Source organism: uncultured Solobacterium sp. (assembly GCF_963550625.1).
In the GTDB taxonomy this organism is placed as follows: domain Bacteria; phylum Bacillota_I; class Bacilli_A; order Erysipelotrichales; family Erysipelotrichaceae; genus Bulleidia.
The window spans coordinates 1-52,325 of the sequence record NZ_CAUVCV010000009.1 but is presented as its reverse complement, the minus strand read 5'-3'; the positions used below and the strand labels follow the sequence as shown (position 1 = coordinate 52,325).

Genomic DNA, 52,325 nt, shown 5'->3' with positions numbered 1-52,325 from the left:
CAATTACAAATACAAATACAGAAAAGACTACTGTCAAAGTTACGAAAGCTTGGGTAGGAACACCAGCTGCTTCTGTAACTATCAAGTTACTCGCAGACGGTGCAGAGAAGGAAACAGTTACACTAACTGCTACAGACAACTGGACACATACATTTACTAACTTAGATAAGTATGCAGCAGATGGTCATGAGATTGCATACACAGTTGATGAAACGCCAGTTGCTGGATACACAAAGGCAATCTCTGGAACAGCAGCTACAGGCTTTACAATCACAAATACAATCACTGCGAAGGTATCTGTTCCAGTCACAAAGGTATGGGTAGGACCAGCAGCACCTTCTGTTACAATCAAGTTACTCGCAGACGGTGTAGAAAAAGATTCTGTAACATTAAATGCCGCAAATGGCTGGGCACATACATTTACAAATCTAGATAAATACAAGAACGGTACAGAAATTGTTTATACGGTTCAAGAACAACCAGTTACAAACTATGATTCAGCAGTTACTGGAGACGCAACTACTGGCTTTAAGGTAACAAACACAAATACAGAAAAGACATCTGTTAAAGTTACAAAGGCATGGGTAGGAACACCAGCAGCTTCTGCAACTGTTAAGTTATTGGCGGATGGTGCAGAGAAGGAAACAGTTTCATTAACAGCAGCTGACAACTGGACACATACATTCAGCAATTTACCTAAGTATGATGCAAATGATGGTCATGAAATTGTGTATACAATTGATGAGGTAGATATTGCAAACTACGTAAAGGCTATTACTGGAAGTGCAGCCACAGGATTTGTTGTAACAAACACAATCACTGGTAAGCTAGATATTCCAGTTACAAAGACATGGTTAGGAACACCAGCTGCTTCTGTAACTATCAAGTTATATGCTGATGGTGCAGAGAAGGAAACAGTTACATTAACAGCAACAGACAACTGGACACATACATTTACAAACTTAGATAAGTATGCAGCAGATGGTCATGAGATTGCCTATACAGTTGATGAAACACCAGTTGCTGGATATACAAAAGATATTTCTGGAACAGCAGCTACTGGATTTACTGTTAAGAATACAAATACTGCAACAATCAATATCCCAGTCACAAAGACATGGGTAGGTACTGCAGGAACTTCCGCAACAATCAAGTTTTTGGCAGATGGTGCAGAGAAGGAAACAGTTACATTAACAGCTGCAGATAACTGGACACATACATTCAGTAATCTTCCTAAGTTTGACACAACAGACGGTCACGAGATCGTTTATACAGTTGATGAAGTTGATGTTCCAAATTATACAAAGGGTATTTCTGGAACAGCAGCTACAGGCTTTACAGTTACAAATACAATCACAGGCAAAGTATCTATACCAGTTACTAAGGTATGGGTGGGACCACAAGCTTCTTCTGCTAAGGTAACTCTATTCGCGGATGGAGTTGAAAAGGATTCTATAACATTGAATGCCGCAAATGGCTGGGCACATACATTTACAAACTTAGATAAATACAATAATGGTACAGAGATTGTTTATACAGTTACAGAAGAGCCGATCGCTAACTATGATTCTGTCATTACAGGTAATGCAGCAAATGGCTTTACAGTCACAAATACAAATACAGAGAAGACATCTGTAGATGTTACAAAGACATGGGTAGGAACGCCAGCTGCTTCTGTAACAATCAAGTTATTCGCAGATGGAACAGAGAAAGAAACCGTTACATTAACAGCAGCAGATAACTGGACACATACATTTGCAAACTTAGACAAGTATGCAGCAGATGGTCATGAGATTGTTTATACAGTTGATGAGACTCCTGTTACAGATTACACAAAGGCAATTTCAGGAGATGCAGCAAATGGCTTTACAATCACAAACACGATCACTGGTAAGGTAAACATTCCAGTTACTAAGGTATGGGTAGGACCAGAAGCTTCTTCTGCAAAGGTAACACTTTACGCAGATGGCGTTGAAAAGGATTCCGTAACACTAAATGCGGCAAATAACTGGGTACATGTATTCGCTAACCTTGATAAGTATAATAACGGTACAGAAATCGTTTATACACTTACAGAAGAACCAGTAGCCAACTATGACTCCGCAATTTCAGGAGATACAGCTACAGGCTTTACAGTTACAAATACAAACACTGAGAAGGTAGCGGTAGATGTGACAAAGAATTGGGTAGGACCTGCAACAGACTCTATAACAATTAAGTTACTGGCAGATGGAGCAGAGGTTGAAAGTGCAGTCATTACAGCTGCAGACAACTGGATGCATACATTCAGCAATCTACCTAAGTACGCTGCGGATGGACATGAGATTGTTTATACAGTTGATGAATATGATGTACCAAGTTATGTAAAAGCAATCGAGGGAACATCTACAACAGGCTTTACAGTCACAAATACGATCACAGGTAAGTTGGATATCCCAGTTACTAAGGTATGGGTAGGACCTGCAACAGATAGCGTTACAGTAAATCTATACGCAGATGGTGTTAAGGTTGATACAGTACAACTAACAGCAGCTAATCAGTGGAAGCATACATTCGCAAATCTAGACAAGTATGAGAATGGACGTGAAATCGTATATACAGTTGATGAAGTATTGATCCCTGGATATAAGACTAAGATCACAGGTGATGCACAAACAGGCTTCACAATTACAAACTCCAAGGAGACACCAAAGACAGCAGACCACGTAAATCCGATGGCATATGCAAGCATCTTTGTAATATCACTCATGGCAGCAATCATTACAATGATTGAAAAGAAAAAGTTTGCAAGATAAGAAAAATCTTGAGTAAAATCAAAATAAATAAGCAAGTATTTCTAAAATGTTGAAATACTTGCTTATTGCATTATAGTCAATAAAATACGCATTTTTATGTTGATATTTACAACTATATTATATAAATGAAAGAAAATTTTATTAAATGAAAATTATTTTATTTGACAGATTAAAATATATGCTTTAAAGTGTAGAACATACAAAAGCTGTGAAGAGAAAAGTAATTGCTTTAACACTTCTTAGAGAGTCCGGATAGGTGAAAGCGGATAAGTTAACAAGTAATGAAAATGGTCTTGGAGCTGTTGTGTCGATAAGTAGGCATGACCGGGTATTCCCGTTATAGGATTAGAGTATGTTGGTACTCGATGAGGTTACTTCAGTGATGAAGTAATAAAACAAGGTGGTAACACGTGATGATATATCCCGTCCTTGCAGTATACGATTGTATATTGTGATGACGGGATTTTTTGTATAGTACTTTACGCCAACACGATAAAGGTACGGGAGGAAAAGATGAATACATTTATTAAAAAGTTTGCAGTAATTGCAACAACAATTTCCTTGCTTGCAGGATGCAGCGCAGGAAAGTCTAGCTCAACAGCTGAGACAACAACAGAGAAGAAGGTATTACGCTTCGGTCAAGCAAATGCAGGTACAGGCTTAGACATGCAGATTAGTACATCTTCTGGTGCAGCTTCAATTGCTGATGAAGTAACAGAGTCACTCTTACGTTTCAATGACAATAACGAAGAAGAACCAGTATTAATTGAAGATTTCCCAAAGGTATCTGAGGATGGTAAAGTATATTCCTTTACATTAAAGAAGGGTGTTTACTTCACAGATGGTACAGAGTTACATTCATCAGATGTTAAGTACACATTTGAACGTATGTTTACACCTGCTACAGGTGCTAAGTCAACAACATACTTCTCAATGATTGCAGGTGCGAAGGACATGCTTGCAGGAAATGCTACAGAGCTTTCCGGCTTTGAAATCGTTGATGATTACCACTTCAACATTACACTTGATTATGCATTCGCTCCATTCGTTAAGAACTTAGGAACTTCTTATGCAAATATCTTCCCTGAAAAGGCAACAAAGGAAGCAGGTGCAGCTTGGGGTACAGGTACTAACCTCATCGGTACAGGTCCATATAAGATTCAATCAAACGATGACACAACTGAGGTAGTACTTGTTAAGAATGAGAACTATCACGGTGGTGATGTAAATCTTGATGAATTACATTTCCTTTACTACGATGATGCACAGACAAAGTTAATCGCTTATGAAAATGGTGATATCGACTTAGCTGATTTACCAGCAAGTTTATTAGCACAGTATCAGTCTTCTCATGGTGATGAAATTCAGTCATACCATCCATTAGGAACATCATTTATCTCATTAAATCTTAAGAGTGAATATATCTCTGATGTAAATGTACGTAAGGCTATTTCACTTGCTATCAACCGTGAAGAATTAGTTAAGACAATTCTCGCTGGTGCAGGCATTCCTGCAACTTCATTCTTGAACAACCAGATTCCTGGTCATGATGATTCAAGAAAGGTATTAGAATACAATCCTGAAGCTGCTAAGAAGTTATTAGCAGAAGCAGGCTATAGCAATGGTATCTCACTCACAGCTGAAATTCGTGAAGCTGATAAGACAGTATTTGATGCATTACAAGGTTACTTAGCTGAAGTAGGTATCCAGTTAACATTAAATATCGTTGATAACGCTACTTGGAACTCTGATCGTGCTGCAGGTAACCTTGCATTAACAGGCATGACTTGGAATGCGTTATACCCAGATGGTGACTTCCAAATGTACAACTACTTCTACTCAAAGAACTCTGTAAACCGTGGTGTGTTCTATGACAACCCAGCATATGATGCAGCGTTAGATAAGGGTAGAGCTTCAACAGATGAAAAAGAACGTGCAGAATTATACAAAGAAGCAGATAAGATTCTTACATTCGATGACTATGCATGCATACCTCTATACTATCCACAGAGCCAATTCATTGCGAAGTCATACGTTAAGAACTTCACAGTAGGTAACTTAATCTACCACTTCTGGAATGTAGACGTTGATGCACAAGCAGCAGCTAAAGAACAAAAGTAACAAACATTAGGATAGCAGTCTGTGTGTGGTTACATACACAGACTGTATTTCTGTTATTGATGAAAGGATATAGGCATGGGTAAATATATTTTAAAAAGAGCAGTGTTGGCAGTGATGATTATCTTTGCGATTTCCTTACTTACATTTATTGTATTAAATGTAATTCCAGGAGATGTCGTAGCCGCAATGCTAGGTGAATTCGCAAGTAAAGACGCGATTGAAACTGCTAGACACCAACTAGGTCTAGATGTACCTTTGCCACTTCAATATTTGCGTTGGTTACAGGGCTTGGTTACAGGAAATCTAGGTACTAGCTATTTCCAACGTAAAGCAGTATTAACTTTAATCTTACAAGCATTTAAATATACATTTGTGATGGCGATTGCGGCATACATTATCGCAATCGTAATCGGATTATTATTTGGTGTATTAGCAGCGGTATACCACAATCGTATGATTGATCGTATCTTGATGTCGCTTTCTATTTTTGGTATTTCAGCGCCATCATTTTGGATAGCGATTATCTTACAGATTTTTGTAGGTTTGAAACTTGGCTGGTTTCCAGTATCAGGTGTGAAATCTTCAGTATGGTGGGTGTTACCATCATTTTCGCTAGGCATTCGATCTGCCGCATCAATTGCACGTGTTACACGTACATCGATGTTAGAAGTAATGAAACAGGATTATATCCGTACAGCTTTTGCAAAGGGTATTAGTTATCCAAGAATTATCTTCTTCCATGCATTCCGTAATGCATTGATTCCAATTATGACAATTCTTGGAAATGACTTTGGATTGCTGTTAACAGGCTCGATGATTACCGAGAATGTATTTAATATACCGGGTATTGGTAAGTTGTTAATCGATGCGATTAATCGTCGTGATATTCCACTTGTACAGGGTGGAGTTATCTACGTAGCAGCGATATGTGTATTAGTTTACTTTGTAGTAGATATATTATATGCAGTCGTAAATCCAAACATACGTTTAACGAAGGAGGTTAACTAATGAAAAAGAAAAATTTCTATAGTGAATCCTTCCAACGTTTCTGCAAAAATAAAGTGGCTGTCGTATCAGCACTTATTCTAGTCAGTTTAATTGTGATTTGTTTCATCGCTCCACTAATCACTAGTTATAATCCTGAAAAGCAGGTGTTATCAGAGCGATTATTATCTCCTAGTCTAAAGCACTGGTGGGGTACAGACCAATATGGTAGAGATATCTTTACGCGCTGTGTGTATGGTTGTCGTGTTTCGCTATCTGTTGGAATAATTTCGCAATTGATAGCGACAATTATCGGTTACTTTATGGGTGTTACCGCAGGCTATGTTGGTGGTAAAACAGATGATGCGATTTCATTTGTAATGCAGGTATTCTCATCATTCCCATTCCTATTATTTGCGATGGCTCTGATGTATGCATTAGGTCCTGGTATTACAAATTTATATATCTCACTTGGCTTATTAAGCTGGGCAAGTACAGCAAAGCTCATCCGTGGTCAAGTAATGCAGTTAAAGGGCCAAGAATACATTCAAGCATGTAAGGTGGATGGTGGTTCAACATTACGCATTATCTTAAAACACTTATTGCCAAACTGTATTCCAATGTTAATTGTATCGATTACATTAGGCATTCCTAGCGCAATCTTATCGGAAGCTAGTTTAAGTTATTTAGGTTTAGGTGTTCCATCACCAAAGCCAAGCTGGGGTTCAATGATTGCGGAATCACAGGATTTTATCCGCAGTAATACGTATTACAGTTTATTCCCGGGTTTATGCATTATTGTTACAGTAATGGCCTTTAATATGATGGGTGATGGCTTACGTGATGCCTTAGATCCTAAATTACGTATTTCAAGAGGTGAACTATGAGCCAGAGTACAGTATTGGAGATGAAAGACTTAGAAGTAGAGCTTAATTCAGAAAAGGGTCCACTTCCAGTCATCGATAAAGTAAATTTATCTATCAAAGAGGGCGAAATTGTAGGTATCGTAGGTGAAAGTGGTTGTGGTAAATCCATGCTAGCATCTGCGATTATGAATCTATTAAATTCACCTGCACAGATTGCGGCTGGTACTATCTTCTATGAGGGTCAGGATATGACCACACTTAGCTCTAAAGAATTTCAAAAAATTCGTGGAAATGAAATTTCAATGATTTTCCAAGAGCCAATGACTTCATTAAATCCATTGATGAAAGTTGGTAAGCAAATTGAAGAAGCTATCAAAGCACATGAGAAAGTTTCAAATGCTGAGCTAAAGGAGCGTGCAATCGCTGCGATTCGAGATGTAGGTATTCCGCAACCAGAAAAGGTTTATCATGATATTCCATCTAGATTATCTGGTGGTATGAGACAGCGTATTATGATTGCGATGGCTCTTGTGTGTCATCCAAAGCTGCTGATTTGTGATGAGCCTACAACGGCTTTGGACGTAACGATTCAAGCGCAGATTCTTCGCTTAATTAAGAAGCTACGTGATGAAACAAATACAGCAGTTATCTTTATCTCCCATGATATGGGAGTTATCTATCAGATGGTTGACCGTGTTGTTGTCATGTATGCAGGTCAATTTGTGGAGAGTGCTCCATGTAAGAAGTTATTTGAAAAACCATTACATCCGTACACGATTGGATTACAGAATGCAATTCCACAAATTAATAGACAACAATCTTCTCTACAAGATATTCCGGGCTCAGTACCGATGTTGGATAACTTGCCAGAAGGATGTTTGTTCGCACCTAGATGTCCATTTGCGAAGAGCGAATGTTTTACAAAGAAAGTTCCACTCAAGCACTATGATGATCATGATGTTCGTTGCTTGTTGGTAGATGAAGGAGGATGGCACAATGAGTGAAATCATTCTTGAAGTTCAAAATCTAAAGAAATACTACCAACAAGGTACACTATTTCAAAAGAAGGAAAGTGTAAAAGCAGTTGATGATGTAAGTTTTGTGCTACATCGTAAGGAGACATTAGCGATTGTTGGTGAAAGTGGATGTGGTAAATCAACAACAGTAAAATCAATTATACGTTTAACAGAACCTACTTCAGGGAAAGTTATCCTAAATGGAGAAGATTTTACAAGTTTAAAAGGAAAAGCACTTCGTGAAGCAAGAAAGAAGCTAAAGATCATTTTCCAAGATCCGTATTCTTCTTTAAATCCACGTATGACAGTACGTGATATCATTGCGGAGCCAATTGATATTGAAAAGACTTGGAAAACACGTGGCGAGCGAGAAGAGATGGTATTAGAAACCATGCAGCTAGTTGGACTAGATCCAACGTGGATTAATCGCTATCCACATGAATTCTCTGGTGGTCAAAGACAACGTATTGGAATTGCTCGTGCAATTATCTTAAAACCAGATATCGTTATCTGTGATGAACCAGTATCTGCACTAGATGTTTCTATTCAAGCAAAAATTATTAATTTATTAAAACAACTACAAGAAGAATTAAACATTTCTTATATCTTTATTTCTCATGACCTGGGTGTAGTAAAGCATATCGCAGATCGTATTCTAGTAATGTATTTAGGACATGTTGTTGAAGAGGGTACTAGTGAAGATATCTTCAATCATCCTTCACACCCTTATACACAAACATTATTAAATGCTATTCCTACAATTGGTGTAGAGATGAATGAGAGTTCACTCATTGATGGTGATCTTCCATCTCCATCAAACCCACCAAAGGGCTGTGTATTCCATACAAGATGTCCATTTGCGAAAGAGGAATGTGCACTCAAACAACCAGAAGTAAAAGACCTAGGAAATGGTCATCAATATGCATGCATACTAAATGCAGAAAATGAAAGTGAGTAAACTTATGGAATTTAATCGTGAACAAATTGAAAAGAATTTCCGCGAGCGTATCAAAGGATTGTCATCCGTATTTGGACCTAGCGGTTTTGAAGAGGAAGTCGCAGAACTTATCAAGCAAAACTTGGCTGATTCAGACTTCACACATTCTACAGATGTACTTGGCAATTTAATTTATCATCGCAAAGGAACTGGTGATAAGAAGATTCTGATTGCGGCACATATGGATGAAATTGGTTTGATTATTCGTCATATCGATAGTAAAGGATTTATTTGGGTAGATACACTTGGAGGTTTCGCTCCGCAACAGTTCTTTGGTAAGCGTGTCATCATCAAGACAGATGAAGGTAAGCATATCAATGGTATTATTAATTCACTTCATCCTGGAAGACCAGATCGTTGTACAACAATGCCATCATCTGTTCATGAATTCTTTATTGAAGTTGGTTGTGAATCTCGCCAAGAGGTATTAGACCTTGGTATTGAAGAGGGCAATGCGGTTTCTATCGATTATCCTGTTATTGAACTAGGTAAGTATAAGATAGGTGGTAAGGCACTAGATGATCGTGCACTTGTATTTATCTTGGAAGAAGTTGTACGTTTACTACAAGGTAGAGAAGATATTCCTGATTTATATGCAGTATTTACAACCCAAGAAGAAGTAGGTGCTCGTGGTGCTATTGTAGCCGCTACAAATATCAAGCCTGATATTGCGATTGCTTTAGATATGAGTTTAGCGACTGATATTCCAGGTGTTCCAGAATCTGAATATATTAACGTATTAGGTAAGGGAACATCCATCAAGGTAATGGATAAACTTTCTACTTGTATCGGTGGTTTGATTGCACATCCACAGCTTGTACGCGACTTAAAGAAGGTTGCGAAGGACAATCAGATTCCATACGCAATTGAAGCGTATGCAGCTGGTGCGACAGATGCTAGCTTTATGCAGACATTAAACGGTGGTATCATCGCTGGTGGTGTTCAGATTCCAATGCGTTATGTACATAGCTATGAAGTAGTCGATGTACGAGATGTCGTTGATACAGTTGAATTATTATATCGCTACATCCTTACGCAAGCATAGGAGGTAATTTACCTCCTTTTTTGATGATAACGATAGGAGAATTACATTGACTACGATATAATAAGCGATGTGAAAGAGGACGATTATGAAATGGTTAAAAGACTGTTTGAATAAGAGATTTTTCAATATTCCAGTATATGGATACATCGCTGGAATCGGTATGTTTATTTTGCAGAGATATATGTATCTATGGGCAAATGATATTAGTCTTGCCTTAGGGATAGGGTGGCATACAACCAAGATTGCATGGTTAGATGATTTGATTCCACTGTATCTTCCATTTATTACGGTGTATATCCTATCTTATCTATTCTGGATTTATGGTCCAATGGCTGTTGCGAAAGATGGTACGAAGGACCATTTCAAAGATTTCTTAGTTGGAATGTTTGTTGCATACTTGATTGGTGCGATTGTATTTACAGTCTATCCTACACGTATGGACCGTGTTGCAGAGAACCTTCTCAATGATAATCCTGGTGTGCTAAATCAAGCACTACAGTGGATTTACAATATGGATGGTGGTCGCTACGGTACAAACCTAGCGCCAAGTTACCATTGTTTGATTAGTACTTGTTGTTATATGGGTGTCGCAAAGCGTCCTGAGTACGCAAAGTCCTATCGTATCTTCTCTGCAGTATTCTGCGTATTAATTTTTGCAAGTACAGTTTTATGTAAACAACATTATTTCATTGATATTCCATCAGGAATTATCATTGGGTATATTGCAATGAAACTCGCAATGAAACATCACTGGGGAAAAGTTTTAACATTTTAAAGTAAAGAGGTATTCATGAGTATATTAAACGTTGAACATTTATCACATAGTTTTGGAGACCGTGTCATCTTTGATGACGTGTCTTTTCGTCTTCTAAAAGGTGAACATATTGGTTTGATTGGTGCAAATGGTGAAGGTAAATCAACGTTCATGAAAATTGTGACAGGGCAACTTATTCCGGAAGAAGGTAAAGTGGAATGGGCGAAACATGTCATTACAGGCTATATGGATCAGACAGCTATCTTAACAAAAGGTAGTACGATACGTATGGTCTTACAGACTGCATTCGATGAACTTTTCGAAATGGAAAGTCGTATGAACCAACTCTATATGGATATGGCAGATGATTCTATCAGTGAAGCACAGATGGATGAAATGATGAGTGAAGCAGGTTCGTTGGCTGATGTACTCAACGCGCATGATTTCTATATGATTGATGCAAAGATTGATGAAGTATCACGGGCATTAGGTCTATATGATTTAGGCTTGGATAGAGATGTTGTGGATTTATCAGGTGGACAACGTACAAAAGTCTTACTAGCCAAACTCTTATTACAAAAGCCAGACATCTTACTCTTAGATGAACCTACAAACTATCTCGATGTAGAACATATCACATGGCTACAGAAGTACTTACAAGAATATGAGAATGCGTTTATTTTAATATCACATGATATTCCATTCTTAAATAGTGTCGTCAATATTATCTATCACATGGATAATAGTACACTTACAAGATATGTAGGTGACTATGATAAGTTTATGGAAGTCTACGAAGTCCGCAAGGCACAAAAAGAAGCTGCCTATAATCGCCAACAAAAAGAAATTGCGGAGTTAAAGGACTTTGTGGCTAGAAACAAAGCACGAGTCTCTACACGTAATATGGCGATGTCTCGACAGAAGAAACTGGATAAGATGGAGATGATTGAAAAGACCATTGAAAAACCAAAGCCAGAATTCTCATTCCGTACAGCACGTACGCCAGGTCGCGTCATCTTTGAGACAAAACAACTCGTGATTGGTTATGATACACCACTTTCCAAACCGCTTGATTTCCTTGTGGAAAGAAAAGAGAAGGTGATTCTCAGTGGTGCCAATGGTATTGGTAAGACAACACTTCTAAAGAGTTTATTAGGTATTATTCCACCATTATCTGGTGAGATTGAAAAAGATCAATACTTAGAGATTGGATACTTTGAACAAGAAGTATTCGGTGATAATGATAAAACATGCTTGCAGGAAATTTGGGATACATTCCCAGCATGGACACAGTATGAGTGTCGTGCAGCACTTGCAAAGTGTGGTTTAACAACAAAGCATATTGAAAGTCGTATTCAAGTACTTTCCGGTGGTGAGCAGGCAAAGGTCAGACTTTGTAAGTTAATGAATCGTGATGCGAATATACTCGTATTAGACGAACCTACAAACCACTTGGATGCGGATGCGAAAGATTCATTAAAACAAGCATTATTAGATTATCAAGGAACTGTGCTAATGGTTTGCCATGAGCCAGATTTCTATGAAGGTTTAGCAACACGTGTTGTGGATTGTACTGAATGGACAACACGTATTATTTAAGGAGTTCTATGAAAAAATTAACGATAAAAGAATATTTATTACTTGGGTCAATGTTATTTGGAATGTTCTTTGGAGCAGGTAATTTGATTTTCCCAGTATATATGGGACAGTTATCTGGTGCCAATAGTATTCCTGCAATCATTGGTTTCTGTATGACAGGTGTAGGATTACCACTTTTAGGAATTGCGGCAATAGGTATTTCAAAGAGTGAAGGACTATTTGATGCCTCAAAGAAGGTAGCTACATGGTTTAGTTACTTCTTTACAGTTATCCTATATTTGAGTATTGGTCCATTATTTGCGATTCCAAGAACAGCGACAGTAAGTTTTACCACTGGTATTACACCATTTATTTCCGCTGATCAAACACAACTTGGATTATTTATCTATACATTAATCTTCTTTGCGCTGGTATTATTATTCTCTTTGCGTCCATCGAAGATTATGACTTGGATTGGAAAATATATTAATTCTATCTTCTTAGTATTATTATTCTGCTTATTAGTGATGGCAGTTATTAAACCGATTGGTTCTTTTGGTGAAGTGCAACCAACCGGTGGATATGTATCACAACCATTCTTTACTGGTCTTTTGGAAGGCTACAATACGATGGATGCCTTAGCATCTCTTGCCTTTGCGATTGTATTAATTAACGCAATCAAAGAGTTCCAAATTAAAGACGCAAAAGAAATCGCAAAGATTACACTTAAAAGCGGTGTGATAGCAGTTGCGCTAATGGCAGTAATCTATTTTGGATTAACAATCTTAGGTGCTCAATCTGTACTATTACAAGGTGCAAATGAAAATGGTGGTGTTGCCTTAGCAATCCTTGCAAAACATTATTATGGCGCTGTGGGTAATGTATTACTTGCAGGAATCATGATCTTTGCATGTTTAAAGACAGCGATTGGTCTAGTAACTTCTTGTGCTGAAACATTTGTTGAGGTATTCCCAAAGACGGTATCTTATCGCATTTATGCAATTGGGTTTACACTCGTTTCATTCCTTTTATCCAACTTTGGATTAGATCGTATTCTTAAGTATTCACTACCTGCATTACTATTCTTGTATCCAATTACAATCGTATTTGTATTATTGTTGTTGGTTGGTAGTTTTGTAGGAGAGAATAAGATTATCTATCAATCTACAATCATCGCAACGATTATTGGGGCATTTATGGATACGTTCTCTAAACCATCCTATACATTCTTGCATAGTGCATTTACGGATGGTCTTGTTAATCTATACCAGAAATTACCAATGTATGAGATTGGATTTGCGTGGGTAATCTTCACTGTAATTGGATTAATCATTGGTTTCGTATTATCGAAGATATTAAAAAAATAGCCGTAAGGCTATTTTTCATTACATGCATTCTGCTGGTAAACTTGGACTTCAGAAAAAGAAGGATCTAAAACAACTTTACAAATAATATAATCCTGTGATTTGAAGGTTACGACTGCTTCCGCAGTTTGTCCAATTTTGTCATAGAGTCTACCAGCACTCATGCATTCTCCAATCACAGTTCGAACGCTATTTGCGACATAACCGATCTTACCAAAAGGGATGTGATTTACCTGGATGGATTCGTTATCGTATTCGTTATTTGTATCTTTCTTGAGATAAAGAATATCTCCTTTCTCAACCATTTCTGTACCGTAGCGGAAGTGTGTTCCTGTAACTGTAATATAAGCTTCTTTCATGGATGAATCCCTCCTTGCTTGTCTATAAGTACTATATCGGGGAGGGTGTACATAAAATACGCCAGAATAAAAAATATTTGATTTTACTCAAATATTTTTTTCTTTATTCTTGATTGATTGCGACTGAGCTAAGAGGCTCTACTTTATGAATGATAATCTTAGGGTTCGCATCTTGAATCTTGGATAGTTCTTCATCGGCTGCGTTAATATCAGTAATCAAGTAATTTAACTTATTAACATTTGCAGATATATAGTTATGTGTCTGGCCAATCTTTGTATAGTCACATACGATAAAGATACTTCCAAGAGTATTTCTAACCATAGTTTCATTGATTGCAGTTTCGGAGAAGATTGCAGTTGTAATGCCACTGGTACTACTCATACCACTGCAACCTAAGAAACATTTATTTGCACGAATCTTATGTAAGTTGTTTAATGCAAAGTCACCGACCATCGCTTCCTTTGGATAGCGTAATTCTCCGCCGGTTAATACGATACTAATTAAAGGACTATGCTTTACTAAAACCATTTTTGCGTTATTTGTTATAATCGTACATCGTTTATTCATAATATACTGCGGGATGAGTAGGGCAGTAGAACTAGTATTCATAAATACTGTATCGCCATCTTCAATGTAACTAGCAGCTTTTTTTGCGATAGCGTGCTTGTAGCGCTCATTGGTAAAGTCACTGTTATCATGATTTACCATGTGCTGTACAATCTTTGCGCCTCCATGGTAGCGGATGATGGCACCACGGTCTTCCCAGTATTGTAAGTCACGGCGTATTGTAATCTCAGAAACGTTGAAGTCATTCATTAACTGCTTGACTGTAACGTTACCTAATTTTTGAATGATCATCATAATATCGTCACGACGCTGTTGAACAATCTTATAATCTACTTTCATATTCTGTTCTCCATCTTTAAAATGATTATAGCATTTAATGAATGAATAATCATATAAATTATTTATTTCTTTAAAATAGTATTATACAAATATATAAAAATGATTAAATCTAATAAATAAGTCGTAAAAATGGATAAATGAACATATAATTCTTTGATAATCAAAAAATGTGTTGGTATGATAAAACCATCACAAAGGAGGTTATCATGCCAAAAGTAAATGAAATTACAAGGGAATCTTGGATTTTAGGTGCTTTCCCAGAATGGGGAACATGGCTAAATGAAGAGATTGACAACACAGTTGTTGAACCTGGTACATTTTCAATGTGGTGGTTGGGATGTGTAGGTGTATGGTTTAAGACAGAAAACGATACAAACATTGCAATCGACTTATGGTTTGGTAATGGAAAGAGAACACAAAAAGTATCATCCATGGCCCCATACCATCAAATGAGAAATATGATGGGCGTTGAAAATCTACAACCTAATCTGCGTGCAGCACCAATTGTTTATGATCCATTTGGTGTAACAAAGTGTGATGCAGTATTAGCAACTCATTATCACAACGATCATATCGACCCATTCTTTGCGGCAGCTGTATTAAAGAACTGCGCCGATGATGTACCATTTATTGGACCATTAGAGTGTGTGAAAAAGTGGGTTGGCTGGGGTGTTCCAGAGGAACGTTGTAAAGTTGTTAAACCAGGGGATATCATTACAATCAAGGATACAAAGATTCATGTATTAGAGTCCTATGACCGCACATGTCTAGTCACAACAGAAGTTGGCGAAGACATCGCAGGAATTTGTCCTACAAACATGGATCAAAAAGCAGTCAACTACTTAATCGAGATGCCTGCAGGAACTGTATATCATACTGGTGATTCACACTATAGTATTTGTTACGCGGACATCGGTAAGAAGTACAATATTGATATTGCCTTTGGTGCGTATGGTGAAAACCCTGTAGGATGCCAAGATAAGATGACATCTGTTGATATGTGTAGAATGGGTGAAGCAACGAACGCAAAGGTAATTATTCCTTTACACCATGATGTATGGACAAATATGAAGGCAGATCCTGAAGAAATTATGTTAGTATATAATTTCAAGAAGGATACACTGAAGTATAAGTTCCATCCATTCATTTGGGATGTGGGTGGTAAGTATACATGGCCATTAGATAAGGACTTATTGAAGTTCCATTATCGCCGTGGATTCGAGGACTGCTTTACAAAGGAGCGTAATGTTCCATTCCCAAGTATTCTATAATTGGAGAAAATAAATGTTATTACAAGAAATACTAGATAATCATCTGACTAGCTACCATCAAGAATTTATAACTTGGCAAGATGCCATCAAAGGTTGTGGTGAAACGTTGATCGAACAAGGATTCATCGATAATCGTTATGTAGAAGCAATCATTAAATGTGTTACAGAATATGGACCATACATCGTGATTTGTCCTAATGTAGCAATGCCGCATTCTACGCTAGGTGCAGAGGGTGTATATAAAACTGGTATTGGCTTTATGAAGGTAGAGAAGCCAGTTGCGTTCGACGATAATGACAGAGAAAAAGACGCAAGACTATTCTTTACACTCGCTGCTGTGAATCATGATCAACATCTAAATAACATGATGCAGCTATCTGAACTATTAATGAACGAAGAAGTCGTAAATGACTTACTAGAAGTTCACAATGATGATGACTTAAGAAAGGTCATCGAAAAATACAAATAATATAATTAGGGGGAAATATGAGCATTTTATACGACATTTGGGTATGGTTCGCAAGTAATATCTTAACCAAACCAGCATACTTTATCGGTTTAATCGTTTTAATTGGTTACATTCTTCAGAAAAAGACATGGTACGATTCACTAGCAGGCTTTATTAAAGCAACAGTTGGTTTCTTAATCTTAAGCGTAGGTTCTGGTGGATTAGTAAGTAACTTCAGACCAATTCTTGTTGGATTAAAAGATCGCTTCAACTTAGATGCGATGGTTATCGATCCATACTTCGGACAAAATGCAGTGCAGTCAGCAATGGAAGGAATTGGACGTAGTTTTTCACAAGTAATGTTCCTATTGTTAATTGCATTTATCTTTAACTTAGTTCTTGTTAAGTTTAACAAGATTACAAAATTACGTGCAGTATTTACAACAGGCCATGTGCAAATGCAACAGGCCGCTACAGCATTCTGGTTAATTCTATTCTGCTTCCCACAGTTGGGTGATACACCAATGTTAATTGTTATGTCACTTATTCTTGGTTTATATTGGGCAGTTGGTTCTAACCTCACAGTTGAAATTTCTCAGGACTTAACAGATGGTGGTGGCTTCTGTGTAGCTCACCAACAGATGTTTGGTATTGCATTCTTCTCATACTTATCCAAGAAGTTATTTGGCAATAAGAAGAATTCTAAGAGAATTGAAGATATCCAATTACCTGGTTTCATGTCAATCTTCAATGAAAACATGGTTTCTACAGCTATCCTAATGATGATCTTCTTTGGAGCTATTATGGCTGTATTAGGTAAGGATTACTTTATTGAAACAAAGGTTCTTAAGGAAGGCGCAAGCTTCTTCATGTATGTAGTAGATACATCACTCAAGTTTGCTGTTTATCTTGCAATTTTACAACTTGGTGTACGTACATTCGTAACAGAATTAACAAACTCATTCCAAGGTATTTCCAATACATTCTTACCAGGTGCAGTTCCTGGTATCGACTGTGCAGCTACATATGGATTTGGTAGCCCTAATGCAGTAACAATCGGCTTCTTATTCGGTGCTTTGGGTCAGTTTATCGCTATCATCACATTACTACTATTGAAGTCTCCAACAATTGTTATTGCAGGTTTCGTTCCAGTGTTCTTCGATAACGCTACAATCGCTGTATACGCTAATAACAAGGGTGGCATAAAGGCTGCTATGTTATTCCCATTCATCTCAGGATTATGCCAAGTATTCGGTAGTGCATTCATCGCTAGTATGGTAGGACTTGCAGCTAACGGTGGTTACTTAGGTATGTGGGACTGGGCAGTTGTATGGCCAATCTTTACAGTAATCATGAAGTACGCAGGATTCATTGGTTTAGCAATCATTTTAGTAGTATTAATCTTGATTCCACAGTTACAATATCGTAGTCATCCAGATACATATTTCTTATGTGTAGAGGATTACGAAGCTTATAAAGAAAAAGTAAAGAAGGAGTGAACAACAAATGATTAAAGTTTTAGTCGCATGTGCAAACGGAGCCGGAACATCTTTGATGATGAAGATGAGAGTGGAAAAGGCATGTAAGGATTTAGGTGTAGAGGTATCTACAATTCATCACTGTTCTTTATCAGAAGGTAAGAGTGCGGCAACTCAATATGATGTTGTATTTTGCCCACTAAACTTTAAGAACATGTTTACAGATGCAGAGAAAAAAGGCGTTAAGATCTGCGGTATGAAGAACGTACTATCAGACAAAGAAGCGCAAGCACTTTTAAAAGAAGCAGGCTTTGCAGAATAACAACGAAAGCTACTGCTGAGCAGTAGCTTTTTAGAAAGGTTTACTGAATGAAAGTAAATAAGAAAGTATTGGGTACTTTGAATAAGTGTTATGCATTAGCACAAGTAGAATTCGATGGAAAGAATTATCTTGCATGTGCTGCTGAAAAAGAAGACCCATGTTACTTATATGATTATGAGGGAAACTTTGTAGAGAAGTTGTGGGATGGACCTGGTGGTGTGATGTCACTAGAACAGTATCCAAACCAGACATATCCAACACTCCTTGCGACTTGGAAGTTCTATTCTCCAAATAATGGGGCAGATTCTAAGATTGTATATTACCTCAGAAAAGATGGTGAGTGGCAGATTCATACACTATGCAAACTTCCATTCGTACATCGCTTTGGAGTGGTTGAAAGAAATCACCAGAAGTATCTTGTGGCGTGTACATTGAAGAGTGCACATGCATTCAAAGATGACTGGACATGTCCTGGAAGAGTGTGGGTTGCTAAGTTACCAGAAGATATCTCTATCTTTGATGAAGAACATCAGTTGGAACTAACACCGTTAATCAGTGGTCTGACTCAAAATCATGGCTTCTTTAAGACAGAAGAAGAGGATTATCAGATTGCCGTAGTCGGCACAAAGAACGGTATCTTTAAGGTCGTTCCACCAGCAGATGAAAATGGTGAATGGACATACGAACAACTTACAACGGATCCTGCTTCCGATATGTTGTATCTAGACTTTGATCAGGATGGACAAAAGGAACTAATGACTTTCGCACCATTCCATGGTGATACATTAGCTGTCTATAAACTGGTAAATGGATCTTACCAAAAGGTTTGGGAAGATGAAAGAAAGATGCCATTCCTGCATGCTATCTATCCACTAGAGATGAATGGCAAGGTATATGGTATCTATGGTTATCGTAAGAATGAACTAGAATTAAATCTTTTATCTTACGATGCGAATACGAATACATATGTCAGTGAAAACTTAGATCGTAATGCAGGTCCTACAAATGCGTTAGCGTTTAAAGATGGAGACGTGCAGAAGATCTTCGTATCAAATCGCGAAACAGATGAGATTGCACTGTACACGATTGAGGAATAACTATGTTAGAAGAATTAAAACAAAAAGTATATGAGGCAAATATGATGTTGCCTAGAAATGGACTTGTAGTCTTTACTTGGGGTAATGTTTCCGGTATCGACCGTGAAAAGGGTTTCATGGTTATTAAACCATCTGGGGTTGAATATGATGAACTAAAACCAGAGGATATGGTCGTCGTAGATGTAAAAACAGGAGAAAAGGTAGAAGGTAAATACAAGCCATCTTCCGATACAGATACACATCTAGTGTTGTATCGTAACTTCCCTCATATCGGTGGTATCGTACATACCCATAGTAAGTGGGCAGTTAGCTTTGCCCAAGCTGGGGTAGGTGTTCAACCGATGGGAACGACACATGGAGACTACTTCTATGGTGAGATACCATGTACAAGAAAGATGAGCGAAGAAGAAATCGCTGGCCAGTATGAACTAGAAACAGGAAATGTCATCGTTGAAACATTCAAGGATAAAGAACCAGATGATGTTCCTGCAGTACTCGTACATAGTCATGGACCATTTACTTGGGGTAGTGATCCATTCAATGCAGTACATAATGCAGTTGTATTAGAAGAAATCTGCTTTATGAATTTCCATGCACACATGTTAAACCCACAAAAGGGAAATATGCAGCAGGAACTCTTGGATAAACATTACCTACGTAAACATGGAAAGAATGCATACTATGGACAATAAGGCGTACCGTTTGGGCATGTATGAAAAGTCCATGCCAAAAGAATTATCTTGGCAAGAGAAGCTAACCATCTGTAAAGAATCTGGCTTTGATTGGCTAGAGATTTCTATCGATGAAACGGATGATAAACTAGCACGATTAGATTGGAGTCAAGAAGAGCGAGACGCTATTAAACAAGCAATCGTAAAGACGGGTGTTCCTATTCATACGATGTGTTTAAGTGGACATCGCAAATACCCACTCGGAGATCTAGACGCAAAGATTGAAGAAAGAAGTCTAGAAATCATGGAGAAGGCTATATATCTTGCACAAGATTTAGGCATTCGTATCATCCAATTAGCTGGATACGATGTTTATTACAAGGAAGGTAGTGCAGAAACCAAGAAACAGTTTATCAAGAATCTTCATATCGCTACCAAGATGGCAGCCAAGTATGGTATCGTCATGGGCTTTGAAACAATGGAAATACCATTTATGGATACAGTTGAAAAAGCGATGGAGTATGTAAATATCATAGATAGTCCATACCTGCAAATCTATCCAGATATTGGAAACCTAACAAATGCTGAGAAGATATATGGAGTTTCAGTCATCGATGATATTCAAAAAGGCAAGGGCCATATCGTAGCAGCTCACCTAAAAGAAACAGTACCTGGTAAATATCGAGAGATACCATTTGGAACAGGACATACTGAGTTTGTACAAGACATCAGATGTCTAAAGGATATGGGTGTATGTATGTTCACTGGTGAATTCTGGTATACAGGTCAAGAGAACTGGAAAGATATCTGCAAACATGCAGGAAGTTTCTTAAGAGAAAAATTAGATCAAGTATTTGAATAAGGAGCGTAAAAAACGCTCCTTTTAAAATGAAAAGGTGATACATATCACCTTGAATAATCACTTATAATACGTATTCTATTTATTATCTAAAATAGCAATAATACCTTCATTGACTGTATTTACATGAGTTGGAAATAACTTGTAAATAGAAGGAACTGCGGTTTTCATTGAGATAGGGTGACCACATGCTTGTAAGATTTGTTTGTCATTATCATTATCACCAAACATTACAGTATTCTCTGCAGAGATGTTTAAATGTGCAAGTAGCTTCAGGAACCCTGTACTCTTATTTACACCCTTTGGGGTACAATCTAACCAACATTTACCACCAATCTGTACAGTAATATCCTTATCAAACATATCTGCATAATACTGATAGTGTTTGTTTGCACCATCTTTAAAATAAGCAGATATTTTTGTATATGGTTCAGGAATATTGAGTAAATCATCAACAATAGTTACATGGTTTTGGACAGTGTTTGTTAAATGCTCATAATAACTTTGATTCTTTGGAGTGATATAGCATGTCTTTTCACCAGAAACTAGTACTTCCGCATCCGAATCATTTTGTATAGTTGTAATAAGTTTTCTTGCGAGTTCGCCATCCATCACTTCTTTTGATATACATTCACCTTTATAAAAGGATATACAGCCATTTAAGCAAAGATATGCAATATCATCTGCTACAGGAGAGAATAAATTGCGTAAATTTGTATATTCTCTACCAGAAGCTGCCATAAAGAGAATACCTTTTTGTTGAAGCTTGTGTATGAGGTTAAAAATCTCAGGATCTATGGCCTGTGAGCCATTTAATAGAAGCGTTCCGTCAATATCACTAGCAATTAATTGAATATTTTTCATAACTATATACTACAATACTTTGAATCTTATGTATGAAATTTGTTGTCATGAAATGGTATTGCTTTTATGAGCTTATAAGAACATAATGAAATTAGTAATACATTAAGAGAATCATTCTCATGCATCATAATAATATTTCACCATAATGCATGTTCAATAATTTATCCAAAATAGAAAGGAGATGAAATGACATGAAGGGGGATAATATTTTATTGACTAGAATTGATAATCGTCTTGTACATGGACAAGTAGGAGTTACTTGGACACAAACATTAAATGCAAACCTAATTGTAGTTGCAGATGATGTGGTTGCAGAAGATGAATTACAGAAATCATTGATGACAGTAACTGCGAAATCAAGTAATGTTGGAATTCGCTTTTTCACTATCCAAAAAACTGCTGATGTGATTGATAAAGCATCTCCTGATCAACATATTTTCTTAGTTGTTCGCAATCCTCAAAGTGCGCGTGCTTTGGTAGAAAAAGGTGTACATCTAAAAGATTTAAATGTCGGTAATATGCACTTTGCACCAGGCAAGAGAGAACTTTCTAAGAAAGTATATGTTGATGATACAGACATGGATGATTTGAAATTTATAGTCTCAACAGGAACGAATGTATTCATACAGGATGTTCCAGGAACACAAAAAGAAATGATTAAATAATAGAGGAAATCAATATGGAAATTACATTTATACAGGGATTGTTATTATCAATCGCTGCAATGATCTTTGGCATCGATTTCTGGTTGGAATCATTCTTTATCTTCCGACCACTAATCGTTTCTACAATTACAGGTATGATTCTGGGAGATGTAAAGTTAGGTTTAACAACAGGTGCATTAACTGAACTAGCGTTTGCTGGGTTAACACCTGCAGGCGGAACACAGCCACCAAACCCAATTCTAGCAGGTGTAATGTGTACAGTCATTGCCTATACAACAAATGTTGATGGGCAAGCTGCACTTGGACTTTGCTTACCATTCTCATTCTTAATGCAGTACGTTGTACTATTCTGCTATTCTTCTTTCTCATTCTTTATGGGAGTATGTGATAAGGCAGCAGAAAATGGTGATACAAAGAAGATTGCACAAATGAACCTTCTGATGACTGGTATCGTAGCATTACTCTATGGTCTAGTGGTATTTGCATGTACATTCTTAGCACAGGATGCGATGAATGCATTAGTAAATCACATGCCTGAATTCTTAACGCATGGCTTAACTGTTGCAGGTGGTATTTTACCAGCAATTGGTTTTGGTATGTTACTAAACGTTATGATGAAGCCAAAGTATATTCCGTACTTCATTGCAGGCTTCTTAGCAGTATGCTTTATTGACATGAAGAATTTACTTCCAGTCGCATTAATGGGTACAGCATTTGCGCTATTTGATTTCTTCAATGCAAAGCAACGTCAAGAAGAGATTAAAGAAGCAGTTAAGAATTTGAAGGTAGATGGAGGTGACGAGCATGTCGGAATCTAAACGTGTACTAACAAAGAAGGATATTACGAATCTTGCGATTCGCTCATCATTATTACAAGCTGGTTTCAGTTATGAAAGAATGCAGGCTGCAGGTTGGTTATATTCACAACTTCCGGCATTAGAAAAAATTTATAAGGACGATAAAGCCGGTTTATCTGCTGCGATGGTAGATAATATGGAATTTATCAATACACATCCAAACCTTGTTGGATTTTTAATGGGATTATTAATCTCATTAGAAGAACAACATGAAGATCGTAATACAATCAAGGGTTTAAAACTTGCATTATTTGGTCCTATCGCTGGTATTGGTGATGCGATTTTCTGGTTTACACTATTACCAATTATCGCTGGTATCTCTTGTTCCTTTGCTTCACAAGGATTAATCTTAGGTCCAATTATCTTCTTTGCATGTTATCTCATTATCTGGTTACTACGCATTGTTTGGACACATATGGGATATAACCTAGGTATTAAGTCATTTGAAAAGTTACAGGAGAATTCATCGATTATTGCTAACTCTGCAACAATCTTAGGTATTACTGTTGTTGGTGCATTAATTGCTAGTTATGTAAATATTGAATTATTACCTGTTATTACAGTAAGTGGAGATATTTCAGTAGGAGTACAAGAAGCTTTCTTTGATACAATCTTCCCTAAACTACTACCAATGGGATATACATTACTCATGCTTTACTTCTTAAAGAAGAAGCAGGTATCACCAGTAGTATTGATTGTGGCAACAATCGCCATTTCAATTATCTGTTCCGCAATTGGTCTTCTATAATAATAAGCCGAAACAGTATATATGAACTGTTTCGGTTTTTCTTTGTGTTATTTAATAGGTTTAATTATATGATATAAATAGGTTGAGGTTTCTATATGACATGTAATTGGAAAGACAGTAGTAAACAAATGCAAGTATATCATGATACAGAATGGGGTGTTCCTACGCACGATGATCAAAAACTATTTGAGTATCTTGTATTGGAATCTATGCAAGCTGGATTAAGTTGGGAATTAATTATTCAAAAAAGAGAAACAATACGAAAGTGCTTTTGTGATTTTAATGTAGAAAAAGTAGCCTCCTTAAATACTAAAGCGATTGATCATATCATGAGTACAGACAATATGATTAAATCCTTACGCAAAGTTAATGCTATGATTTCAAATGCGAATGCATTCATGAATGTTCAACAAGAATTTGGCAGTTTTGATAAATACCTTTGGTCTTATAGTAACTATAAGACAATATGCTATAGAGGGCATGAAAAGGGTATTGATGTATCTAAGAATACTTTGTCTGAACTAATCAGTAAAGATTTAAAAAAACGAGGATTTAAGTACGTAGGACCTGTCATTATATATTCCTATTTACAAGCTTGTGGCATGATTAATGACCATGATGAAAAATGCCTATGCTATCAGAATATTAAGAAATTATATCCATGTGTAACCATGGATGATAAAGACATTTAAACAGCATTTTAGAGTTTATGTAAAATACAGCAGAGTAGTTTATCTGCTGTATTTTTTAAGTGTTAGTTTTAGTTGTTTTTTCATCGCTTCGCGCAAGTCGTCTGGTTCAATGATTTCAATAGCTTCCATAAATTGTTGAGCAAGGAATAATACACCTTGTTTATTTACAAGAACACTAGCGATAAATGATTCCTCATCTCGTTTTAAAATCTTCATCTCTGTACCGAAGATATCAATCATCTGATCCATGATACGATTCTCGCATCGTAAACGAACATGAATTTGCTCGCTAGAATACATAAAGAGTTTATTCTTAGCGTAGTGGTATGCATCCTGCTCGCTTTCCTTCATGAATGGATTTACTTTTTCTGTCGTAATTGAAAGCTTACAGATTTTATCAATACGATAATGGGCGAAGCCAGGATGTGTTTTGCTGGTTGTGATGAGATATGGTCTACTATCTTGGTAAACAATAAAGCGTGGCTCTACAGTATACAGTGTTTCGCGTTTTGGTACTAGCTTCTTATTAGAATCATAATGCATGTATACAAATTGAATTACCTTTTTCTTTTGAATGGCTTCAGAAAGTTTAGCGATATTATCAAATAAAAGATCATTTGATGTTTTTTGCATATTAGGCATGTATACTGCATCATGGTAATCTTTTTGATCATACTTATTGAGTGTTTTTAATAGACTTGCAATCAATGCATTACTTTGCTTGCTAGAAATAAAATGAGAGGCGTGAATCGCATTACATAATAGTAAGACTTCACCTTTACTAAACTGTCGTTTCTCAAGATAATATCCTTTTCCATTATCTGCAAACTTATTAATGGTATAACCAGCTTGCTCTAAGATTTCGATGTTTGAGTAGAGAGTGCGACGTTCAATACTAATACCTGAACGTCTTTCGATATGATCAATGAGTTCGTTTGTTGAAAGAATATGAGATTCATCGGATAGTTCTTCGAGAATTTGTAGCACAATAAATGGTAAAAACTTCTTTTCTGCCATAATATTTCTCCTGTTTTTTAAATTTTAGCATATCTGGCATATTTTTTGTACACTGTCAAATTTAATCTATAGACATAGACAGGAGGCGGATTATATCAGAGGATATAATCCAAAAAGAAGATGAAGAAAATCATAAAATTCTTTTTAGTAGTATTTGTATTATTTGGTATCACAAAAGTCTTTGGTAAGCATGATGATCAAAAGCAAACCGAAGAGACAACAACCGTTACAACTACAGCAGAAACAACTTCTACAACAACTCCAGAACCACAACAAGAAACAAAAGAAGAAACTAGCACTAAGGAAGAAACAAAAGAAGAAAAAGTATCAGAAGCACGCGCAAAGTACCAACAGATTGTATTAGGAGATCCTATGTATGATGGAGAAGGTGGAACATCTTTTGAAGATGTTAAAGCGATTCTTGGAGAACCAGATTCCGTTAGCCAAAATAGCTATGGTGATTCACAATCTCTATTTGCGACATGGCATGATTCCTCTTTGAAAGGGATGGCTAGCTTTACAGTATCCTTTACGAATAATTTAGCAACTAGTAAAGGATATTCCGGATTTAGTTTTGTAAATCATAATGAGAAAGTTACGTTAGATGAGTTTAATGCGATTGTTACAGATGGTTCATTCTCTTATGATCAAGCAATCGCACAGTTTGGTCAACCGGATAGTGAATCCGAATCACTTTTCTATGGTTCATACTCAAATCTTGTGTCTTGGTATAATGCAAACGGTAGCTTTGGAGCTAACTTTGATATTACGTTTAAAGATGGTTACGCAACTGGAAAAGGTTAGTACGGAATGAAATAGTGTTTACTCCATATCCTAAATTGATATGGAGTTTTTCTTTCTAGGCAGTTTTTTTGTACCACTACTTATCTATACTAGGATCATCAATGGAAGGAATAGAAATATGAAAGAAAATGATTTTATAACGATTACAAATATCAAAGAGTATATCGAGATAGGGATGATAAAAATAGGTGAGGTGCTTCACTTAAAAAAAGAACCAGATAATGCATACGATATGGAATCAATTATGGTAGAAAACAAGAATGAAATTCCAATTGGACATGTCGCAAATTCAGTAAGTAGTGTCGCGAAGGGTACACATTCAGCTGGGTATATATATCAAAGTTTTAAGGATTCAATACTTTGTACAGTCAAATTTATTTATCGTGATATGATCATTGCACAGCTGCAAACATCACAAGAAGAGACAAAAAACATGCAAGATTAGCCGCATGTTTTTTTACATTCTACATATTTTATCTAATGATAAGGAATACATACTTGCATGTTTAATATTCATGTTGGTAATATAGTAGTTACAAGAGTTGTGTATTGATGGGGGAGTGAGATATTAGTCTCATCCGGAGGATATATGAATCATAAAATATGGAGCGTACTAGCTGCTGGTGCGTTCATACTAAGTGGTTGTGCCGCTTATTTAAAGCCGGCTGTAAAACCTGGTGTTAAAAACGCAAAAGTAATGGATGGAACATATGAAGGTAATGCACCAGCGTATGCAGTTGATGGTGAAATGAAACTGAGCATTACATTTAAAGATAATAAGATTGTATCTATTGAAACCATGAATGCAGGAAGCACTGCAAGTATCTATAAGGCAATTGAAGAAAAACTATTTCCACGTATTATTGATAGTCAGTCTATTCATGTTGATAATATTACAGGTGCTACGGAATCCAGTATTGCCGTAAAATATATCCTTCAAAACATCATCAACGAAAATGGTGGTAATGCAGATGAGTGGAGGATTGAGATTCCTAAGTCAACGGACGTTGTGAAGAAAGAAGGCTATGATGTCATCGTTATTGGTCTAGGTACATCTGGTATTACATCATATCTAAGTGCTGCTAGTAATGGAGCTACTGTATTTGGTATGGACTCAGCTGCTAAGATCGGTGGTAATGGTGCCATGGCAGCAGGTGCGATGGCTGTAAATCCTACAAGACAAGTTGCACTAAATGACGGAAATCCGTTTGTAAACGAAGAGGAATTAATACAGGACTGGTTGGCCTATACAGAAGGTGATGCGAAGGAAGAAATGATTCGCAAGTTTGTTCAGGAGTCAGGAAAAACATTTGATTGGCTAGAGTCGAATTTTGATTTTCACTTTGGTGAAAAGATGTTTGGTTTCTACCATACAAAGTTATGGCCACTATGGACGACCTATGCAGACAAATCTGGAACAGATAAAGATACTGCATATATAAATTCAATGAATCAAGCAACTGCTTTAAATGAAAAGAATGAGTATATGACAGAGCTAACAGCACAAGAGTTATTAAAAGATACCGATGGCAAAGTCATTGGTGTAAAAGCTGTTTCTTATGATGGCACAACATATGAGATCTATGGAAAATTAGTTATCCTAGCAACTGGTGGATTTATCGGAAATGAAGAGATGTGTCAAAAGTATACAGGAAGTGTATGGCATACTTATGGCATGACCCAGTGTAATGGTGCTGGTATTCAAATGGCGCAAACAGTAGGTGCTACATTAATAAATCCTGATGTAGGAGTTTCAACACATATCGCTCAGGTTTCAAATATGATTCGCGCTGATGATGTTAGTGCAGATGAAAAAGCAATTCTTACATCATTACTACTTGATACTAGTGCTGTTATGGTAGATTCATCTGGAAATCCATTTAATGAAAAAGTAGGAAAGAATCTTGCCTTTAATGCATGGTTAGCCGGGAAGGAATTTTATACTATCTACAGTGCAGAAGAAATCACCAAGATGAAGACGAGTGGAATGTCTACATTCAATAAACCAACATTCTTATCACAAGGTGGTAATTATGAACCAAATACACCAATTCCTAATATTGAAAGTATATTGGCAATCGGAGAAAAATATGACAATGTGATTACCGCTGAGTCAATTTCTGAACTGGGTGATAAATTAGGTATCAAGCTAGCGATATCTGATGTACATGGCAAAACAGATGGAAAATTCTATGCGATTAAAGGTGCTGCATACGTATATTCCACAAGTGGTGGTTTAGATGTGGATACAAACTTCAATGTACTAACAGCAGAGCATAAACCAATTCCAAATGTATACGCGGTTGGGAATGATTCTATGGGTGTATTATTCGCGTCTGGGAAAGCATATGTCACCTATGGTGGTGCAGCACAGGGTTATGCATTAACCTCTGGACGTTTAGCAGGATATTACGCTGCACAAAATACCAAATAAACCAAAGAGCTCTCGAGCTCTTTTTCTATGCTAAGATAGAAGTAATAAAGGGGCTTTTCTATGACACAATGCGATATCAAAGCAATTTTCTTCGATGTAGATGGTACATTAATTTCACATCGCAAACATGCAGTACCAACTTCTACAATTCATGCAATTTCACGTTTGCGTAAACAGGGGATACTGACATTTGTAGCTACTGGTAGACATCCCATTGAATTAAGAAAATTACTACCAGATAACCTAGAGTTTGATGCATATCTTTGTTTAAATGGTATGTATTGTTTTAATAAAAATGAAGTCATTAGTACAAAACCAATTCCTAAAGAGGATATGAAAGGACTACTACAATCATTAGATCAAACACCTTTTCCATGTACATTTATTACACAGGATGAAATGTATATGAATTACGCAAATGATTTAGTTGCACAAGTACAGCGTGATATTAGTTCTGATGTTTCTGAGACAAAAGATGTTTCAAATGTATTACAAGAAGATATCCTTCAAGTAATTCCATATGGATTAGATGAGATGCAGATTAGTGAAGTGCTGAAATATATGCCACACTGCAAAGCAACCTCATGGCACGACCATGCTAGAGATATCATCGTCAAAGAGGGTGGCAAAGATATTGGTATCAAAGAGATATTGCAGTACTACAATTTAGAGCTATCAGAGATTATGGCTTTTGGCGATGGAGACAATGATGTAAAAATGCTAGAGATAGCAGGAGTTTCTGTTGCGATGGGAAATGGAAACGAAAATGTAAAAGCTGTTGTGGATTATATAACTGCTGATATTGATGATGATGGAATTGAAAAAGCTCTTTACCATTATGGTATCTTTCATGAAACACTCATAAATTAGCAATGAATTCTAATTTATAATGAATATGGAAAGAAGGTATGGTATGAAAGAAATTAATTATACAGACCTAGTATTTAATCCAACAAATATGCTCGCAAACGAGTGGATGATAGTATGTGCTGGTAATCAAGATACTGGATACAATGGTATGACAGTTTCTTGGGGACATTTTGGTTCAATATGGGGATACGAGGGAAAACATAATCTACCAACGATACTTGTATATGTTCGTCCATCTCGCTATACACTTAACTTTATGGAGAAAGAAGAATACTTTACAGTCAATCTTTTACCACAATCTCAAAAGAGAGCTTTGGCAATATTTGGATCTAAATCAGGTCGTGATATTGATAAATTTAAAGAAGCAAATTTAACACCAGGATTTACGGACAATACAACTTATATCAAAGAGTCTAAGTATGCATTTGTATGCAAGAAGTTATATACAGGTGATTTAAAAGAAGAAGGATTCAATGTTCCTGCAATTGTAGAAGATTGTTATCCGAATAAAGATTTCCATCGTTTCTTCGTTGGTGAAATTGTAAAGGTATTACAGTCTGAAGATGGTGAGTAATGAGACTAGTAATATATAGCCTATCAGTTGTATTAGTGATTGTTGTTAGTGTCTGGTTAGTTTATTATGCAAGACATAAACATGATCCAATGGGCAATCGCCTTGATGCGGAAAAGACGTATATGCTTGTGGGTTGTGGCATTGGCAGTGTGATTGGTATTATTTGTGGTATCTATATCATTAATTCGGTTACTTTAGGTATTGGACTAGGAATGTTAATAGGTATGATGATAGGTATTACAGTACCAAAAATAAAGAAGAAGGAGAGAACATGGCAGCAGAAATAAAAAAGGAAGTTTCATTTGATGTATTTGGACAATTGGATTTTCGTGCAGGTACAATCTTAAAAGTGGAAGATGTAGAAAAATCTACAAAGCTAACGAAGTTAACAGTTGATCTTGGCGAGGAAGAACCTCGTACAATCGTATGTAGTCTTCGTGAAGTACGTGAAGACTACAAGACAGTTGAAGGAAAGCAGGCACTATTCCTAGTGAATCTTGCACCAAGAAAAATCATGGGAATGGAATCCCATGGTATGTTAGTGACACTTGGTTACGATGATGGTATTGCGGATACATTATTGTTCCCAGAACATCCATTACCAAATGGCACAAGAGCATCTTAAACAAATAGATAGTGAATACCGGTGTATACCTGATATGCATCGGTATTTTTATGAAGAAAAAGTAGAGATAATCGCTTTAGTTGTATTCAAATGAGGCTATGATATAATTTGCTTGTTAGTATAGACTAACTTATATAATCTATTTGTATGTAATTTGCATGTTTTAAAATGTGAAAAGTATGCTGTGAACACATTAGTGGTATGTTTATAACATTCGCGTTACAATTGGAAAATAGTGAAGAGAATCAATTTAAATGATTCTACTTACATAAGCAAGATTACACAGATAGTGTGATTGATATTTATTGGCATAGGGAGAGAATATGAAAAATATCGCAAAGAAATTATTTGCTACTGTCTTATCTGTAGCACTTTTGGCAGGATGTGCGCCAACAACAAAGAAAGAGTCCTCAGCACCAGTTGAAACTCCAAAGGTGGTTGAACCAGTTGATGTAAATGTAGCGGCTTTAAAGGGTCCTACATCTATGGGTATGGTTCAAATGATGAAGGAAAGTGATGAAGGTAAGATTACTTCAAACAATTATAAGTTTGAAATCTTATCTGCAGTTGATGAAGTAACTCCAAAGATTGTAAAGGGAGAAGTGGATATTGCGGCTGTTCCAGCAAATCTTTCTTCCGTACTTTATAACAAGATGGAAAAGAACTTACAGGTATTAGCGATTAATACATTAGGTGTTCTATATATCTGCGAAACAGGGGATTCTATCCATTCAGTAGCAGACTTAAAGGGTAAGACAATTTACGCTAGTGGTAAGGGTGCAACTCCAGAGTATGTACTCAACTACATTTTAGAAAAGAACGGCCTTCAGGTTGGTACAGATGTTACGATTGAGTGGAAGAGTGAGCATGCAGAATGTGTTCAGGCTTTAGCACAAGATCCTAATGCTATCGCAATGTTACCACAGCCATTTGTAACTGCTGCTGCAGCTAAGAATGATAAGATTCACTCGGCATTAGACTTAACAAAAGAATGGGACGCAATTCAAGCAAACGAAAAGAATAAGAGTTCATTAATTACAGGTGTTGTAGTGGCTCGCAAGGATTTCGTAGAAGCACACCCAGAAGCTGTCATGGACTTCTTAGAGAAGTATAAAGCATCTATTAAGTATGTGAATGAAAATAACGATGAAGCAGCGACAATGATTGAATCCTATGATATCATTGCGGCAGCAGTCGCTAAAAAAGCATTACCATTCTGCAACATTACATATATCGATGGTAAGGATATGAAAGAAAAACTATCAGGTTACCTCAATGTATTAAATGAGCAGAATCCTAAGTCTGTCGGTGGCAGCTTACCGGAAGATGATTTCTATTATGGAGCTAACTAAATCAAAGATTAAAATTTGGACAATACTGTTTTGGCTACTCGTATGGCAAGCCGTCAGTATGATATTAAATCAGGAGATACTACTGGTATCTCCTTTTACCGTTGTTCTTCGCTTGATAGAATTACTAAAGACAATAGACTTCTATCAATCGATACTACGTTCTTTATTGAATATTAGTTTTGGTTTTCTCATTGCGATGGTCGTAGGAATTTTAATGGCTGTATTTGCCGCAAAGCATAACTGGTTTAAACAGTTACTAGCACCACTTATCTTTACTGTTAAATCTATTCCTGTCGCTTCGTTTATTATACTTGTGCTGATTTGGGTGCGCTCTGCACAATTATCTATTGTGATTTCCTTCTTGATGGTCTTTCCAATTTTCTATGAGAATGTACGAAAGGGTATTGAGATGTGTGATCAACAATTATTAGAGATGGCTGATGTATTTGAACTATCTACTTTTACTCGTATTCGTTATATTTATACATCTAGCGTTCTGCCATACTTCCAGAGTGCGTGTTCACTAGCTTTAGGTCTTGCATGGAAATCGGGAATTGCGGCAGAAGTCATTGGCCTACCAAAGTTTTCGATTGGAGAACATCTGCAACAAGCGAAAGTATATTTTGATACAGCTGATTTATTCGCGTGGACACTAGTGATTATTCTCTTAAGTACTGTATTAGAAAAAATAGTGATGGCTTTGATACGTATGATTATCAAGTATATAGAAACGGAGTGTCTATAATGGATACAATTCAATTACATGATATTTCTAAAACATTTGATCAACATCCAGTTTTTGTAAGTTGGAATCATAACTTTGCAACTGGTATGGTACATGTACTTAAAGGTCAATCTGGTTGTGGTAAGACAACGTTGTTGAGAATGTTGATGGGCTTGGAAACACCTGATTCTGGCACAATAACTCCACTACAAAATTATCGTAAAGCAGCTGTATTTCAAGAAGATAGACTCTGTGAAAACTTAAGTGCCATGCAAAATGTTTTGATGGTCGTTCATAATCAATCTAAGAATGATTTATTAAATCAGTTAAAAGAAGATTTTAAGCAAGTTGGTTTAGATGACATGTACCAAAAGGTATCTACATTATCTGGTGGTATGAAACGCAGAGTCGCAATTCTACGTGCAATGTACGCAAATGCAGATATCTTATTCTTTGATGAACCTCTCAAAGGATTAGATGATACTACAAAAGAAAAAGTCATGCTGTTCATCAAAGAACGAATCAAAAATAAGACAGTCTTTTGGGTAACGCATGACGCAGATGAATATACTGTTTTTGATAAATATCAGCTACATGAATTATAATGAATGTAGCTTTTTATATAAGGACTAAAAACATGTTTAATCAGAAACCGATTTATATAAAGGTATACGCAAATGATTGTAAAGATGCACTACTATTTCAAAGTAGAGATATATCTATAAAACCAAACGATATTGTAATGATTCCTTTGCATGGAAATGAAGTGCCTGCAATGGTTGTACAAGTTTCTCGTAAGATAAAGAAAACAAATATTAATCCAGAGTTTATCTTACGTAAAGCAGGTTTCTTTGAAAAAAATAAATTATCCAAGGATGTTTACAATCGCGTGAAGAACGACGAACTTGCTTGGATTGATGAGATTGAACATTGGGATGCGATGGAATAGGGATGAGACTATATGAAGACAGAGATTAATAAAATTATCGATGCGCAACAAGATGAGATGATTGCATTCGGCAAGGAGTTGTTTTTGCATCCAGAACTTGGTTATAAAGAATTTGAAACAAAGAAGCTTGTTCAAAAAGAACTTGAAAAGTACGGTATTAACGTAGAGACAGAATACTTTGAGACAGGATTCCAAGTTACTATCGGACAGGGAAAACCTCATATTGGGCTGATTGCGGAATTGGATGCGATTCCTGTAGAAGGCCATCCATGCTCAAATCCAAAGGATCACGCAGCACATGCATGCGGACATAGTACACAAGTCGCAATCATGGTAAATGCAATTATTGCATTAAAGAAATCTGGTTTATTAGAACAGAAAGGAAAAGTAACATTGTTCTTTACACCGGCAGAGGAATATACAGATTTAGACTATCGTCGTAAACTTATCCAAGATGGAAAGATTCGATTCATCGGTGGAAAGATGAACATGCTAGAAGCCGGTGTATTTGGAGATTGTGACTGTATCATACACTTACATGCGATGGGCTCTGAATATGCATATGGTTATGGCTCCTCTCTAGCAGGATTTAAATATAAGAAAATTATCTTCAAAGGAAAGGCATCACATGCAGGAGTACTTCCACATCTAGGTATCAATGCGCTCAATGAATTTACACTATTCAATACAGCTTTAGGAATGTTGCGTGAAACCTTTGAAGAAAAGGATATGGTACGAGTACATGGTATTCTTACAAAGGGTGGAGATACAATTAATAGCGTGCCGTCAGAAGTAATCTATGAATGTTACATTCGTACCTTAAATCAAGATAAATTATTAGAAATTGATCACGAGATTACCTCGATGGCACAACACTGCGCTGCTGCATTAGGTGGAACAGTGGAATTTGCGGATATGATAGGATATCTACCATTTACACCAAACCCAGTACTCAGCGAAGTTGCACATCAGAATATTTTGGATTACACAACAGAAGATAAAATCATTGCAAATGAAAGAAGTATTGCCGGTGGAGATGTAGGTGATGTATCCTGTTTCTATCCAATGATTCAATTTGGATACAATGGTTTTAGCGGTGCAATCCATGGTGTAGATTTTAAGATTGAAGATACATATAAAGCATTCGTAGAACCAGCAAAAATTGTATGTGGATGTATCGTTGATTTATTAGAGAAACCAGAGTTAATCGAACAAATCAAAGCTTCACATCACAGTATGGATAAAGAAGTGTATAAAGCATATTTACAAGGAAAATAAATTGAAGAACTGCTATCAAAAAGATAGCAATTCTTTTTTAAATTTGTTTGACTATTGGTCAAAAATAGATATGATTAAATTGTAAGTGATAAAAGTGGGGGGGAATTCAAATGACAGATACAGAAAAGAATGCAAGCATGGTTTGTCCTAAATGTGGTGCGAACTTGAAGATAGAGGCATATAACGATAATTATGATCAAATCGTATGTCCTTATTGTGATTATAAGAGAATTGAACCAAAGAGAAAGTCTACTGCAGAGCAGATGGATCATGAAGAAAAGATTGTTTATGCAAAAGAAAAAGGATACTTACGTGCAAACGATGAAATTGAAGAAGTTAAGAAAGCACGTACACGTAAGAGAATCGGAATTTCGATTAGTATATTATTATTTGCGGTGATTATTTTTAATTTTGTTGAAAAGATGAATCGTCCAAAGGTTGACCCGTTTTCTAACGTAACCATTGAATGTTCTGGTATCGATGGTAAAGGAAAATGTCAAATGAAATTAGGAGATACCAAAGATGATAAAGGGGAACTTATCAATACAGCTAAAATTAAATATCAAATTTCTAAAACTGATGAATTATCAAATGATGATACATTTACAGTGACAGCAGAAAGTGATACATATCAACTGACAGAAAAATCAAAGATATACACAGTTAGTGGTCTAGATGAATACCTTAAAAATGTAGATGAACTCAGCCAAGACAATATTGATTTACTGGTTTCAGAAGCTATAGCAAAACAACCTGACGCTACTAAGAATGGATCTGGCGCTACTTTTAATTCAGTAACAGCCAAGAAACTGATCGTGATGTCTGGAAACCAAACTAGCACAGTGTACGTAATCTCTGAGATTAACTACACATTGGATGATGGTACAAACGTTACATATTATCTTTCTGCGTACTTCAAAGATGTAGTGCTAAGAAAGAATAGTAATGGTGAATATTCTCTTGCACATGGAGAATCGATGCATGCTGGTAATCTGATTAATCTAATTGCTAGTAGATTCATTTATGGTTATGCAAGTCAAGAGGCAGCTGAAGCAGCAGCTAGAACAACGCAAACACCAGATGCAGATTATTCTGCACTAGATTTACACTAAAATTAAAGATATCAATTTCATGCATACATGTTAATTGATATCTTTTTATATTATGGCAATATATTTGTTATAATAGGTTAAAGAGGTTTATTAATATGTCATATTTCTTTCGCTATGAACCGGATGGGGTTCATAACATGCCTATATTGATTATTCGTATTGTGTTTGTGGCAATTTTACTGTTTGCGTATACGCAAAAGAATAACAAAAAGTTATTGCGGATTTCTTTAATACTTGGTTTAGTATTACAGTTTACTTTATTTCTATGGTATTTAGGAAACCCAATGTTATTTACCAAAGAAGGATTACCACTGTATCATTGTCGATTATCCGCAATCATGCTTGCAGTATCATATTTATTGAAGAAAGAGAAGCTAATGAGATACTTTTCATGGCTCGGTCTTCTAGGTGCAATCATTGCATTCTCTTTTCCAGATCCTTCTCCATTTTTATGGCCACATATTACAAACATTACTTATATCTTTAGTCATATATTATTGGGTGTATCGGCAGTTATTATTTTAAGGAAAGAGGAAACTGTATTAAGTTATAAAGATATTTTCTTGTATACAATTTTGATGAATCTTGCGATTTCATTTGTAAATCATTTTATGGGAAGTAACTATAGTTATTTAAGAGTTTTGCCAAAAATGTTTCCATTTGATTTTACGCCAATACAGCTATTCTTTATACTTTCTGTGCTAATTAGTGTAATTATAATCGTTACAGAAAAGACATATCTGTATATTCATCACTTAAATCATAAAAATGTTGAGGAAGACATCATTATTTAATGGTAAAATAAAAAAGTATCACAGTTTACAGAGGGAGATTTTATGGAAGATATCAAACAAGGATTTAGGAAGTACTTTAAACAAGGAAACCAGGCAATTATTCTGTCATTAATTGCTTGCATTATTGGTATTGGATTAATGACATTGCCAAGAGTAATGCCAAAGTTATTGGCAAATAAGAATAGTGCCGTTATGTTTAACGCTGATAACAGCAAGCAAAATGGTAAGTATACTTATATCGATATTATCGCGATTGACGATTATAGTGCGTATCAAGGTTCTGATTATTACTATGTAGCAGTTGATACTGACCGTTTATTAAATGTAGTTAAAATTGACCAGAGTATCTACAATCAGATGAAAGAACAACAAGCATACTGGTCAACACGTGGTGATGATAAAACTGGGGAGTTGGCTCCAAAGCCATATCGTTTATATGGTGTACAAAAGTTCTTGGCAGATGAATATGTAAATGCTATTGGAAATTCTTATCAAAAGACTACGGAAGAGATGCGTAAGTATATAGGTACTTATTACTTCTCTAACGGTGTTGAATATAATAAGGATCTTGTTAAAACTCTATTCTTAGTGGGTATTGTAGTTGTACTTGCCGGTGCAGTTTGCGCATATGACTTCAATAAGAAAAATAAGAATGTTGAAAAGACAATTGCATACCTCGAGAGCACAGGAAGACTCTATGAAGCTTGGAATGAACTACAGACATACTTACAAGTAAATAAAGATGCAAACTGTCTTCTTCTAGATAACTACGTTATCTCTAAGTCAGAGGGTATGATGAGACCTTATGAAGATATTCTTTGGGCATATCGTTATGTAATGAGAAGAAACTTCGTTGTAGTAAATCAGTATGCATTATGTCGCTTAGTAGATGGTGGTAAGATGCAATTAACTCCTGCAGGCTTCTTAAAGAAGGAAGCGATTGAAGAAATCTTAGATACAATTGCGATGAAGAATCCTTCTGTTATGCTAGGTTATACAAACGAAAACCAACGTGCATATAAGGAGATGACAAGACGCTAAAGAAGATATGTTCTTACAGTAATGTAGGAACATATTTTTTGTTTTATGAAGGGAGAATTCACGAATTTAGGTATGCTATAATAGTAGCCAAATGAGAGGGGGATTCAATGATTAAAGAGCGTCAATTCTATCAACATTTAGTAGCGATGATGATACCTCTTGTGATTCAGGAGATTATAAATTTCTGTGTGCAGATGTTAGATACAGTCATGGTTGGCTCATTAGGAGATGCGGCAGTATCAGCAGTCACCTTGGCAGGGCAACCATACTTTATCTTTAATGTCTTTGCGTTTGGTTTGACTTCTGCAGGGGCGGTTATGATTTCTCAATATTGGGGACAGAAGAATATCGAAAAGATTAAACATATCATGAGTGTTATGTTATGGTCAGTTATCGTCGTATCTGTACTATATATGGGAGCTTGTTGGTTATTTCCACGACAAATCATTCATATATTTGCAAGTGATGAAAAGTTGGTAGAACTTGGTGTATCCTATCTTCAAGTAGTCGTTGTTTCATATCTATTGAATGGATTATCCATGTGGTACTTCTCATCATTATCCGCAAAAGAAAATGTTAAAATCAGTGCAGTTGTATATACAGGATCTTTCTTTGTTAATCTAATCTGTAATTATCTTTTGATTTATGGAAACTTTGGTTTTCCAAAGTTAGGTGTTGTTGGTGCCGCAATCGGTACGATTGTCGCAAGAGCGTTCCAGTTAGTATGTGCAAGTATTTATGCACGCTATCATGAGAAGGATATTCGATTTGGTTTACGTGATATCTTTGACTTTGATAAAACTATGATTCCTACATATTTCCATTTAAGTCTTCCTGTCATTGGGGACGATTTGATTTGGAGTTTGGCAGTATCTACACAGCTAGCTATCATCGGCAGAATGAGTAGTGATTATGTCGCAGCCGCATCAATTGCCAGTGTAGCTCAACAATTTGTAATGATTCTTGTCTATTCCATGGCAAAAAGTGCTACGATTACAACAGGAAAAGCAGTTGGACAAGGTGATTATGAGCGCGTAAAACAAATCGGTAGAACCTTTTTGGTGTTATCTGCGTTTGTAGGCATCCTTGCGTGTGGAGTTGTACTTTCCATACGTACACCAGTATTATCTCTATACCCAAATGTAACAGTTGAGACAAAGAATCTTGCATATCAGTTTATGACTGTGATTGCGGGGATTATGTTATTTACAGGGATTGAAAATACGGCGATTGTAGGTATCTTACGCGGTGCAGGGGATATGCATTATGCATTCCGTGTTGATGCGGGTTGTATGTGGTTTATTGGTCTACCAATGGGAATACTTGCGGCCTTTGTTTGGAAGTTACCTGTAACATATGTATACTTCTTCTTACGTTTTGACGTTATTTTTAAAATTATTTTATGTATTCGTCGAATTTTAAAGGGTGAGTATATTAAAGACTTTACGCGTAAAGCTGCGTCCTAGGAGGTAGTTATGTATTACGGAAATATCAAAGAATATGACATTGCGGATGGTCCGGGGGTGCGTGTATCACTCTTTGTATCGGGTTGTACAAATCGTTGTAAAGGTTGTTTTCAACCACAGACTTGGAGTTTCTGCTATGGACAGCTATATACCGAAGAAGTAGAAAATCATATCTTAGAGGCACTGGGCAAAGAGTATATCCAAGGATTAACACTTCTTGGTGGAGAACCATTTGAACCAGAAAATCAGATAGAGCTTGTAAAACTACTTCGTAAGGTAAAAGAACGCTATCCAGAAAAAGATTTATGGAGTTATACAGGATTTATTTATGAGAAAGATCTTTTAAAGGGTGGAAGAAGACACACTGAAGTGACTGATGAAATGTTGGACTTATTAGATGTTTTGATTGATGGACCATTTATGTGGCAGAAGAAGAATCTTCGTCTGATGTATCGTGGTTCAGAAAACCAACGTGTTATTGATCTTAAGAAAACCCGCAAAGAGGGGAAGGTTGTATTACTAATTGAATGAGAGTGGAAAAAGAATTCCATTCTCTTTTTTACATGGTATAGTAATGATTGCATGGCCGTAAAAGATTGGATATATTCGACATGCATGTACTAAAATGTTGTATTTGGAAATAAAATATAAAAGGATTTTATCTAGATGATGTAGATAAAATAGCAGTATTCTTTGATGGTTATCTATACTCAAGAATACAGCGCATCTTTCAATGGACAACGAAATATCGCATTCTGAAGAAAGAGGAGTAGATTATGAAGAATAAGAACATCTTAGGACATTTACAGATTGTTATGTCCTCATCACTATTTGGCTTAATGCCTTTGATTACAAAGATGGCATATAGCTATGGCGCAACACCGATTACTGTTGCGTTCTGTCGTTGTTTCTACGCGACAATCATTCTTGCGGTAATATTACCGTTTATGAGGAAGAATATCTTTTCGATTGAACGTAAACAAATCGTACCAATGTTAAAGATTGCGATTCCATTTGGATTAATTCCAGTTGCGTTATTTATTGCCTATACATACTTAGATTCAGGTATGGCAACGATTTTATTCTATACACATCCTATCTTTGTCATGGTGTTATCTATCTTGATGTATCATACATTTCCTTCTAAGAAACAAATCCTATGTATGATTTTATGTTTAGCAGGTATTGTTCTATTAAACGCAATTCAAGGTGAAATTAAAGTGGTTGGTATTGCAGTCGCAATTCTTGCAGGATTTATCTATAGCGTATATGTAATTGCTTGTGATCAAAAGGGAATTGATGAAATCGATCCAACTGTACTATCCTTCTGGATTAATTTATTTGCGTCCATTGCGGTAGGTATTATTGGCATCACTAGTGGTCAGCTGATGATTGTTACAGAACCGATGGGACAGGTATCTATGTTTATACTTGCATTAGTAGTGTCTGTTATTGCGGTATTACTATTCCAACATGGTGTATTAATTACAGGTGGTCTAAAGGCTTCGCTACTTAGTACATTTGAACCACTCACAAGTTTATTCATTGGTGTGATTGTATTCCATGAGTTATTAACAGTACGTCAATGGATTGGAATTATATTCGTTCTTGTATCTGTTATTCTACTTGTCATACCAGTTGGAGCGAAAAAAGAAAGTTAAATTTGTAGGGAGATACACATCTTGTATTTCCTTTTTATAATGGTTTCGAATCGAATAATATCAGTTGACGAGCAAAACGAAAAGTATTATATTTAACTTAGTTAGTTTAGTGTAACTAACTACTGAAAATTATGCCAGAAGAACTCATTGTAGAACATTGTGCACCGACATTAGCCGGTGTCAAAACTGGGAACCTTTTTAACTGTGGTTATTCTTGTAAAGAACAGTTAATGAAACAGATTGCAGAAATCAATCATCGTTTCAGAAATTGTGATCTTAGAATGACTGTCCTCAGTTATCCAAAGGATCGAGCACTTATCTATCTATATCGACCAACTTGGTTGAAGATGGATTTATCTAAAGAAGATGTTGTTTCGATTCTAAAGGAAAGAGGGTATCCAATTGATGATATGTCTGCATGTATTGATGTGTTAAGTCAACGTATTCAAGCATCTCATCAACGTGCTTTCCCACATGAAATTGGATGTTTCTTGGGGTATCCTGCAGAAGATGTTCGAGGTTTTATTGAGGATAGTAAACCTTGTAAACTTGTCGGAACTTGGAAAGTTTATGGCAATGAGGAGATGGCAAAACATCTATTCCAAATATATGAGAAATGTACATATGCATATTTGGAACATTTCGAAAAAGGAATGTCTTTAGAGCAGTTAGTTAGATTTGTCTAAATTAAAGGAGGAAAAAATCATGAGTAAAGTAGCAGTTGTGTACACAAGTACAACAGGTAACACAGAAAAGATGGCAGAGGCTGTCGCTGAAGGCGCAAAGAGCAAGGGAGCAGAAGTTGTTGTTTTAACAGCAGATGCATTCTCAGCTGGTGAAGTAGCTAACTACGATGCAATCGCATTCGGTAGCCCAGCTATGGGTGTTGAACAGCTTGAAGAGAGCGTGTTTGAACCAATGTTCGCTGACGTTGAAGGTAGCCTAGCTGGTAAGAAGGTTGGTCTATTCGGCTCCTATGGTTGGGGTGATGGCGAATGGATGCGTACATGGCAGGATCGTGTAGCAGCAGATGGAGCTGTTTTAGTACAAGATGGTGTTATGGCAAACTATGAACCTGATGATGGTGCATTAGCACAGTGCAAAGTATTAGGTGAAGCATTAGCTTAATCAAAGATATGAAATAATAAAACTGTCACTTTCTAGGAAGTGGCAGTTTTTTTGTTTAGTTTGCGATACCATGATGAGCAGTATAACTACCTGCTGTTAATGATGAGAAGTGGTAACCATTCTGTAGACCCCAGACGATAATGCGTTCAACTGCATCCACTGAGAAACCTTTTGTATCGTGTTGTAATACAACAGAAGGACGATTATTCGCTGAAGCGTTTTGAACTTGAGTGATTACATTTTCATAGACTTCATCTGGTGTGGAAGCTCCACCTGCATCACCACTGGATACATTCCAGTCAAAGTAAGTGTAGCCCTTTAAAGCAGCCTGTCTTACTAGGGCTGTCATTATACCTGCAGTATAATTACGGCTAACGGTATTAGAGGAACCACCAGGGAAACGGAACAGATTTGCGTAGGTTCCTGTCTGTTGGTAGATGATATTGTTCATTGCGTTAAAGTCATTCCAGAATGCATCAGTACTAGAATACACATTTGAATAGTCATGCGTGTAGGAATGTTCCGCAACAACGTGACCTGCTTGTGCTTCCTTTTGAATCATATAGATATAATCAGGTTGTAAAGCAGTTACGAAGAAGGTTGCTGGAATATTGTACTTAGCTAGTACATCTAATAGACGTTGTGTATGTGCACTTGGTCCATCATCAAATGTTAAATAAATTGTTTTATTGTCTTCTGCTTGAATCTGATTTGGCGGAAGATTTTGTACGTGTACTACACGCTGTACAGTTGTTTCGTTGTTATGGGAATCCTTGCATGTATATGTAAGTGTATAATCACCAGGAGTGTAAACATCGACACTACCATTAACGACTGTATTTGCAGTAATATCTCCATCTAAATCATCGATTGCAGTATAAGAATCCACAAATTCATTTCCACGAACCCAGGTCACATCATTACCACCAACGAGTGTAATTTCAGGTCCTTTACGATCATCGTAGATAATCTTGCGCTCTTTAATAGCTTTATTGCCATGAGAGTCGATAACTTTATACGTTACAACACCATCTTTTTCTTCACGAATAACTTTATCTGTTAAATCACCATCGTAATTATCCATTGCAGTATAACCTTCTTCCTCATATGGATGATTGAAGAGGGTATAACCATCTGGATTTGATGTGAGTGTAATTTTTGGTGGTGTTGTATCTTGTACAACAACTGTACGCTCTTGTGTAGCTTTTAAACCATCTTTTTCAGCACTATACTCAATTTTATAAGAACCTAATTTACTTGTATCAACAGTACCTTTGCTTTCTACTTCTAACTTTTCACGTAAGAAGGTAAGAATTGTACCTTGTTTATAGGCTACTGCACCTTGGTCTTTATAGTTTGATTTATACTCAACAAGTGTTGTTTGATCGCCGTTTATTTCTATTACAACTTCCCATTTATTTAGTAATACTACAAGACTTGCACTAAATAAAAATAAGACAGTCACGAACATCAAAAACTTTGTTAAGGGTTTTTTGATTGTTTTTCTGTTCATAAAAATACCTCTTTATTTATTTTACCATTAATCATGGTAAAAAGAAAAAAACCACCAGTTTTATTACTGGTGGTAGATTAAGATTTTATTTACTGAATAAATCCTTAGCCTTGTCGATTAAGCCTTCACCAGCTGTCTTAGCTGCGTTAGCTACATTCTGTAAATTATCAAGAAGGCCCTTAACGATGTCGTTCTTCTTAACTTCAGCAGCGATACGGTCAAAGTCTTCCTTTGTTAACTTTCCATCATCGCCTAAGATACCCTTTAATACTTCGTTGTTTGCAGCGAAAGCCTTTAACTTTTCTGGGCTCTTTTTTAATTCTTCAACTACCTTTGTTGCTAGTTCTTGTACATTAATATCTGACATTTTATTTTCTCCTTTAAGGTTGAAGATATCATAATGGAAATAAATCTTGTATACAAGCGAAACTATTCTGATTCCGTAAAATCTTTTGTGGATGTTATTGGGAAACGTATTTCATCCGCATAGAGAAAACTTTCAATACGGGAAGTATATTGCTGGATTGTTTCTAATATTCTAGGCATTTGATCATCTGCGTTATCTGGTTGAATACGATCAACAATAGAAACTTCAATCATACCAAAAGCAGGATTATGCAAATACTTATCATGCCATTCTGAATCTGCTAGAAGTACATTGTATGCATGTTTTACTTTTTCATTTTGTGATACAAGCCAAAGTTCAATGCCAAGAGTATGATGATCTAATGCGATGATAAACTTTAGATAGCGGTCATATAAAAACGCATCATGAATAGAGAAGTAACTGTAATCCATAAACCCAGGTGTAATTTCACTGACAGTGAACATAGAAGGGATAGAATTATGTAACTTTGTAAAATAGTTCATGATTTCGATATATGCGACTTGTAAATCACCTTGATTTACTACTTTTTGATAGGTATCAAGATAATAGTTCATATCTTTTGGCATAGCATCAACCTCCACATAATCAGATTATACTTCATATAACTTTAAGATTATATGGTTTTATCATACCTCATCATTCATATATAATAAAGAACGGAGGTTCATTCTATGAATTTTGATAAATTAAAAAATAACAGCCGTAATATTCTAAAATCAATTGGACTCATTATCCTTGCGTTAGCTATCTATAACGTAGTTTCAGATATTGTAGTAGGGTTTGGATATAGTTTCTTTACAGAGGAACAAATTGAAGCACTTAGCAACTATTTCTTTGATACAGTTATCTGCGTGGTTACATGTATCTTACTATTCTTTGTGTTCTATTTTACTTCTAGAAAGAAGACAGGTCTTGTACTAGCAGATACTAAAATGCCTAAGTGGTTGATTGTTCCATTTGCAATCATTATTACACTTGGTATGGGTTTAGTTAGTTCACTTTGGCTAGACTTTGCATATACACAACTTGCAAATGTACCATTTGTTGCACAGAGTGTTGAAAGCTTTGACTCTGCTTGGTCAACGATAGGTGAAGACCCATATATCTGGGTATGCTTATCTGTTGTTATCTTTGGGCCAATCGCAGAGGAACTCTTATTCCGTGGGATTATCCATAACTCCATTAAGAAGGTATGTAACCCATATGTAGCGATTGTATTATCTGGATTGATGTTCGGTATTTGGCATGGAGAATTTGTACAGAGTGTTTATACAACATTCTTTGGTATTGCATTAGCAGTGGTATATGAATACAGTGGTTCTCTGTGGGTACCAATCGGTATGCATATCTTGAACAACTTTACATCTACATTACCATCAGCACTTGATACAACTTCTACATACTTACTTATCACACGTATAGAAGAAATTAGTTTACTACCTACAATACTATTACTCATCTATATGATTTATGCTATCCATAAAAAGGAGAAAGAAAACCATGAAATTAATTCTGTATCATGCTAATGCAATGATGAAAGAAATTGCTGAAAACTGGGCAAAAGAAAATCAGATTGAAGTAACAGTATTATCAGAATTATTGACTGCAGAAAGTGTAAAACTTGCGAAGGGATATGATGGTATCATCAACTCGCAAGCTGCAGGTACTATCGATAAAGAGATCTATAGTACCTTACGCGAGTATGGTATTCGCCAGATTGCGTTAGTGAGTGCAGGATATGAATTATATGATTTAAAACTCGCAACAGAAAATAACTTAGTGATTACAAATGTTCCTAGTTACTCACCAGAATCGATTGCAGAATATACAGTATTAACTGGTTTGAATCTTGTTCGCAATAACAATACCATCATTGCTAACGTCGCAAAAAACGACTTCCGTTGGCAACCATCCATCTGTGGAAGAGTAATGGGAGATATGAAAGTAGCGATTATTGGAACAGGTAGAATTGGGCAAATTACAGCGAAATTATTCCATGGGTTCGGATGTGAACTTGTTGGATTTGATCTATATCAGAATGAAGGAATTAAGAGTATCCTAACATATAAAGACTCGATTGAAGAAGCAGTTAAGGATGCAGATATCGTTTCCATTCATATGCCAGCAACCGCAGATAATCGTCATTGCTTTGACTATGAGATGTTTCAGAAGTTTAAGCCTGGTGCTATCTTATTAAACATGGCAAGAGGCTCTATTGTTGATACAGAAGGGCTACTAAAGGCTTTGGATGAAGGTATTCTATCTGGTGCAGGTATTGATACTTACGAGTATGAAATGCCATATATCCAAAAGGATTATCAAGATAAGCTAATCGAAGATGAGGTATTTGCACGGCTTGTACATCACCCACGTGTGATGTATTCACCACATATCGCATACTTTACAGATGAAGCAATTAAGAACCTTGTAGAAGGTGCATTAAACGCTGCTGTTGAAGTGATTACAACAGGTACATCTAAATCTAGAGTAAACTAGGCATATGCTTTGTATTTTTAGTTAGTTATGGCTATCATAAAAGTGCGAGGTAAAAGAAAATGAAAAAATTATTGATTCTTGCTTTATCATTGTTCTTGGCTGGCTGTATGGTTACTAAGACAAGTGAAACATCAGGTAGCTACAAAACAATCTCATCAACAGAAGCTCAACAAATGATCGAAGACAATAAGGATGCTCTCATCCTTGATGTTCGAACAGCTGCTGAGTATGAAAGTGGACATATCCCTAATGCAGTAAATCTTTCTAATGAAGATATTCAAGCAGGTAAGGTAGATAGTTTAAAGGATAAGTCACAACTCATTATGGTATATTGCCGTAGTGGTAACCGTAGCCGTCAAGCAGCACAGAAACTAGCTGAACTTGGCTATACAAATGTTGTAGACTTTGGTGGTATCCAAAGTTGGCAAGGAGAAATTGAAAAGTAAAAACTGGTCAATCGACCAGTTTTCTTTATGATAAATGCTCAGTTTTAGAGATTTCCTTTTCGTGTTGTAAAGCAAACCAGAGTTTTGTGCCATCACCGATTTCATCTGCTTCTAAGCGTATTGGTGTAAAGTTTAACTTCTCCATGATACTTACATTTACTAGACGACGAGGTTCATCAACCTCGAAAGAATAGTAATAGGGTTCTGGCCTTGTATCAGGTCCATACTGTGCAATATCAGGATCTAATGCAATGGCGGTATATAAATCTGTATTTTCATAGGAATAACGTAATGCATGTTCCTTAATCATCTGGACCATGTTACGGAATATTAATTGTCTACGATAAGCTGTGGTTACATATGCATTTGTAATTAGTAAGGCTTCTCCTGAAACTAGTAGGGAGGAGCTTTCTTTATTTGGTGGATAAGCAATCTTAGGGAAGTAATTACCACAGAGACAATAATGTTCAAGATAAGTCCAATCAGATTCATCTGCACAGAAGTTAAATACTTTCTCATTGGTTAATAGTGTATCCATGGATGCATGTAATCCCGAGATATCCGCGATAATCGTGTCATCCTCATATACAAGTATTGTGATACGTTCTAATACATTACTATCAATCTCACAAACATGCTTAATCTCTTTTCCATTTGATGACATTATTGGTAAGGCAAATAAGCAGTATACATACTTACCGATAGTTGTAACAGCATAATAGTCAGGATGAATATCATACCAACTTAAAAGAGTATCCGTATCATCAGGTAAATATTTCTCTAATCGATTGAATGCTTTTGTTAAGTATGTTAGTGATAGTTTATTCATGTATGCATTGTAACATTATTATCTATATTTGTATGGAGAGTACTGAATTTATAAGTATAAAGATAGTAAGTAGTCATAAAAATATTGACACCAAATATGACACCAAATATACTATGGAGGAAGATGAATGTCTAAATGGGATAAACTTTTAAATAGGATTTTATCTTTATCTAAAGATATGCGTTTTCAGGAGTTGAAAAAGGTATTGGAGTACTATGGATATCAAATGACAGCACCTTCAAGTGGTAGCAGTCATTATACTTTTCGTAAATCAGGTAAAAATCCTATTACAATTCCAAAACATGAACCTATTAAAAAAATATATGTTGAAATGGTTCGAAAGATAGTAGAGGAGGGTCTTAATGAATACAATTGAGTATTACCTACAATGTCCATATCGTTTAGAGATTATTCCTGATGTAGATGAAGGTGGATATGTCGCAAGCTATCCTGAACTAAATGGATGTATTACAGTTGGTAAAACGTTAGATGATGTTGTTAAGAATGCTGAAGATGCTAAAAGGGAATGGTTAATTGCTGCTTTGGAAAATCATATTGCTATTCCAGATCCAACTGCCTCTGAATATTCTGGGCAGTTTAAGTTACGTCTTCCGAAGAGTCTTCATCGATCTTTGGCTCAACACTCTAAAGAAGAGGGTGTTAGTATGAATCAATATTGCGTATATCTATTATCAAAAAATGACGCAATCAAAAATAGTAAATAAGCATATTAAAAAAGCCAGATTAGCTGGCTTTTTATGTTAGTTATTTCTATCTTTCATTGTTGGGAATAAGAGTACATCACGGATGGAGTCTGTTCCTGTCAATAACATTACGAAGCGGTCGATACCGAAGCCGATACCACCTGTTGGAGGTAGACCGTATTCAAGTGCCTCTACGTAATCTGTATCCATCTCGTTAGCTTCATCATCACCAAGTTCTTTAGCCTTGAGCTGAGCTTCGAAACGTTCTCTTTGATCGATAGGGTCGTTTAGCTCTGTAAAGGCATTATCCATTTCAATACCATTTACTAATAACTCAAAACGATCTGTGAAACGTGGATCTTCTGGGTTTTTCTTTGCAAGTGGTGAAATTTCAATTGGGTGACCATATACAAATGTTGGCTGAACAATCTTATCTTCACAGAATTCTTCGAAGAATAGGGAGATGATGTGTCCAACTGTCATCTGATGTGGTTCAACTGTGATGTGATGTTCTTGCGCAAGCTTGTATGCTTCTTCAACACTCATTGGTTGCCAGAAGTCAACACCAGTTACTTCCTTAACCGCATCTACCATGTTCCATCTCTTGAATGGGGCCTTTAATGAAATGTCCTGGCCCATGAACTTGAAGTCTGTTGTACCACAAACCTCTAATGCAACATGTTCGAATAAACCTTCGTTTAATTCCATCATGCCTTCAAGGTCTGTGTATGCACAATATGCTTCCATTGTTGTAAATTCTGGGTTGTGCTTGAGGTCCATACCTTCATTACGGAAGATACGTCCAATTTCATATACTTTTTCAAGTCCACCAACGATTAATCTCTTTAGTGGTAACTCAGTCGCGATACGTAAATAGAAGTCCTTATCTAATGCGTTATGGTGAGTGATGAATGGTCTAGCATTTGCACCACCTAGAATTGGCTGTAAGATAGGTGTTTCTACTTCAAGGTAGCCTTGGCTATCCATGTAACGGCGGATTGCACTTACAATACGTGGACGTAGGATTGCAATCTTACGGGATTCATCATTCATGATGAGATCAACATATCTTCTGCGGTAACGTTCTTCCTTATCCTGTAAACCATGGAACTTATCAGGAAGAGGGCGTAGTGCCTTGGAGAGGTGAGTATACTCATGTGCTTCTACGGATAATTCACCAGTCTGTGTCTTGATAACTGTACCACGAATACCGATGATATCACCTAAGTCACTTGCCTTAAATAATTCATAGACTTCATCACCAATGATACGCTTGTTGATGACTACCTGAATCTTGCCTTCACGGTCTAAGAGGTGAATGAAGCCAAGCTTACCCATTCTTCTCTTTTGCATGATACGTCCAGCGATGGAAACTTCAGCGTGTAATCTTTCTAGTTCTTCAGCGCTCTTTTCGCCATATTCGTCTTTAATCAACTGTGAGTTGCTTGTACGATTGAATGCTTTACCAAATGGGTCAATACCTTGTTCGCGTAAGGCGTTCATCTTTGCAATACGTACTTCCTGTTGGTCTGTTAAACGAACTTCTTCAACAGCTTTGACAAGTTTCTTTGCATTCTCCTTGATTGCTTGCTTTGTACTCTCAAGTGCAGCTTGTGCTTCTTCTAATGCTTTTTGTCTTTGAGCAAGTTCCTTTTGGAGTTGCTCAGTAATGATGTTCTTTTCTTCTGCCATATGATGACCTCCTTTTCATATAAAAAAGCTCTACGTCAAGGGACGAGAGCTTGTTCGTGGTACCACCCTAATTTACAGTATCTAATACTGCCTCATTTTTGATTGTTAACGCGATCGCGGAATGACTCGGGAGTCCTTGTCAACATATATCCTCTCTGTTTCACTTTCACCATCAGAAACTCGCTGTAAGATACTTTATATGTTCTATCTCCGTCGTTGTCCTTCAACACGCATAGTGTAACAATTTTTTATCAAAACTGCAATCAACTTTACTGGTTTTCTTCAGTGTTTTCTGGTTCTTTTGATAAAAGTTTGTTTACGATAATACCTAGTATCAATGCACAAGCTATAGATGTGATTGTAATCTTACCGAAGCTTAGTGATAATCCACCGATACCTGAGATTAAGATACTTGAGATAACGAATAGGTTTTTGTTGTGGTCTAAGTCAATCTTTTGAACCATCTTTAATCCACTTACAGCGATAAATCCGTAGAGTGCCATACATACGCCACCCATAACACATGCTGGGATAGTGGAGATAAATGTAACGAATGGTGTAAAGAATGAGATTAAGATACATTCAATTGCAGCACCGATAATTGTTAATACAGATGCGTTCTTTGTGATGGCCACACAGGCTACGGATTCACCATATGTTGTATTCGGACAACCGCCGAAGAATGCTCCAATTATAGAACCAACACCATCACCAAGTAATGTTCTATCTAAACCTGGATCTTTTAATAAATCTCTTTCAATAATACTTGAGATATTCTTGTGGTCCGCAATATGTTCTGCAAATACGACGAAGGATACAGGGATGTACGCTACTGCGATTGTTCCAATATAGCCAAGGTCAATATCCTTAATGCCTTCTAGTGCTGTAATAAATGTGAAGTCTGGAATCTTGAAGAATGTTGAGAAGGAAATGCCGTTTGCGAATAGATCAACGATAGGTTGATAGTTTAGAATCTGCATTGGTTCATAACCTGTTTGCACACCGATAAATGTTAGGATAGCGGCTACGATATAACCAGCTAGGATACCAATGATAAATGGAATCATCTTAGCATGGGATTTACCATAGGTACTTGCAATCATTACACCAAGTAGGGCAATGATACCAACTAGTACAGCAAACTGTGTTCTTTCACCAGTTAAACTACTTGTCTGTAAATCACCAACTGCATTGGCTGCTAGTGATAAACCGATAATTGCAACTGTAGGACCAATAACAACTGGTGGCATGATGCGATTTACCCAATCAACACCAATACGCTCAATGAATAATGCTATTACGACATATACAAGTCCTGCAAACGCTGCACCAATAATGAGTCCAACATATCCAGCTGCCATACTGGAAGCTCCAGCAAACGCAGCGGACATCGAACCAATAAACGCAAAAGAAGAACCCAAAAATACCGGGCTCTTCTTACGAGTAAATGCAACATAAACAAGGGTACCAACACCGGCACCAAAAAGAGCAGCAGCGGTATTCATACCGTTTTTGATGATGAGAGGTACTGCGATTGTTGCGGCCATAATTGCTAGCAACTGTTGGAATGCAAAAATAACTAATTGATGAAACTGTGGTTTGTCTTCAACTTTATAAATCAATTTCATATGAAATTCCTCCCTTTAGTTAGGTATGATATCAAATGCATA

Annotated in this window: 56 protein-coding genes and 1 other annotated feature; of the genes, 46 read left to right on the top strand and 10 right to left on the bottom strand. The window is 36.4% G+C overall.

Going from position 1 to position 52,325, the window contains the following annotated elements; genetic code table 11:
- The 10 genes from RYK16_RS06110 to brnQ all read left to right on the top strand — a co-directional run.
- The coding region (locus tag RYK16_RS06110; RefSeq protein WP_314851388.1) for a Cna B-type domain-containing protein at positions 1-2,795 on the top strand (2,795 nt) is incomplete at its 5' end.
- Positions 2,796-2,994: 199 nt separating this feature from the next.
- Positions 2,995-3,229: a binding site (T-box leader), on the top strand.
- Positions 3,230-3,308: 79 nt separating this feature from the next.
- Entirely contained in the window at positions 3,309-4,916 is a 1,608-nt protein-coding gene (locus tag RYK16_RS06105; protein WP_314851387.1) for an ABC transporter substrate-binding protein, read from the top strand.
- A gap of 75 nt (positions 4,917-4,991) precedes the next feature.
- Positions 4,992-5,924 carry an ABC transporter permease gene (locus RYK16_RS06100; protein ID WP_314851386.1) on the top strand — a complete coding sequence of 311 codons (933 nt, stop codon included), beginning with the start codon at positions 4,992-4,994 and terminating at the stop codon, positions 5,922-5,924.
- Complete coding sequence (locus tag RYK16_RS06095; protein ID WP_314851385.1) at positions 5,924-6,787, top strand: ABC transporter permease; 864 nt, start codon at positions 5,924-5,926, stop codon at positions 6,785-6,787. Before RYK16_RS06100 ends, RYK16_RS06095 begins: the two co-directional genes overlap by 1 nt.
- A complete protein-coding gene (locus RYK16_RS06090; RefSeq protein ID WP_314851384.1) occupies positions 6,784-7,770 on the top strand; it encodes an ABC transporter ATP-binding protein in 987 nt (328 codons plus the stop codon). The genes RYK16_RS06095 and RYK16_RS06090 overlap by 4 nt, the downstream gene beginning before the upstream one ends.
- Positions 7,763-8,740 carry a dipeptide ABC transporter ATP-binding protein gene (locus RYK16_RS06085; RefSeq protein WP_314851383.1) on the top strand — a complete coding sequence of 326 codons (978 nt, stop codon included), beginning with the start codon at positions 7,763-7,765 and terminating at the stop codon, positions 8,738-8,740. Before RYK16_RS06090 ends, RYK16_RS06085 begins: the two co-directional genes overlap by 8 nt.
- Before the next feature lie 4 nt (positions 8,741-8,744).
- Positions 8,745-9,824, top strand: a complete 1,080-nt coding sequence (locus RYK16_RS06080) for a hypothetical protein (protein WP_314851382.1) — start codon at positions 8,745-8,747, stop codon at positions 9,822-9,824.
- Between the two features lie 85 nt (positions 9,825-9,909).
- The gene (locus tag RYK16_RS06075; RefSeq protein ID WP_314851381.1) at positions 9,910-10,599 is read left to right on the top strand and encodes a phosphatase PAP2 family protein; all 690 of its coding nucleotides are present in this window, start codon (positions 9,910-9,912) and stop codon (positions 10,597-10,599) included.
- 15 nt (positions 10,600-10,614) lie between these two features.
- A complete protein-coding gene (gene abc-f / locus RYK16_RS06070) occupies positions 10,615-12,177 on the top strand; it encodes a ribosomal protection-like ABC-F family protein (RefSeq protein WP_314851380.1) in 1,563 nt (520 codons plus the stop codon).
- A gap of 8 nt (positions 12,178-12,185) precedes the next feature.
- Positions 12,186-13,523: a branched-chain amino acid transport system II carrier protein gene (gene brnQ, locus RYK16_RS06065; RefSeq protein WP_314851379.1), complete on the top strand. Its 1,338-nt coding sequence runs from the start codon at positions 12,186-12,188 to the stop codon at positions 13,521-13,523.
- Between the two features lie 8 nt (positions 13,524-13,531).
- Here the strand turns inward: brnQ and RYK16_RS06060 are convergent, their stop codons facing one another.
- Both RYK16_RS06060 and RYK16_RS06055 read right to left on the bottom strand, forming a co-directional pair.
- Positions 13,532-13,879, bottom strand: coding sequence for an HIRAN domain-containing protein (locus tag RYK16_RS06060; protein ID WP_314851378.1), 348 nt, complete (start codon positions 13,877-13,879; stop codon positions 13,532-13,534).
- A 103-nt stretch (positions 13,880-13,982) separates the two neighbouring features.
- The gene (locus RYK16_RS06055; protein ID WP_314851377.1) at positions 13,983-14,786 is read right to left on the bottom strand and encodes a DeoR/GlpR family DNA-binding transcription regulator; all 804 of its coding nucleotides are present in this window, start codon (positions 14,784-14,786) and stop codon (positions 13,983-13,985) included.
- Between the two features lie 206 nt (positions 14,787-14,992).
- Here RYK16_RS06055 and ulaG point away from each other — a divergent pair, with 206 nt between their 5' ends.
- From ulaG to RYK16_RS06020, 7 genes are read left to right on the top strand one after another with little or no spacing between them, the layout of a single operon-like run.
- A complete protein-coding gene (gene ulaG / locus RYK16_RS06050; protein WP_314851376.1) occupies positions 14,993-16,057 on the top strand; it encodes an L-ascorbate 6-phosphate lactonase in 1,065 nt (354 codons plus the stop codon).
- Between the two features lie 13 nt (positions 16,058-16,070).
- Positions 16,071-16,526, top strand: a complete 456-nt coding sequence (locus RYK16_RS06045; protein WP_314851375.1) for a PTS sugar transporter subunit IIA — start codon at positions 16,071-16,073, stop codon at positions 16,524-16,526.
- Positions 16,527-16,543: 17 nt separating this feature from the next.
- A complete protein-coding gene (locus RYK16_RS06040) occupies positions 16,544-18,004 on the top strand; it encodes a PTS ascorbate transporter subunit IIC (protein WP_314851374.1) in 1,461 nt (486 codons plus the stop codon).
- A 7-nt stretch (positions 18,005-18,011) separates the two neighbouring features.
- Positions 18,012-18,305, top strand: coding sequence for a PTS sugar transporter subunit IIB (locus RYK16_RS06035; RefSeq protein ID WP_006525163.1), 294 nt, complete (start codon positions 18,012-18,014; stop codon positions 18,303-18,305).
- A gap of 47 nt (positions 18,306-18,352) precedes the next feature.
- Complete coding sequence (locus RYK16_RS06030; RefSeq protein ID WP_314851373.1) at positions 18,353-19,402, top strand: hypothetical protein; 1,050 nt, start codon at positions 18,353-18,355, stop codon at positions 19,400-19,402.
- A 2-nt stretch (positions 19,403-19,404) separates the two neighbouring features.
- Entirely contained in the window at positions 19,405-20,094 is a 690-nt protein-coding gene (gene araD / locus RYK16_RS06025) for an L-ribulose-5-phosphate 4-epimerase (RefSeq protein ID WP_314851372.1), read from the top strand.
- Positions 20,084-20,935 (top strand): L-ribulose-5-phosphate 3-epimerase, encoded by an 852-nt coding sequence (locus RYK16_RS06020; RefSeq protein ID WP_314851371.1) that lies wholly within the window; start codon positions 20,084-20,086, stop codon positions 20,933-20,935. Before araD ends, RYK16_RS06020 begins: the two co-directional genes overlap by 11 nt.
- A gap of 75 nt (positions 20,936-21,010) precedes the next feature.
- Here the strand turns inward: RYK16_RS06020 and RYK16_RS06015 are convergent, their stop codons facing one another.
- On the bottom strand, positions 21,011-21,796 hold the full coding sequence (locus RYK16_RS06015) for an HAD family hydrolase (RefSeq protein WP_314851370.1): 786 nt from the start codon (positions 21,794-21,796) through the stop codon (positions 21,011-21,013).
- A 191-nt stretch (positions 21,797-21,987) separates the two neighbouring features.
- On the opposite strand from RYK16_RS06015, the gene agaB reads away from it, so the two are divergent.
- The 4 genes from agaB (at position 21,988) to RYK16_RS05995 (ending at position 24,758) form a co-directional block, all read left to right on the top strand.
- On the top strand, positions 21,988-22,461 hold the full coding sequence (gene agaB / locus RYK16_RS06010; RefSeq protein WP_294020211.1) for a PTS galactosamine transporter subunit IIB: 474 nt from the start codon (positions 21,988-21,990) through the stop codon (positions 22,459-22,461).
- Between the two features lie 14 nt (positions 22,462-22,475).
- A complete protein-coding gene (gene agaC / locus RYK16_RS06005; RefSeq protein WP_314851368.1) occupies positions 22,476-23,279 on the top strand; it encodes a PTS galactosamine transporter subunit IIC in 804 nt (267 codons plus the stop codon).
- A complete protein-coding gene (gene agaD, locus RYK16_RS06000) occupies positions 23,266-24,066 on the top strand; it encodes a PTS galactosamine transporter subunit IID (protein WP_314110333.1) in 801 nt (266 codons plus the stop codon). The genes agaC and agaD overlap by 14 nt, the downstream gene beginning before the upstream one ends.
- Positions 24,067-24,161: 95 nt before the next feature.
- Complete coding sequence (locus tag RYK16_RS05995; protein WP_314851367.1) at positions 24,162-24,758, top strand: DNA-3-methyladenine glycosylase I; 597 nt, start codon at positions 24,162-24,164, stop codon at positions 24,756-24,758.
- 39 nt (positions 24,759-24,797) lie between these two features.
- Here the strand turns inward: RYK16_RS05995 and RYK16_RS05990 are convergent, their stop codons facing one another.
- A complete protein-coding gene (locus RYK16_RS05990) occupies positions 24,798-25,775 on the bottom strand; it encodes a WYL domain-containing transcriptional regulator (protein ID WP_314851366.1) in 978 nt (325 codons plus the stop codon).
- A gap of 120 nt (positions 25,776-25,895) precedes the next feature.
- Here RYK16_RS05990 and RYK16_RS05985 point away from each other — a divergent pair, with 120 nt between their 5' ends.
- The 20 genes from RYK16_RS05985 (at position 25,896) to RYK16_RS05890 (ending at position 42,587) form a co-directional block, all read left to right on the top strand.
- The gene (locus RYK16_RS05985; RefSeq protein ID WP_314851365.1) at positions 25,896-26,579 is read left to right on the top strand and encodes a DUF3862 domain-containing protein; all 684 of its coding nucleotides are present in this window, start codon (positions 25,896-25,898) and stop codon (positions 26,577-26,579) included.
- Positions 26,580-26,697: 118 nt separating this feature from the next.
- On the top strand, positions 26,698-27,024 hold the full coding sequence (locus RYK16_RS05980; RefSeq protein WP_314851364.1) for an HIRAN domain-containing protein: 327 nt from the start codon (positions 26,698-26,700) through the stop codon (positions 27,022-27,024).
- A 144-nt stretch (positions 27,025-27,168) separates the two neighbouring features.
- The gene (locus RYK16_RS05975; RefSeq protein ID WP_314851362.1) at positions 27,169-29,013 is read left to right on the top strand and encodes an FAD-binding protein; all 1,845 of its coding nucleotides are present in this window, start codon (positions 27,169-27,171) and stop codon (positions 29,011-29,013) included.
- 60 nt (positions 29,014-29,073) lie between these two features.
- Complete coding sequence (locus RYK16_RS05970; protein WP_314851361.1) at positions 29,074-29,883, top strand: Cof-type HAD-IIB family hydrolase; 810 nt, start codon at positions 29,074-29,076, stop codon at positions 29,881-29,883.
- A gap of 43 nt (positions 29,884-29,926) precedes the next feature.
- Positions 29,927-30,457, top strand: a complete 531-nt coding sequence (locus RYK16_RS05965) for a flavin reductase family protein (RefSeq protein WP_314851360.1) — start codon at positions 29,927-29,929, stop codon at positions 30,455-30,457.
- Positions 30,457-30,744: a hypothetical protein gene (locus tag RYK16_RS05960; protein WP_314851359.1), complete on the top strand. Its 288-nt coding sequence runs from the start codon at positions 30,457-30,459 to the stop codon at positions 30,742-30,744. Before RYK16_RS05965 ends, RYK16_RS05960 begins: the two co-directional genes overlap by 1 nt.
- Positions 30,729-31,082 (top strand): tRNA-binding protein, encoded by a 354-nt coding sequence (locus RYK16_RS05955; RefSeq protein ID WP_314851358.1) that lies wholly within the window; start codon positions 30,729-30,731, stop codon positions 31,080-31,082. Before RYK16_RS05960 ends, RYK16_RS05955 begins: the two co-directional genes overlap by 16 nt.
- Before the next feature lie 323 nt (positions 31,083-31,405).
- The gene (locus RYK16_RS05950; RefSeq protein ID WP_314851357.1) at positions 31,406-32,434 is read left to right on the top strand and encodes an MqnA/MqnD/SBP family protein; all 1,029 of its coding nucleotides are present in this window, start codon (positions 31,406-31,408) and stop codon (positions 32,432-32,434) included.
- Positions 32,421-33,179 (top strand): ABC transporter permease subunit, encoded by a 759-nt coding sequence (locus tag RYK16_RS05945; protein ID WP_314851356.1) that lies wholly within the window; start codon positions 32,421-32,423, stop codon positions 33,177-33,179. The genes RYK16_RS05950 and RYK16_RS05945 overlap by 14 nt, the downstream gene beginning before the upstream one ends.
- Positions 33,179-33,763, top strand: coding sequence for an ATP-binding cassette domain-containing protein (locus tag RYK16_RS05940; RefSeq protein ID WP_314851354.1), 585 nt, complete (start codon positions 33,179-33,181; stop codon positions 33,761-33,763). The genes RYK16_RS05945 and RYK16_RS05940 overlap by 1 nt, the downstream gene beginning before the upstream one ends.
- A 32-nt stretch (positions 33,764-33,795) precedes the next feature.
- Positions 33,796-34,107 (top strand): hypothetical protein, encoded by a 312-nt coding sequence (locus tag RYK16_RS05935; protein ID WP_314851353.1) that lies wholly within the window; start codon positions 33,796-33,798, stop codon positions 34,105-34,107.
- A gap of 12 nt (positions 34,108-34,119) precedes the next feature.
- Complete coding sequence (locus RYK16_RS05930; protein ID WP_314851352.1) at positions 34,120-35,385, top strand: amidohydrolase; 1,266 nt, start codon at positions 34,120-34,122, stop codon at positions 35,383-35,385.
- Positions 35,386-35,495: 110 nt separating this feature from the next.
- A complete protein-coding gene (locus tag RYK16_RS05925) occupies positions 35,496-36,497 on the top strand; it encodes a hypothetical protein (RefSeq protein WP_314851351.1) in 1,002 nt (333 codons plus the stop codon).
- 95 nt (positions 36,498-36,592) lie between these two features.
- The gene (locus tag RYK16_RS05920) at positions 36,593-37,291 is read left to right on the top strand and encodes a YwaF family protein (RefSeq protein WP_314851350.1); all 699 of its coding nucleotides are present in this window, start codon (positions 36,593-36,595) and stop codon (positions 37,289-37,291) included.
- Between the two features lie 42 nt (positions 37,292-37,333).
- A complete protein-coding gene (locus RYK16_RS05915; protein ID WP_314851349.1) occupies positions 37,334-38,332 on the top strand; it encodes a DUF6709 family protein in 999 nt (332 codons plus the stop codon).
- A 107-nt stretch (positions 38,333-38,439) separates the two neighbouring features.
- Entirely contained in the window at positions 38,440-39,798 is a 1,359-nt protein-coding gene (locus RYK16_RS05910) for an MATE family efflux transporter (RefSeq protein ID WP_314851348.1), read from the top strand.
- 9 nt (positions 39,799-39,807) lie between these two features.
- Entirely contained in the window at positions 39,808-40,329 is a 522-nt protein-coding gene (gene nrdG / locus RYK16_RS05905; RefSeq protein WP_314851347.1) for an anaerobic ribonucleoside-triphosphate reductase activating protein, read from the top strand.
- A 245-nt stretch (positions 40,330-40,574) separates the two neighbouring features.
- Complete coding sequence (locus tag RYK16_RS05900; protein WP_314851346.1) at positions 40,575-41,459, top strand: DMT family transporter; 885 nt, start codon at positions 40,575-40,577, stop codon at positions 41,457-41,459.
- A gap of 131 nt (positions 41,460-41,590) precedes the next feature.
- Positions 41,591-42,145 (top strand): DUF3793 family protein, encoded by a 555-nt coding sequence (locus RYK16_RS05895; protein ID WP_314851345.1) that lies wholly within the window; start codon positions 41,591-41,593, stop codon positions 42,143-42,145.
- A 19-nt stretch (positions 42,146-42,164) separates the two neighbouring features.
- Positions 42,165-42,587: a flavodoxin gene (locus RYK16_RS05890; RefSeq protein WP_314851344.1), complete on the top strand. Its 423-nt coding sequence runs from the start codon at positions 42,165-42,167 to the stop codon at positions 42,585-42,587.
- Between the two features lie 55 nt (positions 42,588-42,642).
- On the opposite strand, the gene RYK16_RS05885 is transcribed toward RYK16_RS05890, so the two are convergent.
- From RYK16_RS05885 to RYK16_RS05875, 3 genes are all read right to left on the bottom strand, one after another.
- A complete protein-coding gene (locus tag RYK16_RS05885) occupies positions 42,643-44,100 on the bottom strand; it encodes a polysaccharide deacetylase family protein (RefSeq protein WP_314851343.1) in 1,458 nt (485 codons plus the stop codon).
- A gap of 85 nt (positions 44,101-44,185) precedes the next feature.
- Entirely contained in the window at positions 44,186-44,467 is a 282-nt protein-coding gene (locus RYK16_RS05880; RefSeq protein ID WP_314851342.1) for a hypothetical protein, read from the bottom strand.
- 62 nt (positions 44,468-44,529) lie between these two features.
- Positions 44,530-45,054 carry a DUF7000 family protein gene (locus RYK16_RS05875; RefSeq protein WP_314851341.1) on the bottom strand — a complete coding sequence of 175 codons (525 nt, stop codon included), beginning with the start codon at positions 45,052-45,054 and terminating at the stop codon, positions 44,530-44,532.
- A gap of 105 nt (positions 45,055-45,159) precedes the next feature.
- Between RYK16_RS05875 and RYK16_RS05870 the strand changes: the two genes are divergently transcribed.
- Genes RYK16_RS05870 through RYK16_RS05860 form a run of 3 tightly spaced genes read left to right on the top strand, consistent with a single transcriptional unit; the run spans position 45,160 to position 47,430 of the window.
- Positions 45,160-46,014 (top strand): CPBP family intramembrane glutamic endopeptidase, encoded by an 855-nt coding sequence (locus RYK16_RS05870; RefSeq protein ID WP_314851340.1) that lies wholly within the window; start codon positions 45,160-45,162, stop codon positions 46,012-46,014.
- A complete protein-coding gene (locus tag RYK16_RS05865; RefSeq protein WP_314851339.1) occupies positions 45,989-46,984 on the top strand; it encodes a D-2-hydroxyacid dehydrogenase in 996 nt (331 codons plus the stop codon). The genes RYK16_RS05870 and RYK16_RS05865 overlap by 26 nt, the downstream gene beginning before the upstream one ends.
- A 59-nt stretch (positions 46,985-47,043) precedes the next feature.
- Positions 47,044-47,430, top strand: coding sequence for a rhodanese-like domain-containing protein (locus RYK16_RS05860; protein WP_314851338.1), 387 nt, complete (start codon positions 47,044-47,046; stop codon positions 47,428-47,430).
- Between the two features lie 25 nt (positions 47,431-47,455).
- Here RYK16_RS05860 and RYK16_RS05855 read toward each other — a convergent pair whose 3' ends face one another.
- Positions 47,456-48,259, bottom strand: a complete 804-nt coding sequence (locus RYK16_RS05855; RefSeq protein ID WP_314851337.1) for a hypothetical protein — start codon at positions 48,257-48,259, stop codon at positions 47,456-47,458.
- A 127-nt stretch (positions 48,260-48,386) separates the two neighbouring features.
- Between RYK16_RS05855 and RYK16_RS05850 the strand changes: the two genes are divergently transcribed.
- Together RYK16_RS05850 and RYK16_RS05845 are read left to right on the top strand one after the other, a co-directional pair.
- Positions 48,387-48,635: a type II toxin-antitoxin system HicA family toxin gene (locus RYK16_RS05850; RefSeq protein WP_314851336.1), complete on the top strand. Its 249-nt coding sequence runs from the start codon at positions 48,387-48,389 to the stop codon at positions 48,633-48,635.
- On the top strand, positions 48,622-48,984 hold the full coding sequence (locus RYK16_RS05845; protein ID WP_314851335.1) for a toxin-antitoxin system HicB family antitoxin: 363 nt from the start codon (positions 48,622-48,624) through the stop codon (positions 48,982-48,984). Before RYK16_RS05850 ends, RYK16_RS05845 begins: the two co-directional genes overlap by 14 nt.
- Positions 48,985-49,020: 36 nt before the next feature.
- Here the strand turns inward: RYK16_RS05845 and lysS are convergent, their stop codons facing one another.
- Both lysS and RYK16_RS05835 read right to left on the bottom strand, forming a co-directional pair.
- Positions 49,021-50,655, bottom strand: a complete 1,635-nt coding sequence (gene lysS, locus RYK16_RS05840; protein ID WP_314851334.1) for a lysine--tRNA ligase — start codon at positions 50,653-50,655, stop codon at positions 49,021-49,023.
- A 269-nt stretch (positions 50,656-50,924) separates the two neighbouring features.
- On the bottom strand, positions 50,925-52,283 hold the full coding sequence (locus tag RYK16_RS05835) for a solute carrier family 23 protein (protein WP_314851333.1): 1,359 nt from the start codon (positions 52,281-52,283) through the stop codon (positions 50,925-50,927).
- Between the last annotated feature and the right edge of the window lie 42 nt (positions 52,284-52,325).

Coding starts and splice junctions, on each gene's coding strand:
- RYK16_RS06105 (WP_314851387.1), top strand. CDS start 3,309: ATGAATACATTTATTAAAAAGTTTGCAGTAATTGCAACAACAATTTCC.
- RYK16_RS06100 (WP_314851386.1), top strand. CDS start 4,992: ATGGGTAAATATATTTTAAAAAGAGCAGTGTTGGCAGTGATGATTATC.
- RYK16_RS06095 (WP_314851385.1), top strand. CDS start 5,924: ATGAAAAAGAAAAATTTCTATAGTGAATCCTTCCAACGTTTCTGCAAA.
- RYK16_RS06090 (WP_314851384.1), top strand. CDS start 6,784: ATGAGCCAGAGTACAGTATTGGAGATGAAAGACTTAGAAGTAGAGCTT.
- RYK16_RS06085 (WP_314851383.1), top strand. CDS start 7,763: ATGAGTGAAATCATTCTTGAAGTTCAAAATCTAAAGAAATACTACCAA.
- RYK16_RS06080 (WP_314851382.1), top strand. CDS start 8,745: ATGGAATTTAATCGTGAACAAATTGAAAAGAATTTCCGCGAGCGTATC.
- RYK16_RS06075 (WP_314851381.1), top strand. CDS start 9,910: ATGAAATGGTTAAAAGACTGTTTGAATAAGAGATTTTTCAATATTCCA.
- abc-f (WP_314851380.1), top strand. CDS start 10,615: ATGAGTATATTAAACGTTGAACATTTATCACATAGTTTTGGAGACCGT.
- brnQ (WP_314851379.1), top strand. CDS start 12,186: ATGAAAAAATTAACGATAAAAGAATATTTATTACTTGGGTCAATGTTA.
- RYK16_RS06060 (WP_314851378.1), bottom strand. CDS start 13,879: ATGAAAGAAGCTTATATTACAGTTACAGGAACACACTTCCGCTACGGT.
- RYK16_RS06055 (WP_314851377.1), bottom strand. CDS start 14,786: ATGAAAGTAGATTATAAGATTGTTCAACAGCGTCGTGACGATATTATG.
- ulaG (WP_314851376.1), top strand. CDS start 14,993: ATGCCAAAAGTAAATGAAATTACAAGGGAATCTTGGATTTTAGGTGCT.
- RYK16_RS06045 (WP_314851375.1), top strand. CDS start 16,071: ATGTTATTACAAGAAATACTAGATAATCATCTGACTAGCTACCATCAA.
- RYK16_RS06040 (WP_314851374.1), top strand. CDS start 16,544: ATGAGCATTTTATACGACATTTGGGTATGGTTCGCAAGTAATATCTTA.
- RYK16_RS06035 (WP_006525163.1), top strand. CDS start 18,012: ATGATTAAAGTTTTAGTCGCATGTGCAAACGGAGCCGGAACATCTTTG.
- RYK16_RS06030 (WP_314851373.1), top strand. CDS start 18,353: ATGAAAGTAAATAAGAAAGTATTGGGTACTTTGAATAAGTGTTATGCA.
- araD (WP_314851372.1), top strand. CDS start 19,405: ATGTTAGAAGAATTAAAACAAAAAGTATATGAGGCAAATATGATGTTG.
- RYK16_RS06020 (WP_314851371.1), top strand. CDS start 20,084: ATGGACAATAAGGCGTACCGTTTGGGCATGTATGAAAAGTCCATGCCA.
- RYK16_RS06015 (WP_314851370.1), bottom strand. CDS start 21,796: ATGAAAAATATTCAATTAATTGCTAGTGATATTGACGGAACGCTTCTA.
- agaB (WP_294020211.1), top strand. CDS start 21,988: ATGAAGGGGGATAATATTTTATTGACTAGAATTGATAATCGTCTTGTA.
- agaC (WP_314851368.1), top strand. CDS start 22,476: ATGGAAATTACATTTATACAGGGATTGTTATTATCAATCGCTGCAATG.
- agaD (WP_314110333.1), top strand. CDS start 23,266: ATGTCGGAATCTAAACGTGTACTAACAAAGAAGGATATTACGAATCTT.
- RYK16_RS05995 (WP_314851367.1), top strand. CDS start 24,162: ATGACATGTAATTGGAAAGACAGTAGTAAACAAATGCAAGTATATCAT.
- RYK16_RS05990 (WP_314851366.1), bottom strand. CDS start 25,775: ATGGCAGAAAAGAAGTTTTTACCATTTATTGTGCTACAAATTCTCGAA.
- RYK16_RS05985 (WP_314851365.1), top strand. CDS start 25,896: ATGAAGAAAATCATAAAATTCTTTTTAGTAGTATTTGTATTATTTGGT.
- RYK16_RS05980 (WP_314851364.1), top strand. CDS start 26,698: ATGAAAGAAAATGATTTTATAACGATTACAAATATCAAAGAGTATATC.
- RYK16_RS05975 (WP_314851362.1), top strand. CDS start 27,169: ATGAATCATAAAATATGGAGCGTACTAGCTGCTGGTGCGTTCATACTA.
- RYK16_RS05970 (WP_314851361.1), top strand. CDS start 29,074: ATGACACAATGCGATATCAAAGCAATTTTCTTCGATGTAGATGGTACA.
- RYK16_RS05965 (WP_314851360.1), top strand. CDS start 29,927: ATGAAAGAAATTAATTATACAGACCTAGTATTTAATCCAACAAATATG.
- RYK16_RS05960 (WP_314851359.1), top strand. CDS start 30,457: ATGAGACTAGTAATATATAGCCTATCAGTTGTATTAGTGATTGTTGTT.
- RYK16_RS05955 (WP_314851358.1), top strand. CDS start 30,729: ATGGCAGCAGAAATAAAAAAGGAAGTTTCATTTGATGTATTTGGACAA.
- RYK16_RS05950 (WP_314851357.1), top strand. CDS start 31,406: ATGAAAAATATCGCAAAGAAATTATTTGCTACTGTCTTATCTGTAGCA.
- RYK16_RS05945 (WP_314851356.1), top strand. CDS start 32,421: ATGGAGCTAACTAAATCAAAGATTAAAATTTGGACAATACTGTTTTGG.
- RYK16_RS05940 (WP_314851354.1), top strand. CDS start 33,179: ATGGATACAATTCAATTACATGATATTTCTAAAACATTTGATCAACAT.
- RYK16_RS05935 (WP_314851353.1), top strand. CDS start 33,796: ATGTTTAATCAGAAACCGATTTATATAAAGGTATACGCAAATGATTGT.
- RYK16_RS05930 (WP_314851352.1), top strand. CDS start 34,120: ATGAAGACAGAGATTAATAAAATTATCGATGCGCAACAAGATGAGATG.
- RYK16_RS05925 (WP_314851351.1), top strand. CDS start 35,496: ATGACAGATACAGAAAAGAATGCAAGCATGGTTTGTCCTAAATGTGGT.
- RYK16_RS05920 (WP_314851350.1), top strand. CDS start 36,593: ATGTCATATTTCTTTCGCTATGAACCGGATGGGGTTCATAACATGCCT.
- RYK16_RS05915 (WP_314851349.1), top strand. CDS start 37,334: ATGGAAGATATCAAACAAGGATTTAGGAAGTACTTTAAACAAGGAAAC.
- RYK16_RS05910 (WP_314851348.1), top strand. CDS start 38,440: ATGATTAAAGAGCGTCAATTCTATCAACATTTAGTAGCGATGATGATA.
- nrdG (WP_314851347.1), top strand. CDS start 39,808: ATGTATTACGGAAATATCAAAGAATATGACATTGCGGATGGTCCGGGG.
- RYK16_RS05900 (WP_314851346.1), top strand. CDS start 40,575: ATGAAGAATAAGAACATCTTAGGACATTTACAGATTGTTATGTCCTCA.
- RYK16_RS05895 (WP_314851345.1), top strand. CDS start 41,591: ATGCCAGAAGAACTCATTGTAGAACATTGTGCACCGACATTAGCCGGT.
- RYK16_RS05890 (WP_314851344.1), top strand. CDS start 42,165: ATGAGTAAAGTAGCAGTTGTGTACACAAGTACAACAGGTAACACAGAA.
- RYK16_RS05885 (WP_314851343.1), bottom strand. CDS start 44,100: ATGAACAGAAAAACAATCAAAAAACCCTTAACAAAGTTTTTGATGTTC.
- RYK16_RS05880 (WP_314851342.1), bottom strand. CDS start 44,467: ATGTCAGATATTAATGTACAAGAACTAGCAACAAAGGTAGTTGAAGAA.
- RYK16_RS05875 (WP_314851341.1), bottom strand. CDS start 45,054: ATGCCAAAAGATATGAACTATTATCTTGATACCTATCAAAAAGTAGTA.
- RYK16_RS05870 (WP_314851340.1), top strand. CDS start 45,160: ATGAATTTTGATAAATTAAAAAATAACAGCCGTAATATTCTAAAATCA.
- RYK16_RS05865 (WP_314851339.1), top strand. CDS start 45,989: ATGAAATTAATTCTGTATCATGCTAATGCAATGATGAAAGAAATTGCT.
- RYK16_RS05860 (WP_314851338.1), top strand. CDS start 47,044: ATGAAAAAATTATTGATTCTTGCTTTATCATTGTTCTTGGCTGGCTGT.
- RYK16_RS05855 (WP_314851337.1), bottom strand. CDS start 48,259: ATGAATAAACTATCACTAACATACTTAACAAAAGCATTCAATCGATTA.
- RYK16_RS05850 (WP_314851336.1), top strand. CDS start 48,387: ATGTCTAAATGGGATAAACTTTTAAATAGGATTTTATCTTTATCTAAA.
- RYK16_RS05845 (WP_314851335.1), top strand. CDS start 48,622: ATGAATACAATTGAGTATTACCTACAATGTCCATATCGTTTAGAGATT.
- lysS (WP_314851334.1), bottom strand. CDS start 50,655: ATGGCAGAAGAAAAGAACATCATTACTGAGCAACTCCAAAAGGAACTT.
- RYK16_RS05835 (WP_314851333.1), bottom strand. CDS start 52,283: ATGAAATTGATTTATAAAGTTGAAGACAAACCACAGTTTCATCAATTA.